The organism is Streptomyces sp. NPDC045967, assembly GCF_056430495.1.
Genome location: NZ_JBWKLE010000011.1, coordinates 57672 through 112616 on the forward strand (window position 1 = coordinate 57672; position 54945 = coordinate 112616).

58 protein-coding genes, 1 pseudogene and 1 riboswitch (2 of these 60 running past the window's edge) are annotated in these 54945 nt (G+C 72.6%); of the genes and pseudogenes, 34 read left to right on the forward strand and 25 right to left on the reverse strand.

Annotation, left to right across the window (positions count from 1 at the left end):
* The 3 genes from AC07FY_RS21345 to AC07FY_RS21355 all read left to right on the forward strand — a co-directional run.
* Window positions 1-85, forward strand: partial view of a hypothetical protein gene (locus AC07FY_RS21345; RefSeq protein WP_479008451.1) — the 3' end only. It extends 1724 nt beyond the left edge of the window; 85 of the gene's 1809 nt are visible here — the last part of the coding sequence; the start codon falls outside the window, past its left edge; the stop codon is at window positions 83-85.
* Complete coding sequence (locus tag AC07FY_RS21350) at window positions 66-458, forward strand: hypothetical protein (protein WP_479008453.1); 393 nt, start codon at window positions 66-68, stop codon at window positions 456-458. Before AC07FY_RS21345 ends, AC07FY_RS21350 begins: the two co-directional genes overlap by 20 nt.
* A gap of 593 nt (window positions 459-1051) precedes the next feature.
* Window positions 1052-1597, forward strand: a complete 546-nt coding sequence (locus tag AC07FY_RS21355) for a hypothetical protein (RefSeq protein ID WP_479008455.1) — start codon at window positions 1052-1054, stop codon at window positions 1595-1597.
* A gap of 27 nt (window positions 1598-1624) precedes the next feature.
* Here AC07FY_RS21355 and AC07FY_RS21360 read toward each other — a convergent pair whose 3' ends face one another.
* Both AC07FY_RS21360 and AC07FY_RS21365 read right to left on the reverse strand, forming a co-directional pair.
* Complete coding sequence (locus AC07FY_RS21360) at window positions 1625-2116, reverse strand: carboxymuconolactone decarboxylase family protein (RefSeq protein WP_479008457.1); 492 nt, start codon at window positions 2114-2116, stop codon at window positions 1625-1627.
* A 118-nt stretch (window positions 2117-2234) separates the two neighbouring features.
* Window positions 2235-3107: a DMT family protein gene (locus AC07FY_RS21365; RefSeq protein ID WP_479008720.1), complete on the reverse strand. Its 873-nt coding sequence runs from the start codon at window positions 3105-3107 to the stop codon at window positions 2235-2237.
* Between the two features lie 116 nt (window positions 3108-3223).
* On the opposite strand from AC07FY_RS21365, the gene AC07FY_RS21370 reads away from it, so the two are divergent.
* Window positions 3224-3526, forward strand: coding sequence for a hypothetical protein (locus AC07FY_RS21370; protein ID WP_479008458.1), 303 nt, complete (start codon window positions 3224-3226; stop codon window positions 3524-3526).
* 14 nt (window positions 3527-3540) lie between these two features.
* Window positions 3541-4731, forward strand: coding sequence for a glutathionylspermidine synthase family protein (locus tag AC07FY_RS21375; RefSeq protein WP_479008460.1), 1191 nt, complete (start codon window positions 3541-3543; stop codon window positions 4729-4731).
* 67 nt (window positions 4732-4798) lie between these two features.
* On the opposite strand, the gene rocD is transcribed toward AC07FY_RS21375, so the two are convergent.
* Window positions 4799-6004, reverse strand: a complete 1206-nt coding sequence (gene rocD, locus AC07FY_RS21380; RefSeq protein WP_479008462.1) for an ornithine--oxo-acid transaminase — start codon at window positions 6002-6004, stop codon at window positions 4799-4801.
* Between the two features lie 108 nt (window positions 6005-6112).
* Window positions 6113-6203, forward strand: a riboswitch (ZMP/ZTP riboswitch).
* A 34-nt stretch (window positions 6204-6237) separates the two neighbouring features.
* Here rocD and AC07FY_RS21385 point away from each other — a divergent pair.
* The 4 genes from AC07FY_RS21385 (at window position 6238) to AC07FY_RS21400 (ending at window position 10600) form a co-directional block, all read left to right on the forward strand.
* On the forward strand, window positions 6238-7506 hold the full coding sequence (locus tag AC07FY_RS21385; protein WP_479008464.1) for a serine hydroxymethyltransferase: 1269 nt from the start codon (window positions 6238-6240) through the stop codon (window positions 7504-7506).
* Window positions 7507-7784: 278 nt separating this feature from the next.
* Entirely contained in the window at window positions 7785-8798 is a 1014-nt protein-coding gene (trpS, locus tag AC07FY_RS21390) for a tryptophan--tRNA ligase (RefSeq protein WP_479008466.1), read from the forward strand.
* A gap of 100 nt (window positions 8799-8898) precedes the next feature.
* Window positions 8899-9495 (forward strand): 2'-5' RNA ligase family protein, encoded by a 597-nt coding sequence (locus AC07FY_RS21395; protein ID WP_479008468.1) that lies wholly within the window; start codon window positions 8899-8901, stop codon window positions 9493-9495.
* 166 nt (window positions 9496-9661) lie between these two features.
* A complete protein-coding gene (locus AC07FY_RS21400) occupies window positions 9662-10600 on the forward strand; it encodes a YihY/virulence factor BrkB family protein (protein WP_479008470.1) in 939 nt (312 codons plus the stop codon).
* A gap of 23 nt (window positions 10601-10623) precedes the next feature.
* On the opposite strand, the gene AC07FY_RS21405 is transcribed toward AC07FY_RS21400, so the two are convergent.
* Window positions 10624-11877: a D-alanyl-D-alanine carboxypeptidase family protein gene (locus tag AC07FY_RS21405; protein WP_479008472.1), complete on the reverse strand. Its 1254-nt coding sequence runs from the start codon at window positions 11875-11877 to the stop codon at window positions 10624-10626.
* Window positions 11878-11998: 121 nt separating this feature from the next.
* On the opposite strand from AC07FY_RS21405, the gene AC07FY_RS21410 reads away from it, so the two are divergent.
* Both AC07FY_RS21410 and AC07FY_RS21415 read left to right on the forward strand, forming a co-directional pair.
* Window positions 11999-12259, forward strand: coding sequence for an SCO4848 family membrane protein (locus AC07FY_RS21410; protein WP_479008474.1), 261 nt, complete (start codon window positions 11999-12001; stop codon window positions 12257-12259).
* Complete coding sequence (locus tag AC07FY_RS21415; protein ID WP_479008476.1) at window positions 12256-13557, forward strand: metallophosphoesterase; 1302 nt, start codon at window positions 12256-12258, stop codon at window positions 13555-13557. The genes AC07FY_RS21410 and AC07FY_RS21415 overlap by 4 nt, the downstream gene beginning before the upstream one ends.
* Window positions 13558-13644: 87 nt before the next feature.
* Here the strand turns inward: AC07FY_RS21415 and AC07FY_RS21420 are convergent, their stop codons facing one another.
* The 4 genes from AC07FY_RS21420 to AC07FY_RS21435 form a co-directional block, all read right to left on the reverse strand.
* A complete protein-coding gene (locus AC07FY_RS21420) occupies window positions 13645-14418 on the reverse strand; it encodes a TetR family transcriptional regulator (RefSeq protein WP_479008478.1) in 774 nt (257 codons plus the stop codon).
* Between the two features lie 11 nt (window positions 14419-14429).
* A complete protein-coding gene (locus AC07FY_RS21425; protein ID WP_479008480.1) occupies window positions 14430-14858 on the reverse strand; it encodes a thiol-disulfide oxidoreductase DCC family protein in 429 nt (142 codons plus the stop codon).
* A gap of 3 nt (window positions 14859-14861) precedes the next feature.
* Window positions 14862-15266, reverse strand: a complete 405-nt coding sequence (locus AC07FY_RS21430; protein WP_479008482.1) for a hypothetical protein — start codon at window positions 15264-15266, stop codon at window positions 14862-14864.
* Window positions 15267-15399: 133 nt separating this feature from the next.
* Entirely contained in the window at window positions 15400-16137 is a 738-nt protein-coding gene (locus tag AC07FY_RS21435; RefSeq protein ID WP_479008484.1) for a hotdog fold domain-containing protein, read from the reverse strand.
* Between the two features lie 90 nt (window positions 16138-16227).
* Between AC07FY_RS21435 and AC07FY_RS21440 the strand changes: the two genes are divergently transcribed.
* The gene (locus AC07FY_RS21440; RefSeq protein WP_479008486.1) at window positions 16228-16602 is read left to right on the forward strand and encodes a VOC family protein; all 375 of its coding nucleotides are present in this window, start codon (window positions 16228-16230) and stop codon (window positions 16600-16602) included.
* 64 nt (window positions 16603-16666) lie between these two features.
* Here the strand turns inward: AC07FY_RS21440 and AC07FY_RS21445 are convergent, their stop codons facing one another.
* From AC07FY_RS21445 to AC07FY_RS21480, 8 genes are all read right to left on the reverse strand, one after another.
* The gene (locus AC07FY_RS21445) at window positions 16667-16972 is read right to left on the reverse strand and encodes a hypothetical protein (protein ID WP_479008488.1); all 306 of its coding nucleotides are present in this window, start codon (window positions 16970-16972) and stop codon (window positions 16667-16669) included.
* A gap of 123 nt (window positions 16973-17095) precedes the next feature.
* Window positions 17096-17860, reverse strand: coding sequence for an alpha/beta fold hydrolase (locus AC07FY_RS21450; RefSeq protein WP_479008490.1), 765 nt, complete (start codon window positions 17858-17860; stop codon window positions 17096-17098).
* A 50-nt stretch (window positions 17861-17910) separates the two neighbouring features.
* Complete coding sequence (locus AC07FY_RS21455) at window positions 17911-18444, reverse strand: hypothetical protein (protein ID WP_479008492.1); 534 nt, start codon at window positions 18442-18444, stop codon at window positions 17911-17913.
* Window positions 18445-18576: 132 nt separating this feature from the next.
* Window positions 18577-19344 carry a succinate dehydrogenase iron-sulfur subunit gene (locus tag AC07FY_RS21460; RefSeq protein WP_479008494.1) on the reverse strand — a complete coding sequence of 256 codons (768 nt, stop codon included), beginning with the start codon at window positions 19342-19344 and terminating at the stop codon, window positions 18577-18579.
* Window positions 19344-21098 carry a succinate dehydrogenase flavoprotein subunit gene (gene sdhA, locus AC07FY_RS21465; protein ID WP_479008496.1) on the reverse strand — a complete coding sequence of 585 codons (1755 nt, stop codon included), beginning with the start codon at window positions 21096-21098 and terminating at the stop codon, window positions 19344-19346. The genes AC07FY_RS21460 and sdhA overlap by 1 nt, the downstream gene beginning before the upstream one ends.
* Before the next feature lie 23 nt (window positions 21099-21121).
* On the reverse strand, window positions 21122-21604 hold the full coding sequence (locus AC07FY_RS21470; RefSeq protein ID WP_479008498.1) for a succinate dehydrogenase hydrophobic membrane anchor subunit: 483 nt from the start codon (window positions 21602-21604) through the stop codon (window positions 21122-21124).
* Window positions 21605-21609: 5 nt separating this feature from the next.
* The gene (gene sdhC / locus AC07FY_RS21475) at window positions 21610-21990 is read right to left on the reverse strand and encodes a succinate dehydrogenase, cytochrome b556 subunit (RefSeq protein ID WP_384216667.1); all 381 of its coding nucleotides are present in this window, start codon (window positions 21988-21990) and stop codon (window positions 21610-21612) included.
* Window positions 21991-22142: 152 nt separating this feature from the next.
* On the reverse strand, window positions 22143-22748 hold the full coding sequence (locus AC07FY_RS21480) for a 2-oxo-4-hydroxy-4-carboxy-5-ureidoimidazoline decarboxylase (protein ID WP_479008500.1): 606 nt from the start codon (window positions 22746-22748) through the stop codon (window positions 22143-22145).
* Window positions 22749-23105: 357 nt separating this feature from the next.
* Between AC07FY_RS21480 and AC07FY_RS21485 the strand changes: the two genes are divergently transcribed.
* Window positions 23106-23870, forward strand: a complete 765-nt coding sequence (locus AC07FY_RS21485) for an RNA polymerase sigma factor (protein ID WP_479008721.1) — start codon at window positions 23106-23108, stop codon at window positions 23868-23870.
* Entirely contained in the window at window positions 23870-24901 is a 1032-nt protein-coding gene (locus tag AC07FY_RS21490; RefSeq protein WP_479008502.1) for a hypothetical protein, read from the forward strand. The genes AC07FY_RS21485 and AC07FY_RS21490 overlap by 1 nt, the downstream gene beginning before the upstream one ends.
* A gap of 174 nt (window positions 24902-25075) precedes the next feature.
* Here AC07FY_RS21490 and AC07FY_RS21495 read toward each other — a convergent pair whose 3' ends face one another.
* Complete coding sequence (locus AC07FY_RS21495; RefSeq protein WP_479008504.1) at window positions 25076-25954, reverse strand: L,D-transpeptidase family protein; 879 nt, start codon at window positions 25952-25954, stop codon at window positions 25076-25078.
* Between the two features lie 172 nt (window positions 25955-26126).
* Here AC07FY_RS21495 and AC07FY_RS21500 point away from each other — a divergent pair, with 172 nt between their 5' ends.
* Both AC07FY_RS21500 and leuE read left to right on the forward strand, forming a co-directional pair.
* Entirely contained in the window at window positions 26127-27710 is a 1584-nt protein-coding gene (locus AC07FY_RS21500) for an acyl-CoA mutase large subunit family protein (protein ID WP_479008506.1), read from the forward strand.
* A gap of 44 nt (window positions 27711-27754) precedes the next feature.
* Window positions 27755-28405, forward strand: coding sequence for a leucine efflux protein LeuE (gene leuE, locus AC07FY_RS21505; RefSeq protein ID WP_479008508.1), 651 nt, complete (start codon window positions 27755-27757; stop codon window positions 28403-28405).
* Window positions 28406-28438: 33 nt separating this feature from the next.
* Here the strand turns inward: leuE and AC07FY_RS21510 are convergent, their stop codons facing one another.
* Window positions 28439-29785: a polysialyltransferase family glycosyltransferase gene (locus tag AC07FY_RS21510; protein WP_479008510.1), complete on the reverse strand. Its 1347-nt coding sequence runs from the start codon at window positions 29783-29785 to the stop codon at window positions 28439-28441.
* Window positions 29785-30819 (reverse strand): glycosyltransferase family 2 protein, encoded by a 1035-nt coding sequence (locus tag AC07FY_RS21515; protein WP_479008512.1) that lies wholly within the window; start codon window positions 30817-30819, stop codon window positions 29785-29787. The genes AC07FY_RS21510 and AC07FY_RS21515 overlap by 1 nt, the downstream gene beginning before the upstream one ends.
* Before the next feature lie 176 nt (window positions 30820-30995).
* On the opposite strand from AC07FY_RS21515, the gene AC07FY_RS21520 reads away from it, so the two are divergent.
* The 13 genes and pseudogenes from AC07FY_RS21520 to AC07FY_RS21580 all read left to right on the forward strand — a co-directional run bounded on the left by AC07FY_RS21520 (window position 30996) and on the right by AC07FY_RS21580 (window position 44859).
* Window positions 30996-32387, forward strand: coding sequence for a DUF6716 putative glycosyltransferase (locus AC07FY_RS21520; protein WP_479008514.1), 1392 nt, complete (start codon window positions 30996-30998; stop codon window positions 32385-32387).
* Window positions 32384-32761, forward strand: a pseudogene (locus tag AC07FY_RS21525) (acylneuraminate cytidylyltransferase family protein); the annotation flags it as partial. The gene AC07FY_RS21520 and the pseudogene AC07FY_RS21525, both read left to right, overlap by 4 nt.
* Window positions 32762-33172: 411 nt before the next feature.
* A complete protein-coding gene (locus tag AC07FY_RS21530; protein ID WP_479008722.1) occupies window positions 33173-34081 on the forward strand; it encodes an N-acetylneuraminate synthase family protein in 909 nt (302 codons plus the stop codon).
* Window positions 34082-34137: 56 nt separating this feature from the next.
* Window positions 34138-35280: a hypothetical protein gene (locus tag AC07FY_RS21535; protein WP_479008516.1), complete on the forward strand. Its 1143-nt coding sequence runs from the start codon at window positions 34138-34140 to the stop codon at window positions 35278-35280.
* A 137-nt stretch (window positions 35281-35417) separates the two neighbouring features.
* Window positions 35418-36671: an amidohydrolase gene (locus tag AC07FY_RS21540; RefSeq protein WP_479008724.1), complete on the forward strand. Its 1254-nt coding sequence runs from the start codon at window positions 35418-35420 to the stop codon at window positions 36669-36671.
* A 239-nt stretch (window positions 36672-36910) separates the two neighbouring features.
* Window positions 36911-37963, forward strand: coding sequence for a BMP family lipoprotein (locus AC07FY_RS21545; RefSeq protein ID WP_479008518.1), 1053 nt, complete (start codon window positions 36911-36913; stop codon window positions 37961-37963).
* 143 nt (window positions 37964-38106) lie between these two features.
* Complete coding sequence (locus AC07FY_RS21550) at window positions 38107-39846, forward strand: ABC transporter ATP-binding protein (protein WP_479008520.1); 1740 nt, start codon at window positions 38107-38109, stop codon at window positions 39844-39846.
* Entirely contained in the window at window positions 39843-40958 is a 1116-nt protein-coding gene (locus tag AC07FY_RS21555; protein ID WP_479008522.1) for an ABC transporter permease, read from the forward strand. Before AC07FY_RS21550 ends, AC07FY_RS21555 begins: the two co-directional genes overlap by 4 nt.
* On the forward strand, window positions 40955-42217 hold the full coding sequence (locus AC07FY_RS21560; RefSeq protein ID WP_479008524.1) for an ABC transporter permease: 1263 nt from the start codon (window positions 40955-40957) through the stop codon (window positions 42215-42217). The genes AC07FY_RS21555 and AC07FY_RS21560 overlap by 4 nt, the downstream gene beginning before the upstream one ends.
* Window positions 42214-42612 (forward strand): cytidine deaminase, encoded by a 399-nt coding sequence (locus AC07FY_RS21565; protein ID WP_479008526.1) that lies wholly within the window; start codon window positions 42214-42216, stop codon window positions 42610-42612. Before AC07FY_RS21560 ends, AC07FY_RS21565 begins: the two co-directional genes overlap by 4 nt.
* A gap of 87 nt (window positions 42613-42699) precedes the next feature.
* Entirely contained in the window at window positions 42700-43977 is a 1278-nt protein-coding gene (locus AC07FY_RS21570) for a thymidine phosphorylase (protein ID WP_479008528.1), read from the forward strand.
* Window positions 43978-44047: 70 nt separating this feature from the next.
* Window positions 44048-44473 (forward strand): Uma2 family endonuclease, encoded by a 426-nt coding sequence (locus AC07FY_RS21575; RefSeq protein ID WP_479008530.1) that lies wholly within the window; start codon window positions 44048-44050, stop codon window positions 44471-44473.
* Between the two features lie 17 nt (window positions 44474-44490).
* Window positions 44491-44859: an STAS domain-containing protein gene (locus tag AC07FY_RS21580; RefSeq protein ID WP_479008532.1), complete on the forward strand. Its 369-nt coding sequence runs from the start codon at window positions 44491-44493 to the stop codon at window positions 44857-44859.
* Here the strand turns inward: AC07FY_RS21580 and AC07FY_RS21585 are convergent.
* From AC07FY_RS21585 to AC07FY_RS21595, 3 genes are all read right to left on the reverse strand, one after another.
* Window positions 44746-45753, reverse strand: coding sequence for a sigma-70 family RNA polymerase sigma factor (locus AC07FY_RS21585; protein WP_479008534.1), 1008 nt, complete (start codon window positions 45751-45753; stop codon window positions 44746-44748). The genes AC07FY_RS21580 and AC07FY_RS21585 overlap by 114 nt on opposite strands.
* 77 nt (window positions 45754-45830) lie before the next feature.
* Window positions 45831-46523 (reverse strand): L,D-transpeptidase family protein, encoded by a 693-nt coding sequence (locus AC07FY_RS21590; RefSeq protein ID WP_479008536.1) that lies wholly within the window; start codon window positions 46521-46523, stop codon window positions 45831-45833.
* 162 nt (window positions 46524-46685) lie between these two features.
* Window positions 46686-47993 carry an MFS transporter gene (locus AC07FY_RS21595; RefSeq protein ID WP_479008538.1) on the reverse strand — a complete coding sequence of 436 codons (1308 nt, stop codon included), beginning with the start codon at window positions 47991-47993 and terminating at the stop codon, window positions 46686-46688.
* Window positions 47994-48091: 98 nt separating this feature from the next.
* Between AC07FY_RS21595 and AC07FY_RS21600 the strand changes: the two genes are divergently transcribed.
* Window positions 48092-49033: a LysR family transcriptional regulator gene (locus AC07FY_RS21600; protein ID WP_479008540.1), complete on the forward strand. Its 942-nt coding sequence runs from the start codon at window positions 48092-48094 to the stop codon at window positions 49031-49033.
* 125 nt (window positions 49034-49158) lie between these two features.
* Here the strand turns inward: AC07FY_RS21600 and AC07FY_RS21605 are convergent, their stop codons facing one another.
* On the reverse strand, window positions 49159-50178 hold the full coding sequence (locus tag AC07FY_RS21605; RefSeq protein WP_479008542.1) for a LuxR C-terminal-related transcriptional regulator: 1020 nt from the start codon (window positions 50176-50178) through the stop codon (window positions 49159-49161).
* Window positions 50179-50443: 265 nt separating this feature from the next.
* Between AC07FY_RS21605 and AC07FY_RS21610 the strand changes: the two genes are divergently transcribed.
* The gene (locus tag AC07FY_RS21610) at window positions 50444-51553 is read left to right on the forward strand and encodes an ATP-grasp domain-containing protein (protein WP_479008544.1); all 1110 of its coding nucleotides are present in this window, start codon (window positions 50444-50446) and stop codon (window positions 51551-51553) included.
* Here AC07FY_RS21610 and AC07FY_RS21615 read toward each other — a convergent pair.
* Window positions 51532-51903, reverse strand: a complete 372-nt coding sequence (locus AC07FY_RS21615) for a cupin domain-containing protein (RefSeq protein ID WP_479008726.1) — start codon at window positions 51901-51903, stop codon at window positions 51532-51534. The two genes, AC07FY_RS21610 and AC07FY_RS21615, sit on opposite strands and share 22 nt — an antisense overlap.
* 175 nt (window positions 51904-52078) lie before the next feature.
* On the reverse strand, window positions 52079-52798 hold the full coding sequence (locus AC07FY_RS21620; protein WP_479008546.1) for an alpha/beta hydrolase: 720 nt from the start codon (window positions 52796-52798) through the stop codon (window positions 52079-52081).
* Window positions 52799-52911: 113 nt separating this feature from the next.
* Here AC07FY_RS21620 and AC07FY_RS21625 point away from each other — a divergent pair, with 113 nt between their 5' ends.
* The 3 genes from AC07FY_RS21625 to AC07FY_RS21635 form a co-directional block, all read left to right on the forward strand.
* On the forward strand, window positions 52912-54060 hold the full coding sequence (locus AC07FY_RS21625) for an adenosine deaminase (protein ID WP_479008548.1): 1149 nt from the start codon (window positions 52912-52914) through the stop codon (window positions 54058-54060).
* Between the two features lie 139 nt (window positions 54061-54199).
* The gene (locus AC07FY_RS21630) at window positions 54200-54448 is read left to right on the forward strand and encodes a hypothetical protein (RefSeq protein WP_479008550.1); all 249 of its coding nucleotides are present in this window, start codon (window positions 54200-54202) and stop codon (window positions 54446-54448) included.
* A gap of 133 nt (window positions 54449-54581) precedes the next feature.
* Window positions 54582-54945, forward strand: the beginning of a protein-coding gene (locus AC07FY_RS21635) for a hypothetical protein (RefSeq protein ID WP_479008552.1). The gene runs 401 nt beyond the window's last position; the window shows 364 of its 765 coding nt (coding positions 1-364); its start codon is at window positions 54582-54584; the stop codon falls past the right edge of the window.

A 54945-nucleotide genomic window follows, 5' to 3' on the forward strand; every position in this document is an offset into this window, starting at 1 on the left:
GGACCGGGGCCGGGAGCGGGCCCGCGGCTCGGGCCGGGGCGTGGGCAGCGGAAAGGGGAGAAGCGGTGGCAGCGAGCGGTGGTAGCGGCGCGGAGCAGTCGGCGGTAAGGATCGGTGAGATCCACGGCAGCAGCTTCAGCATCGGCGGCGCGCACAACATCAACAGCACCGTGCACGGGGGCGGCGGCACGGGGGAGCCCGGGCAGCCGGGCGCCGAGGAACTGCTGGAGGCCGTACGGGAGCTCCGCGCGGCCCTCGTACGGCTGCCCCGCAGTCCCGAGCGGGCGGCCCTCGACGGCGAACTGGACGAGGTCGCGGGGGAATTGGAGGCGGAGGGCCAGGTGCGGGAGGGTCTGCCGGCCCGGCTGCGCGGGACGCTGGAGAGGTGGGCACCGCTGGTGGACTCGGTGAGCGCGGCCACCGCCCTGGCCGCCCTGCTCACCTCGCTGGGGGGCTGACGGTGGCGACGGGGGAGGGCGGGGTCCGCTGGAACCCCCGGTCGCAACGCTGGGAACGCCCACCCCCGACGGAGCCCCCCGCGCCGAACCGCGCATCGCACCCGGGCGCGGGCTCGGGCGCGGGCACGGCCCCGGCGCCGGGCACAGCCACGGATTCGGCCCCGGCCCCGGGCGCGGCCTCTGCCCCCGGCGGACCCGCGGGCTCGGGCAAGGATCCCGGCAGGCACCCGACCGCGCCCACGGGTTCGCACGCGGACGCGCCGCCGGCCGCGCACGCAGCTGCGCCGACGCACCCGGCCGCACGGCCCGCCGGTGCCTCCCCGGTTGCCGATGCGGCCCCAGGATCCGCCGCGTCCCCGGAGGAGGCCGACTCCGTGCGACTGGGCGGAGGATCGGCTCCCGGGGGCGGTGGCGGTGGCGGTGGGGCTGCGGCCGCGCCCGCCGGTGGGGCGCCGTCGCGGAACCCGTTCGCGTATCCGCCGGAAGACCCGTCGCGAAGCCCGTCCCCCGGGCCCCCGGTCGCCCCACCCGCGCACCCCTACGCGTACCCGCCGGACGCCCCGCGGTGGCGGGACCGGCGGGCCCTGGTGGCGGTGGGGACGACCCTCGCCGTGGCCGTCCTGGGCGCCGTCGCCGTGGCCGGCTGGCTGTACCCGGGTGGCGCGAAGGGTCCGGACACCTCCGGTCCCGCACCGCGCTCTTCGTCCACGGAGGTGCGCGACACGGTGTCCGGCTTCGCGGTCCGCATTCCCGAGGGGTGGCAGGCCAGTCCCGGCGAGAGCGCCTACGGGACCGTCTACCGCCCTGCCGGAGGCGACCAGGGCGCGGGGCTCCAGATCGTCCGGGCACCTCAGGACTCCAAGTCGGCCTGCGAGACCCTGGTCGACACCACCGGGAACCTCAGCGCGTCCCCCGGTTACCGGGAGATCTCCCGGCAGGCCGTGAACGGCGACGGCTGCGAGCAGGTCTACGTCTACGACGATCCCGCCTCGACCCAGCCCGCCGCCCACGGCATCGTGCGGCTCGTCGTCGCCGCGGACGACACCCGGTGGGTCCTCAATGCCTTCGGGCCCGACACGGACGTCCCGCTCGTGCGCGAACACCTCACGACGGCCGTCGAGTCCTTCCGGGTGGAATGACCCGGGCGGGCGCGGACGGCGGCCGGATCAGCTCTTGTACATGCCCGGCGTGTAGTGCCCCGGCACCATGCGCGTGGTGACGCCGATGCGGTTCCAGACGTTGATCGTAGCGATCACGGCGATCAACTGGGCCAGCTCGCGCTCCTCGAAGTGCTGCGCGGCCCTCTCGTACACCGCGTCCGGCACGAACCCGTCGGTGAGGACCGTGACCGCCTCCGTGAGCTCGATCGCCGCCAACTCCTTCTCGGTGTAGAAGTGCCGCGACTCCTCCCAGGCACCCAACTGAACGATCCGCTCCACGCTCTCCCCGGCCGCCATGGCGTCCTTGGTGTGCATGTCCAGGCAGAACGCACAGTGGTTGAGCTGGGAGGCCCTGATCTTGACGAGTTCGACGAGGGTCGGGTCCAAGCCCTTCTTGGAGGCTGTCTCCAGGCCCAGGACGGCCTTGTAGACCTCGGGCGCGAGCCTGGCCATGTGCATGCGGGGGGTGTGCTCGGGGGCGTTCGGTGTGGTGGTCATGCGCCTCACCCTAGGAGGGAGGCGGCCCGCCGGCATGGTCCATTTCCCTGGCCGGATCCTGGGCCACGTCCGGCGCCGACCCCCTCTCGACCTCCCGCCCTCTCGACCTCTCGGCGGATCAGGCCGGGCCCGGGGCGTCCGGCGCAGGGTTCGGGACGGGGTCCGGGGCGGCTTCCGGTGCGGTCTCCGGGGGTTCTCCGAAGCGGGCCAGTGCCAGGGCTCCGGCGACGGCCACCGTGAAGCCGAGCACGGCCAGCCAGGCCAGGCCCTCGCGGGGGCGGTCGCCGAGCCAGACCACGCCGATCACGGCCGGGCCGACCGTCTCGCCCAGGATCATGCCGGCCGTCGCCGCCGTCACCGAGCCGCGCGCCAGCGCCGACGTGAGCAGCAGGAAGGCCGCGCCGCCGCCCAGCAGGAGGGCGTACAGGGCCGGGTCGCCCAGGTCCCGCACGGAGTCGATGAGGCGGACCGCGACCTCGACCACGCCGAAGCCCGTGCCCGCCGCCAGGCCCAGGACGAGCGCACGCGGGCCGTCCGGGAGCCGGCCCGCCACCGCGCCGACCAGCAGGATCAGCCCCGTCGCCGCCAGCAGTCCGAGCTTCAGCGCGAGCGAGCCCGTCCCCGTACCCTCCGGCCCGGAGGCCAGTCCGAGCATCAGCAGCCCCGCGCACACCACCGCCACCGCGCCCCACTCGGTCCGTGACAGCCGTACCTTCAGCAGCCGGGACGAGACCACCGCCGTGACCGCCAGGCTTGCCGCGAGGGCGGCCCCGACCGTGTAGATGGGGATGTGGCGCAGTGCGACGATCTGGAGCGCGAAGCCCGCCGCGTCCAGGGCCAGACCGGCGAGATACCGCCACTGCCGGACCGCCCGCAGCAGCAGCGCCAGGTCCACGCCGGAACCCGTCCCGGGTTCGGCCGTCCGGGCCGCGACCGCCTGCAGGACGGACGCCGTACCGAAACAGACCGCCGCACCGAGCGCGCAAATCATCCCAATGAGCACGAACTGACTCTAGGTCACGGATCTCGGCACGGCCGGATTCCGTCGGCCCCCGGCTCCGCTCTAGTCTGTCGGGAGCACGCCAGGACCTAGGGGGAGCAGCAGGTATGGACACCAGCAGCACCAACACGCGCCGTATGCGCTCGGGAGCCGTCGCCCTCGGCGGAATGGGCCTGCTCGCGGCCACGCTCGTGGCCTGCGGCAGCAGCGGGGAGCCCGACAAGCGCTGTGCGTCCCGCTCCACGCTGGAGCACCTGAACAAGAAGGACTGCAGAAGCGGCGGCACCGGCGCTTACTACTACGGCGGCACCATCAAGAACGGAAAGGTCAGCGGCGGCAGCTTCGACAAGTCCGCCGTCACCCGCGGCGGCATCGGCGGCCACTCCAGCTCCGGCTCCAGCGGCGGCTGAGGGAAACCGGAACCATGAAGCGGCACACCATCGAGCCCCGCCCCGACTGGCAGAAGACGGTCGAGGAACAGGGGCTCATCTACCCCCTCACCCGCTATCCGGACGGCTCCCTGCGCCCCTACTGGGACGAGAGCGCGTACTACTCCTTCTCGCTCCCCGAGGTCGAGGCGCTGGAGAACGTGGTCGAGGAACTGCACGCCATGTGCCTGGCCGCGGCCGCGCACATCGTCGAGCAGGACCGCTTCGCGGACCTCGGCATCACCGACCCGCGGCTGGCGGCGCTGGTCGCCGAGTCGTGGCGGCGCCGCGCGGAACAGCCCTCCCTGTACGGCCGCTTCGACCTGCGCTACGACGGCACCGGCAGCCCGGCCAAGATGCTGGAGTACAACGCCGACACCCCGACCTCCCTGGTGGAGGCGGCCAGTCCGCAGTGGTTCTGGATGGAGGAGCGGTTCCCCGGGGCCGACCAGTGGAACTCGCTCCACGAACGCCTCGTCGAGGCGTGGCGCCGCCAGGCCGAGCTGCTGCCGCCCGGCCCGCTGCACTTCGCGCACTCCGAGACCGACGAGCTCGGCGAGGACCTGATGACGGTCGCCTACCTCCAGGAGACGGCCGAACAGGCCGGCCTGGACACCCAGGCGCTGTCCGTCGAGCAGATCGGCTGGGACAGCCTGTCCGGCCGTTTCGTGGACGAGAAGCTGCGCTTCATCCGCAGCTGCTTCAAGCTCTACCCGTGGGAGTGGCTGGCCACGGACGAGTTCGGGCCCCAGGTCCTCGGCACCTACGACCACGGTGGCGGCTCCGGCACCACCTGCTGGATCGAGCCCCTGTGGAAGATGCTGCTGTCCAACAAGGCACTGCTGGCGATTCTGTGGGAGCTCTTCCCGGAGCACCCGAACCTGCTGCCCGCCTACCTCGACGGCCCGCGGGAGCTGGCCGAGGAGGGCGGTTACGTCGCCAAGCCGCTGCTCGGCCGCGAGGGCGCCGGAGTCACCCTGCACGAACCGGGCGGCGAGCCGTTCGCCGCGCGGGACGGCGAGCGGTACTGCTTCCAGGGCCTGGCCCCGCTGCCCGACTTCGACGGCAACCGGGTGGTGCTCGGCGCGTGGGTCGTCGAGGACGAGGCGGCGGGGCTCGGCATCCGCGAATCGGCGGGGCCGGTCACGGACGAGTACGCCCGCTTCCTGCCCCACGTCATCCTCTAGGCGCTCCGGCCCGCCCGGTCCTGTCGTCGAAGTAGCGGCGGGCCAGGCGGGACTTTGACGACAGGGCCTACGCCGACAGGACCGCCCGGAGCTGCTCCAGCCCCCAGTCCAGGTCCTCCTTGCCGATCACCAGCGGCGGGGCGATCCGGATGGTCGACCCGTGGGTGTCCTTCACCAGGACGCCGCGCTCCATCAGCTTCTCGGAGATCTGCCGTCCCGTCCCGTGCGACGGCTCGACGTCCACGCCCGCCCACAGCCCCCGCCCCCGCACGGCGGTCACCCCGCCCCCGCCGACCAGCAGGTTCAGCTCCCGGTGCAGGTGGTCGCCGAGCTCGGTGGCGCGCTGCTGGTACTCACCGGTCCGCAGCATCGCGACGACCTCCAGGCCGACCGCGCAGGCCAGCGGGTTGCCGCCGAAGGTGGAGCCGTGCTCGCCCGGCCGGAACACGCCCAGCACGTCCCGGTCGGCGACCACGGCCGAGACCGGCACCACGCCGCCGCCGAGCGCCTTGCCCAGGACGTACACGTCGGGGACGACCCCCTCGTGGTCGCAGGCGAAGGTCCGGCCGGTGCGGCCCAGCCCCGACTGGATCTCGTCCGCCATGAACAGGACGTTCCGCTCACGGGTGAGCTCCCGTACGCCGCTCAGGTACCCGGCGGGAGGCACCAGCACCCCCGCCTCGCCCTGGATCGGCTCCAGCAGCACGGCGACCGTGTTCTCGGTGACGGCGCGGGCCAGCGCGGTGAGGTCCCCGTACGGGACGATCTCGAAGCCCGGCGTGTACGGCCCGAAGTGGTCGCGGGCCTCGTGGTCCGTGGAGAAGGAGACGATCGTCGTCGTCCGCCCGTGGAAGTTGTCCGCGGCGACCACGATCTTGGCGTGGCCGTCCGGAACCCCCTTCACCTCGTACCCCCACTTGCGGGCGGTCTTCACGGCCGTCTCCACGGCCTCCGCACCGGTGTTCATGGGCAGCACCATCTCCTTGCCGCACAGCGCGGCGAGTTCGGTGCAGAAGTCGGCGAAGCGGTCGTGGAAGAAGGCGCGCGAGGTGAGCGTGACCCGGTCCAGCTGGGCCCGGGCGGCGTCGAGCAGGCGGCGGTTGCCGTGCCCGAAGTTCAGCGCCGAGTAGCCGGCGAGCATGTCCAGGTACCTGCGGCCCTCCACGTCGGTCATCCACGCGCCCTCCGCCGTCGCGACGACGACGGGCAGCGGGTGGTAGTTGTGCGCGCTGTGCGCGTCGGCGGAGCGGATGGCATCAGCAGTTGTCGACACGGGGTCTCCGATCGTCCGTCAGGCCGGTGACGAGGGTGGCGTCACCTCCATCCTCGCTCGCCGCGGGGACGGGGAAACCTCCTCGGGGCCGCGCCCGCTAAGGTGGGCGGTACGCACGGCGACTGGCGTACGGAGAACGAACTCCGGGGGAGTCGTGCGCGCTCGACCGCAGACAGGGCCGCTCGCCTGGGCCTCGCGGGGTACCGATCACATCGACCCCGGAGGAGCCCGCCATGTCCGCGAGCCGCCATCCCGCCCTTTTCGCGACCGACCCCGAGCTGGCGTCGTTCGTCGCCGCGGAGGAGAACCTGCAGGCCGAGACCCTGCGCCTGATCCCCAGTGAGAACTACGTGTCCGCCGCCGTCCTGGAGGCCTCGGGCACGGTGCTGCAGAACAAGTACAGCGAGGGCTACCCCGGCCGCCGCTACTACGAGGGCCAGCAGAACATCGACCGGGTCGAGGCGCTGGCCGTCGAGCGGGCGAAGGGCCTGTTCGGGGTGGACCACGCCAACGTGCAGCCCTACTCCGGCTCGCCCGCGAACCTGGCCGTGTACCTGGCCTTCGCCCGGCCCGGCGACACGGTCATGGGCATGGCGCTGCCGATGGGCGGGCACCTCACGCACGGCTGGGGCGTCTCGGCGACCGGTTCGTGGTTCCGGGGCGTGCAGTACGGGGTGCGGGCCGACACCGGGCTGATCGACTACGACGCGGTGCGGGAGCTGGCGCTGGCGGAGCGGCCGAAGATCATCTTCTGTGGCGGTACGGCGCTGCCCCGCACGATCGACTTCGCGGCGTTCGCGTCGATCGCCGAGGAGGCCGGCTCCGTCCTGGTCGCGGACGTGGCCCACATCGCGGGCCTGATCGCGGGCGGTGCGCACCCGTCCCCGGCGGGTCACGTGGACGTGATCTCCACGACCACGCACAAGACGCTGCGCGGCCCGCGCGGGGCGATGCTGATGTGCCGGGAGGAGCACGCGAAGGCCATCGACAAGGCGGTGTTCCCCGGACTCCAGGGCGGGCCGCACAACCAGACGACGGCCGGTATCGCGGTGGCGCTGCACGAGGCGGCGCAGCCGGCGTTCACGGCGTACGCCCACGCGGTCGTGGCCAACGCCAAGGCCCTGGCCGAGGCCCTGCTGGAGCGGGGCTTCGACCTGGTGTCGGGCGGCACGGACAACCACCTGATCCTGATCGACCTGACCTCGCGGGGCGTCCCGGGCAAGGTGGCGGCGAAGGCGCTGGACCGGGCGGGGATCGTGGTGAACTACAACACGGTGCCGTTCGACCCGCGCAAGCCGTTCGACCCGTCGGGCATCCGGATCGGCACGCCGTCGCTGACGTCGCGCGGGCTCGGTACGGGGCACATGGCGCAGGTCGCGGAGTGGATCGCGCGGGCGGTCGACGCGGCGGCGAAGGCGGATGAGGCCGGGCTGGGCGCGGTCCGCGCCGAGGTCGCGTCCCTCATGGCCGCGCATCCGGCCCCGGGCCTCCCCCTGGCCTGACCGGGCCGTGCCGGGGCCCGTGCCGGGCTCACGCCGTGTTCACGACCTTACTCACGCCGTGTCGGCGGGGCGGGGCCCGGGCGCCGGCGCGGCTGACGGACCGGGGCTGCGCCCCTGACCCCGCGCCTCCTACGCGGCCGGGGCCGGCTGCCCCGACGCGCTCAGTCCCGCCGGCAGGGGCCGGGCCGGAGCCCCGGTCCCGCCGGCCGTCGACGCGCCGGGCGGGATCCGGCCGGCGGCGGGGCCGAGCCCGGTCCCGTACCTGAGAGAATGGGCCCATGGCTTCTGATCGTCCTCGCGCGCTCTCCGGCATCCAGCCCACCTCCGGTTCGTTCCACCTCGGGAACTACCTCGGAGCCATCCGCCAGTACGTCGCCCTCCAGGAGACGCACGACGCGTTCTACATGGTCGTCGACCTGCACGCGATCACCATGCCGCAGGATCCGAAGGACCTGCGCGCGAACACCCGCCTCTCCGCCGCGCAGTTGCTCGCCGCCGGGCTGGACCCCGAGCGCTGCACGCTCTTCATCCAGAGCCACGTGCCCGAGCACGCCCAGCTCGGCTGGGTCATGAACTGCATCACCGGCTTCGGCGAGGCCAGCCGCATGACCCAGTTCAAGGACAAGTCCGCCAAGGGCGGTGTCAACAGCGCCAGCGTCGGGCTGTTCACGTACCCGATCCTCCAGGTCGCCGACATCCTGCTCTACCAGGCGAACGCCGTCCCCGTCGGCGAGGACCAGCGCCAGCACATCGAGCTCACCCGCGACCTGGCCGAGCGCTTCAACCAGCGCTTCGGACCGACCTTCACTCTCCCCGCCGCGCACATCGTCAAGGAGGTCGCGAAGATCTACGACCTCCAGGACCCGGCGATCAAGATGTCGAAGTCCGCGTCGTCCCCCAAGGGCCTGATCAACCTCCTCGACGAGCCGAAGGCCACCGAGAAGAAGATCAAGAGCGCGGTCACCGACGCGGAGGCCGAGATCCGCTTCGACACCGCGCACAAGCCCGGCGTCAGCAACCTGCTCACGATCTACTCCACCCTCACCGGCGAGACGGTCCCCGCCCTGGAGGCGCGGTACGAGGGCAAGGGCTACGGGGCGCTCAAGACCGACCTGGCCGAGGTCATGGTCGACTTCGTCACACCCTTCAAGCAGCGCACCCAGGAGTACCTGGACGATCCGGAGACCTTGGACTCGATCCTGGCCAAGGGCGCGGAGAAGGCCCGCGCGGTCGCCGCCGAGACCCTCGCCCAGGCCTACGACCGCCTGGGATTCCTGCCCGCCAAGCACTGAGCCGGCAGCCGCGGGGAAGAGGACCCTGGCGGGACCGGGGGTACTGCCCGCACACTGGCGGCAGCAGTCCATCCAGACCAGACACACGGAGGAGAGACACGTGGGGACCGTAACGCTCGGCGTTTCGATCGCGGTCCCGGAGCCGTGCGGCAGCGAGCTCCAGCAGCTGCGCGCCGGCTTCGGGGACGCCGCCGCGCACGGCATCCCCACGCACGTCACCCTCGTCCCGCCCACCGAGGTGGAGGCGGACCGGCTCCCCGGGATCCGCGCCCACCTGGCCCGGGTCGCCGCCGCCTCCCGGGCCTTCCGGATGCGGCTGGGCGGGACGGGCACCTTCCGCCCCCTCTCGCCGGTCGTCTTCGTCCAGGTCGTCGAGGGCGCCGAGGGCTGCACCCGCCTCCAGGGCGAGCTCCGCGACCCCGAGGGGCCGCTCGACCGCGAGCTGGCCTTTCCGTACCACCCGCACGTCACCGTCGCCCACGGGATCTCCGAGGAGGCGATGGACCTGGCGTACAAGACCCTCGCCGACTACGCGGCCGAGTGGGTCTGCGCGGGCTTCGCGCTCTACGAGCAGGGCTCGGACGGCGTCTGGCGCAAGCTGCGCGAGTACCCGTTCGGCACCGGTCCGGCGGGCCTTCCGGCACAGCACGGGTCACCTGCCGACGAAGCGGCGGGCACGGGCGTACCGCCCTCCTGACGGAGCGGCCGCAGGGCCTGGAGCGTGTGGAACCTGAGCCTGCGCAGGACCAGGGCGTGGAACGGGCGGTCCGTCCGGGGCACCTCGGGAAAAGTCACAGTCGACGACCGTAGTCCCAGAATCCGGCAATCCCGGCCATTTCCGATAGCGCAATTACGGTGACTTCATGGACTGGCTGACGAAACTCCCGGTGATCGGCCCCGCGGCGGCCCGTCTGATGCGCACCCACGCGTGGCGGTCGTACGAACGCCTCGACCGCGTGCACTGGACGCGGCTCGCCGCGGCGATCACCTTCATCAGCTTCCTCGCGCTCTTCCCGCTGATCACCGTGGCCGCCGCGGTCGGCGCCGGCCTCCTCGACCAGGAGCAGCTCGACCGGCTCCAGGAGAGCCTCGCGGAACAGGTCCCCGGCATCTCCGACCAGCTCGACCTCGACGCGCTCGTCGCGAACGCCGGCACCGTCGGCCTCGTCGCCGGCGCCCTCCTGCTCTTCACCGGCATCGGCTGGGTCGGCTCCATGCGGGACTGCCTGCGCGCCGTGTGGGAGAAGGACGACGAGGACGAGGGCAACCCGATCACCCGCAAGGGCAAGGACGGCCTGGTGCTGCTCGGCCTCGGCGGCGTCGGCCTCGCCTCGGCAGCGGCCTCGATCTTCGGCTCCAGCGCCGTCGGCAAGTCCGCCGAGTGGCTCGGGATCCCGCGGGAGGGCGCGGGCGGCGTGCTGCTGCGCTCCGGCGGCTTCCTCGTCGGCGTGCTGGCCGCGTTCCTGCTGCTGCTGTACGTCCTGACGCTGCTCCCCGGCGTCGAACCCCCGCGCCGCCGGCTGATCCAGGCCGCCCTCATCGGCGCGGCGGGCTTCGAGCTGCTGAAGCTGCTGCTCAGCGGCTATATCCGCGAGGTGGCCACGAAGAGCATGTACGGGGCCTTCGGCGTGCCGATCGCCCTGCTGCTGTGGATCAACTTCACGGCGAAGCTGCTGCTGTTCGTCGCGTCCTGGACGGCGACCCGCGACGACGAGTCCCCCCGAGACCGGCCGACCGAACCCTCCCGCGACGAGTCGGCCGAAGGCCCCCGCGACGAGTCGGCCGAAGCCCGCCGCGCCTAGGGGCGGCGGGCTCGGCCCCGGGGTCAGACGAGGTCCTCGTCGCGGCCGCGGGCGCCGCGCGGCCAGCGGCGGTTGACCGCGTAGGCGCCGGCCGCCAGCACGGCCAGCGCGGCGCCCGTGACACCGAGCGCGGTGCCGACCCCGCCCCCTCCCGCGGCGCCCGCCGCCGGGTTGTTCTCGTGGGACTGGGCCGGGGAGCCCACCGAGGTGGTGTCCGCGCTCTTCGGCGGCACCAGCTCTCCCACCGGCTTGACCTTGCCCAGCGCTCCGAAACCCCAGTCGAAGAGTGCGGCGGTCTCCTCGTACACCGAGTTCGCCCCGCCCGCGCCCGGGTTCATCACCGTGACCAGCAGCTTGCGCGAGCCCTTCTGGGCCGCGCCGGTGAAGGTGGAGCCGGCCATCGTCGTGTTGCCGTTCTTCACCCCGGCGATGCCCTTGTACGGGGAGATGCCACCCGCGCCCGTCATCAGCCGGTTGGTGTTCTGGATCTCGAAGTAGTCCCGCGGCTTCCCGGGCTCGTGCAGGCCGGGGAACCTGGCCTCGACCGTGCCGCAGTACTCCCGGAAGTCCTGCTTCTGCAGCCCGGAGCGGGCGATCAGCGTGAGGTCGTACGCGCTCGACACCTGCTCCGGGGCGTCGTAGCCGTCGGGCGACACCACGTGGGTGTCCAGCGCCTGGAGCTCCTCCGCGTGCGCCTGCATGTCCTTGACGGTCTTGTCGATGCCGCCGTTCATGGCCGACAGCACGTGCACGGCGTCGTTCCCCGACCGCAGGAACACCCCCAGCCACAGGTCGTGGACGCTGTACTCGTGGTCCTCCTTGACCCCGACCAGGCTGCTGCCCGGGCCCACGCCCTCCATGTCCTCCTCGGTGACCTTGCGGACCTGGTTCTTGGGCAGGCCCGGCAGCAGCGTGTCCGCGAAGAGCATCTTCATGGTGGAGGCCGGGGGGAGCCGCCAGTGCGCGTTGTGCGAGGCCAGCACCTCGCCGGACTCGGCGTCCGCCACGATCCAGGAGCGCCCCGTCAGGTTCGAGGGGAGGGCGGGCGCGCCGGGCAGCAGGTTGACCTGGGTGCCCGGCTGCCCGAGCCGCGCCCCGCCGACCGTGGACATGGAGACCGGGGGCGCGGGAGCGGCCTTCCCGGCCTTGCGCGGCTGCCCCTTCCCGTCGGCCGGCGCGGCCGGCGGCTTCGGCGCGGCGTGCGCGGGGACGGCCAGCACCGCGGGCACCAGCAGCGCGGCGGAAAGGACCGTCAGCGCGGTCTTCTTTACAGACACGCAGGTGAAAGTACCTTCCGATGGGCTGTGCGGCGTCTGGGACCGGCCCATTCGAGGCGACCACCGCCGGGACAGCCCACCCCGGCGCGTCCGTTCCGGGGACCGATCCGATACTGGGGCCATGAAACTCAGCCGTACCGCTTCCTGGTTCCTGCTCTCCTTCGGAGTGTGGAGCTGGTTCATCTGGGTGTCTTTCGTCCGGAACCTGTGGAAGGACGGCAGCGGCCAGGCGTTCGACGCGGCGGGCGACCCCACCACTTACTTCTGGGTGCACCTGGCGCTCGCGGTGACGTCCCTTCTCCTGGGGACGGCTGTCGGAGTGATCGGGTTGCGCGGGGTGCGGGCGCTGCGGCGCGCGTCCGTCGAGGAGCGCAGCGCATGAGAACCGTCCTGTTCGTGCTGGTCGCGCTCGCGGTCGTGGCCCTCCTGGTGCTGGTCCACCGCTGGCTGTGGATCCGGCTGGTCCGCGACACCACGGCCCCCGGCGGCCTGCCCCGCCGCATCGGCACCGTCTCGGCCATCGCCCTGCCCCTCCTCTCCCTGGCCGCGCTGACCGCGGGTCGCGCGGGCGCGCCCTTCCCGCTCCAGCAGGCCGTGTCCTGGCCGGGGTTCCTCTGGCTGGCGGTACTGCTGTACCTGACCCTGACGATGCTGGTCGCCGAGCCGATCCGCGCGCTGTCGCTCCGCCGACTGGCCCACCGGGTCACCTCAGGGGTGGCGCAGACGGCACCCGAGAGCGCCCGGCAGGACGGCGCGGGCGCGGGCGCGGCGACCGCGACCGCCGTCGCCGAGCCCGTCGCCCCGGCCGCCGCCCCCGCCGCGTCCGCCGAGGCGGCGGCGCACGAGCCGACCCGCCGCCGCTTCGTCGCGCGCACCCTGGGCGGGGCGGCCGCCGCCGTCGCCCTCGGGACCGTCGCGAACGGGGCGTACGGCCCGCACGGCGTGCTGCGCGGGCCCGGCGTGCGCCGGGTGCGGGTCCCCCTGGCCAAGCTGCCGCGCGCCGCGCACGGCTTCAGGATCGCCGTCGTCAGCGACGTGCACCTCGGCCCGATCCTCGGCCGCGCCCATACCCAGCGGATCGTCGACACCGTCAACCGGACCCGGCCCGACCTCATCGCCATCGTCGGCGACCTGGTCGACGGAGACGTCGAGGACCTCGGGCGGGCCGCCGAGCCGCTGCGCGGGCTCACCGCCCGGTACGGCACCTACTTCGTGACCGGGAACCACGAGTACTTCTCCGGCGCCCAGCAGTGGATCGACCACGTGCGCGAGCTGGGGCTGCACCCGCTCGAGAACGCCCGCCAGGCGCTCCCCTACTTCGACCTCGCCGGGGTGAACGACATCGCGGGCGAGAGCGAGGGCCACGGCCCCGACTTCACGGCGGCCCTCGGCGACCGCGACCGCGCCCGTACCGCCGTGCTCCTGGCCCACCAGCCCGTGGTGATCCACGACGCGGTCCGGCACGGCGTGGACCTGCAGCTCTCGGGCCACACCCACGGCGGCCAGCTCTGGCCCGGCAACCACCTGGCCGAGCTCGCCAACCCCACCGTGGAGGGGCTGGAGCGGTACGGCGACACGCAGCTGTGGGTGTCGCGCGGCGCCGGCGCCTGGGGGCCCCCGGTCCGCGTCGGCGCGCCGTCCGACATCACCGTCGTCGAACTGGCCTCCTACCAGGCATGAGCAGGCCGCGGCGGCCGCGGCCCGTGCCCCTCCGGCGGGCCCCGGGCGGGGACGGGCGCCCGGGGCGCGTCGACCGGTCGCGGACCCCTACGCGTTCGGTGCCGGCGCGGGCTCGCAGTCCGCATCCGGCCCAGGCTCGCGGTCCGGCGTCGCAGCGCGCTTGCGGGCGGCCGCCGTGGTCGTCTGCGCCATGCCGGGCAGGAAGTCCGCGAACAGTTCGTGCACTTCGCGCACCAGCGGCCGCAGCACCCGGAACCGGGCCAGCACTATGCCCCGCGTCGTCAGCTGCGCGCCGCGCTCCGCGAGCCGCCGCGTCTTCTCGCTGTTCGGCGACCGGTCGAAGACCCAGTAGAGGACCAGGCCCATCTGCGAGAGCCACATCAGCTCGGGCAGTACGTCGGCCAGTTCGGCCGGCACCTTCGTCTTCGCCCCCGCGAGCACCTCGCGGTGGATGTCGATGGCCGCCTGCCGCGCGTCCCGCGACTCCGGCGAGAAGGGGCTGAGCGGACTCTCCGGGTCGGCCGCGTTCTTGAAGAACTGGGAGGCGAACTCGTGGTACGGGGCCGCGATGTCCATCCAGCTCGTCAGCACGCCCGCGAGCCGCTTCTGCAGATCGGTCTCGTTGTCCAGGATGGGCCGGACCGCCGCCTGATGGGCGGCCCCGATCCGGTCGTAGAACCCCTGGACCAGGTGTTCCTTCGATTCGAAGTAGTAGTAGGCGTTGCCGACCGAGACACCGGCCTCCTTCGCGATACCCCGCATCGTCGTCTTGTCGAAGCCGCGCTCCTGGAAGAGACGGAGCGCGGTTTCGAGGATGAGCGTGCGGGTCTGCTCGCTCTTGGGAGCCTTCTGATCAGTCACGGTGTACGAGCCTATCGGGGGACGGAACACTGGTCGTCACAGGCCGGGTCCTGCGCCCCCTGCGGGTGACCGTCGGTCCGTACCGCGGCCCGCCACTTCGAGGCCGCGTACATGGCGGCCCTGGCGAAGGGCCGCCCCGCCGGGGTGACCAGCCAGTCCGCGCGCGGCCGGTGTTCGACCAGCGCCCACAGGCACACGATGAAGGCGTCGGTCCCCTTCCACACCTGGCCGGAGTCCCCGATCACGGTGATCTCCCGCAGCGTCGACTCGTGGTCGAGGCCGGGGAACCGGCGCCGCGCCTCGAAGGACGCGGCGGGGACCAGCCGCAGGGGTACCAGTCGGCGCTGGACGAGCAACCAGTGCCTGATGTGCACGCACAGCGGGCAGTTCGCGTCGTAGAGCACGGTCAGGTGCCGCACCGCCGGCCCGGGCGCCGCCACCGGTCAGGCCCCGGCCGGAGCGGTCCACCCCTGCGGGGCGACCGGCGGGGTCTGCTGGCGCTCCAGGATGCCCCGGCGGCGCATCTTGTTCAGGACCCAGACGTTGCCGAGGTGCATCACCCCGAGGACCAGCAGCACGACGCCGAGCTTGACCGAGAGCGCCTCGAAGAGGTGCCGGGCCTCGGTGATCTCCTCTCCCGAGCGGAGGTAGAGGGTCACGAAGCCGATGTTCACCAGGTAGAAGCCGACCACCAGGAGCTGGTTGACGGCGTCGGCGAGCTTCTCGTTCCCCTGGAGGACGTCGCCGATGAAGACCCGGCCGTTGCGGCTGAGCGTACGGGCGACCCAGACGGTGAGCCCGATGCTGATGAGCAGGTAGATGACGTACGCGACAACGGTGAGGTCCATGTCCCCAGCCCCCTTGAACGTGTTCAACTGCTGACAGTCATGACTGTAGGGCTTTTTTTGAACATGTTCAAGCGAAGGAGGGGGCTGCCTCAGCCGTTCCGCCCGTGGGCCGCGCCGTTGCCGCGCGAGGGGTTCAGGAGGCCGCGCGCGGCTGCACCCACAGGGCCTCCGCGAAGGCGCAGAGGTCGCCGGACGACGTGGCCAGGGCCGTGCCGACCGTGTACTTGCGGCCCTCCGAGCCGAGCAGCCAGGAGTACGTGACGAGGCCCCCGCCCACCGGGACCGGTCGCAGCAGCCGCGCGGTGAGCGCCGCCGTGACGGCGCCGGGCGGACGTCCGCCGAGCAGGCGCCCGGCCGCGTTCCCCGGGCAGTCCAGCGCCCCCCACACCAACTCGGGCGGCAGCAGGCCGTCGGCGTCGCCCAGCGCGGGCGAAGGCGTCCACGCGGTGGCGACCAGGCCGGGGTCGCCCGGCACCGCTCCGCAGTGCTGGCGCAGCCCCGTGGCGGGCGTACGGTCCAGGCCGCAGCCGAAGCAGTCCGTCGACCCCTCCGGTGGGGCCGCCCGGTAGGCCTCGGCCGCCGCGGAGGCCAGCTCCCAGGACGGCGGCTCGGGCACGGCGGCCGCCTCCGTGCGCAGCTCGGCCGGTGTCGCGGCGGCCAGCAACTGCTCCCCGCCGATGAGTTCGACGCCGCCGTCGGCCGCCGCGGCCAGCCGGACCGGCGTCCCGGTGGGCACCGGGCGGCGGAAGTCCACCCGTACGGTCTTCGCCGCGGCCCGCCCGGCGAGCACGCCCGCCACGTAGCCGCCGAAGGCGACGCCCGGGTATCCGCAGAGGTGGTCCGGAACGGTGATCGTCTCGAAGTCGGTCATGGCGCCACTCCATCACACCCCCGGCCCGGTCCCCGGGGTCCCCTCGAACTCGGTGGACAGCCCACCGGACCCTGTCCGATAGTCCGCCGTATGACTTCTCTCGTACGCCACATCACGTTCGACTGCTCCGACTCCTACGCCCTGGGCCGGTTCTGGGCCGGCGTGCTCGACGGCGCGCTCTCCGACGACGACGTCCCCGGCGACCCGGAGGCCCTGGTCACGGCGCCCGGTACGGCGCTGCTGTTCGTGACCGTGCCGGAGGGCAAGGCCGTGAAGAACCGGGTGCACCTGGACCTCCAGCCGCAGGACCGCACCCGCGACGAGGAGGTGGACCGCATCCTCGCCCTGGGCGCCACCGTCGTCGGCGACCACCGCAACCCCGACGGCGCGGGCTGGGTGACGCTGGCCGACCCTGAGGGCAACGAGTTCTGCGTGGAGCGCAGCGCGGCCGAGCGGGGGAAGTGACCCGGCCCGGAAAACGCCTGCGCCGGCCGGAAGCCGGCCGGCGCAGGGTGTGCCAGCCCGGGTTTCAGGATCCGTAGAAGCCGGCGATGTCGGCGATGAGGGCGACCGACCCCGCGTTGTTGTAGAAGCCGACCTTCCCGTTCACGACGGGCACCACGACCAGGTTGGGGATCGTCTGCCCCAGGCAGTCCGTCTGCCCGGCGGTGGCGAACGCACCCGCGTGGCGCCCCTCGGCGACGGCGGCGCAGTCCTGCGCGACCGGCGCGGCCTGTGCCCCGCCCGCTGGCAGCAGGAGTGCGCCGAGGACGGCGAACAGGCACGTCAGAACAGTGGAAACCGGGCGTCTTGCAGACGCCGAGGCCGTTGGCATGAACCCCTCAGGGTGATGTGCGACGAGCGATGGTCGCACACCCGGTCGAGGTGGTCGGACACGGCACCTCGTGAGTCGAGTGCCATCCGCCCGGTTCGTCGGAGGGCACGCTTCCGGAGATCCTCAGCGGGCCGGGCGGAGGAACTCCAGCAGCAGGGCCGTGGTCACCGCGGGGCGTTCCAGGGAGGGCAGGTGGCCCGCCCAGGGGAGTTCCACGTGGCGTGCGCCCGGGACGAGGTCCGGCAGTTCGGCGGCGACGCGGCGGAAGTCGGGGAGGTCGTGGGCGCCGCCCACGGCGAGGGTCGGCGCGGTGACGGCGCCGAGGTCGACGTTTTGCGCGGGCAGTTCGTGGTCCCCGGCGGGGAGCAGGGCGTTGCGGAAGTTCCGCAGCTGCATGACCCGTACCAAGGCGTGCGCGGCTTCGTCGGCTTCCGGGCCGAGCCAGGTTCGGGCGTTCAGCGCGGCCGCGCCCTCCAGGTCGCCCGCCTCCAGCAGGGCGTCCTCGGCGGCGCCGAACTCCTTCACCTCGGGGCTGTCGGGCCGGAACCCCGGGCGGCCGGCGCAGAGCAGGGCCAGGCGGGTCACCCGCTCCGGGTGGAGCGCGGCGACCCGCAGGGCGACGTGCCCGCCGTAGGAGGACCCGACGAGCGCCGCGCGGGCGAGGCCGAGCCGGTCCATCAGGGCGACGACGTCGCCGTCGTCGCTGTACGGCTCCCGCGCGGCGGGGGAGTCCCCGCAGGTCCGGAAGTCGAACCGGACCACGCGGAAACCGGCTTCGGCGAGCGGCCCGCACTGCGGGTCCCACATGCGCCGGTCGCAGACGGAGGAGTGCAGCAGCAGGACGGCGGGCCCGTCGGCGGGCCCCGACACCTCATGGGAAACGGTCATCCCGTGATCTTCGCCGGTCCCGGCCGGTGTCCGCCACCGCGTTCGAGGCGTCAGATGCTCAATGACCGGGCGAAGTTGAGCTGGGACATCACCCACGGGTAGGTGTTCTGGTCCTGGGCCGGGATCATCGTGGAGTGGTGGCGGCCCCCGCTGGTCACCGTGATCTGGATGTAGCCCGTGGTCTTCTTCTCCTTCATCAGGAGGAAGAGCAGGCCGAGCAGGCAGAACAGGAAGAAGATGACGGCCAGGATGATCGCGTGGGTCGGGATCTTCTCCTCGGTGCGGGAGAAGTCCGTCGCGTTCCACATTGCGCCCCGGAGCGGCATCGTGCCCGACGGGGTGATGATCTGGTCCCCCGCGATGGTGATGTCGCCGAGGGACATGCCGGCGCCGCCGCCGATGGGTGCGGGGACGGGGGCCGGCAGGCCGGCGCCCATGGTCGGCTGGTAGGCCGGGGGCGCGGGGTGGGGGTAGCCGTAGCCCGCCTCGCCCGGGCCCCACTGGTAGTCGCCCTGACCGGGTCGGCCCGGCTGGCCGCCGTAACTCGGGTCGCCTGCGTACGGATTCGGCTGCTGCTCGCTCATGCGGCCGATCCTTCCACAGCGGGCGCCCGCCCCGTACCCCCGTGAGCCGGTCGGTCGAAGCACGCGCGAGGCCCCGCGCCCGGAACGACTTCCGGGTGCGGGGCCTCGCATGCGGCCGCTGGGGCCGAGGGGTCAGAAGCGGCGCGTGATCAGCGCCCGCTTGACCTCCTGGATCGCCTTCGTGACCTCGATGCCGCGCGGGCAGGCATCGGTGCAGTTGAACGTGGTGCGGCAACGCCACACGCCGTCCTTGTCGTTGAGGATCTCCAGGCGCTGCTCGCCCGCTTCGTCACGGCTGTCGAAGATGAAGCGGTGCGCGTTCACGATCGCCGCCGGGCCGAAGTACTGGCCGTCGTTCCAGAACACGGGGCACGAGGACGTGCAGGCCGCGCACAGGATGCACTTCGTCGTGTCGTCGAACCGCTCGCGGTCCTCCGCCGACTGCAGGCGCTCACGCGTCGGCTCGTTGCCCGTGGTGACCAGGAACGGCATGACGTCGCGGTACGCCTGGAAGAAGGGCTCCATGTCGACGACGAGGTCCTTCATCACCGTGAGGCCCTTGATGGCCTCGACGGTGATCGGCTTCTCCGGGTTGATGTCCTTGATCAGCGTCTTGCAGGCGAGCCTGTTCTTGCCGTTGATCCGCATCGCGTCGGAGCCGCAGATGCCGTGCGCGCACGAGCGGCGGAAGGTCAGCGTGCCGTCGAGGTCCCACTTGATCTTGTGGAGACCGTCGAGCACGCGCTCCTTCGGGTCGATCTCGATCTGGAAGTCCTGCCACTGCGCCTCGTCCGAGATCTCGGGGTTGAAGCGGCGGATCCGGAACGTGACCGTGATGTACGGAGAGGCCGCGGCCGCGCTCTCCATCGCGTCCGTCTTGGACAGGGTCGGGGTGGCCATCAGTACTTACGCTCCATCGGCTGGTAGCGGGTGACGACGACGGGCTTGTAGTCCAGCCGGACGGAGTCCTTGCCGTCGGCGCCGACCTCGCGGTACGCCATGGTGTGGCGCATGAAGTTGACGTCGTCGCGGTTCGGGTAGTCCTCGCGGTAGTGACCGCCGCGGGACTCCTTGCGCGCCAGCGCGGACACGGCCATGACCTCGGCCAGGTCGAGCAGGTTGCCCAGCTCGATGGCCTCCAGCAGGTCCGTGTTGAAGCGCTTGCCCTTGTCCTGGACGGACACGTTCTTGTAGCGCTCGCGCAGCTCGGCGATCTTGTCGACCGCCGTCTTGATGGTCTGCTCCGTACGGAACACCATCACGCACGCGTCCATCGTCTCCTGGAGCTCCAGCCGCAGGTCGGCGACCCGCTCGTGGCCCGTGGAGTTGCGCAGCTGCTCGACCAGGTCGATGACCTGCTGCGCCGGGTTCTCCGGCAGCTCGACGAAGTCGTTGGCGTGGGCGTACGCGGCGGCCGCGATGCCCGAGCGCTTGCCGAAGACGTTGATGTCCAGCAGCGAGTTGGTGCCCAGGCGGTTCGCGCCGTGCACCGACACGCACGCGACCTCGCCGGCCGCGTACAGGCCCGGGACGACGGTGGTGTTGTCGCTGAGGACCTCGCCCTCGACGTTGGTCGGGATGCCGCCCATGGCGTAGTGCGCGGTGGGCTGGATCGGGATCGGGTCGGTGTACGGCTCGATGCCCAGGTAGGTGCGCGCGAACTCGGTGATGTCCGGGAGCTTCGCGTCGAGCTGCTCCGGCGGCAGGTGCGTCAGGTCCAGGTACACGTGGTCGCCGGCCGGACCGCAGCCGCGGCCCTCGCGGATCTCGGTGTAGATGGAGCGCGAGACGACGTCACGGGACGCGAGGTCCTTCATGACCGGCGCGTACTTCTCCATGAAGCGCTCGCCGTCCTTGTTGCGCAGGATGCCGCCTTCACCGCGGGCGCCCTCCGTCAGCAGGATGCCCATGCGCCAGATGCCCGTCGGGTGGAACTGGAAGAACTCCATGTCCTCCAGGGGCAGGCCGCGGCGGTAGCAGGCCGCCTGGCCGTCACCGGTGAGGGTGTGCGCGTTGGAGGTCACCTTGAAGAACTTGCCGGTGCCGCCGGAGGCGTAGATGACGGACTTGGCCTGGAACACGTGGATCTCGCCGGTGGCGAGCTCGTACGCGACCACACCGGCCGACTTCTTGACGCCGTCCTCCTCGACCAGGAGCTGGTCCAGGACGTAGAACTCGTTGAAGAACTCCACGCCCTCCTTCACACAGTTCTGGTACAGCGTCTGGAGGATCATGTGACCGGTGCGGTCCGCGGCGTAGCAGGACCGGCGCACCGGGGCCTCGCCGTGGTTGCGCGAGTGGCCGCCGAAGCGGCGCTGGTCGATGGTGCCGTCCGGGGTGCGGTTGAACGGCAGGCCCATCTTCTCCAGGTCGAGGACCGCGTCGATGGCCTCCTTCGCCAGGATCTCGGCGGCGTCCTGGTCGACCAGGTAGTCACCACCCTTGACCGTGTCGAAGGTGTGCCACTCCCAGTTGTCCTCCTCCACGTTGGCCAGCGCCGCGGCCATGCCGCCCTGCGCGGCGCCCGTGTGGGAGCGGGTGGGGTAGAGCTTCGTCAGCACGGCGGTGCGGCTGCGCTTCGTCGCCTCGATGGCGGCGCGCATGCCCGCGCCGCCCGCGCCGACGATGACGGTGTCGTACTTGTGGATCTTCATTGGTTTCGCCTCAGCCCCGTTGCCTAGCGGATGTTCGGGTCGAAGGTGAAGATCACCAGCGTGCCCAGAAGGATGGTGAACACCGTGGCGGTGTAGAGCAGGCCCTTCAGCCACAGCCGCGTGTTGGCGCGCTCCGCGTAGTCGTTGATGACGGTACGCAGACCGTTGGCGCCGTGCAGCATGGCCAGCCACAGCATCAGCAGGTCCCAGACCTGCCAGAACGGGGAAGCCCACCGGCCCGCCACGAAGGCGAAGCCGATCTTGGAGACGCCGCCGTCGAGCACCAGCTGGATCAGCAGGTGGCCGATGACGAGGACGACGAGGACGATGCCCGAGAGGCGCATGAAGAGCCACGCGACCATCTCGAAGTTGCCGCGGGTGGAGCGCGGGGTCTTGCCCGTGCGCTTGCGCGGCGCCTCGATGTACGGCGCCGGGTTGTCGACGTCGTAGAGGGTCGCGCCCTCCACGTCGCCGATGACCTTGGCGGAAGAAGTGTCAGAAGACATGCGTGTCACTTCCCGAACAGTTCAAGGTAGGCGTGGCTGAGGATGGGGTAGATGGCCCCGATCATCAACGCGATCCAGATGCCCACGACGTACCAGAGCATGTGCTTCTGGTAGCGCGGGCCCTTGGACCAGAAGTCCACGGCGATGACACGGAGACCGTTGAGCGCGTGGAACAGGATTGCGGCGACGAGGCCGTACTCCAGCAGCGCGACGATCGGCGTCTTGTAGGTAGCCACGACATCGTCGTACGCCTCGGGGGAGACGCGGACGAGTGCGGTGTCGAGGACGTGTACGAACAGGAAGAAGAAAATGAGGACGCCGGTGACTCGATGAGCCACCCAGGACCACATTCCTTCCCGGCCGCGGTACAACGTTCCAGCCGGCACGGAAAACCCTCCGGAAGCGGGGCGGGGGCCAGCCGGCTTCTTTGTCGGTCGGGCCCGGCCGGGTACGGTCCTCCGGCCCCGGACATCGTAGCGACGCTTTGTCGGTTCCTTCGCGCGGGGGCCATCGGTGTGATCAAACAGGCTCGGACGGACTATCCGACAGGGGCGAATAGCCCCATTTCCGCCCCGGTCGGACCATCGGAAGCCGTGAGCCGATGTGTCAGGTCGCACAGTCGGGCTTGCGCGAGGCGGCGCAGCTCGTCGGCGGAGACCGAGCGCTCCTCGTCCACGTCGTGCGCCATCCGGCGGCGGATCGCGGCGAGCAGCTGGTCGGCCTGCTCCTCGGGGGTGGTTCCCTCGAAGCAGATCACGAAGGCGTGGCCGAACGTGCGCTCGTACTCCGCGTGGCCCGCGCCGAGGGCCAGTACGGCCGCGTACGGGGCGCCGCGCCCCAGCTCCGCCGGGACCTCGGCGGCCAGTGCCTCCGCCAGGTCCGCGTGCGAGAGGTCGTACGAGGCTTCGTCCGCGGCGGCGAGCAGGGCGTCGGTGTCGGGGTACGGGCGGTGCGCGGCGACCCGGTGGGCCCAGCGGCGGCTGCCGCAGCACTGCATCAGCGCCGCCTCGGCCGCTTCGGGGGACAGGGCGTTGAACCGGGCCAGCCCGGGGCCGCGCGAGGGGGCGGGGCGTCCGCGGGCCTGTGCCGGAAGGGGGCTGGACAGCGGGGGGCTCCTCGGGGCGTGGCGCGGGTGTGCTGCCACGCTAGCGAGGCCGGGTGGGGTGTGTCGTACGCATTCGGGGAATTCACCCGGAAGTGAGCCGAAAGGATGAGGGGTGCACCATGGATGAGGACCGATGGTGGGCCGGACGGCGGAGAGGGTCCGGGAAGGGGAGGGCGGCCGAGGCCGCCACCCCCCACAGGAGAGGCCCCGGCCACCATCCGTCACGGGCTCGTGCGACAAGCCCGTACCCCTGTCAGCGCCGCGGGTGCGTTTTGTGTCACACCTCGCTCCGCGCAGGCTTGGTTGCTCGTTGTACATCTCGTGGACGACGGTGCTTGAAAGCCGTAACGTGCTGATTTGCGCCACACGTACAGGACAGTGAACGGGTTGGGGACTTTGCTGGGGGACGACGCGGGGCTGACCGCCGCGGTGCTCGCGGCACAGGACGGCGAAGAGGACGCGTTCCGTGCTGTGTACCGCGCCGTGCACCCACGCCTGCTCGGATACGTCCGAACGCTCGTCGGCGACGGCGACGCGGAGGACGTGACCTCCGAGGCGTGGTTGCAGATCGCCCGCGACCTGGGCTCCTTCACCGGTGACGCCGACCGCTTCCGCGGCTGGGCCGCCCGCATCGCCCGCAACCGGGCCCTGGACCACATCCGCATGCGCGGCCGCCGCCCCGCCATCGGCGGCGACGACACCGAGCTCACCGGGTGGGCCGCCGACTGCGACACCGCCGGCGCCGCGATGGAGTCCCTCTCCACCGGGAGCGCCATGGCGCTCATCGCCCAGCTGCCGCAGGACCAGGCGGAGGCCGTGGTCTTGCGCGTCGTCGTCGGCCTGGACGCAAAGAGCGCGGCCGAGACCCTCGGCAAGCGGCCGGGCGCCGTACGGACCGCCGCCCACCGGGGCCTGAAGAAGCTGGCGGAGCTGCTCGGCCCGGACGGCGCGGAGGGCGGATTCGAGCCCGACCCGGACCGGGGCGGGGGCCGCGGCTCGGAGCCGGGCACCCGTGTCGGCCATAATGCCGGTGGCCAGGCACGGGACGGCAGGGGCGGGAGGGATCTCGACGCCGTACCCGCGCAGCGCGGCCACGGCGGGGGACTCGTAGAACAAACCGGTGTGACGCATTCACGTTGGCGGACGCAGAAGGACATGTGATGGCCGACGAGCGCGACAGGTGGCTGGACGGAGCCGCCGCGGACGGACTGCTGCGCGGCGAACCGGTGGAGCCGGTGGGTCCGGCCGCAGACCCGCGCGCCCGGGAGCGAGCCGCCCGGCTGCGGGCCGCGCTCGACGCCCTCGCACCGGCCGCTCCGGCGGCCGGAGAACTGCCCGGCGAGGCCGCGGCCGTGGCCGCCTTCCGCGCCGCCCGCCCCGGACGTGCTCCCGCGGCCTCGTCCCCGTCGTCCGCGGCCGCCTCCTCCGCCGCGGGTGCGACCCGCTCCGCGGAACCCCTGGTCTCCCTCGGCCGCGCCGCCGGCCGCCGGCTGCCCGCGCCCCGGCGCTCCCGGGCGGTGCGCTTCGGCCTCGCGGCGGCACTGGCGGGCGTCGCGGTCGGCGGCCTCGCCGCGGCGGGCGCCGGGCTGCTGGACCGGCCGGTGCGCGACGCCGCGGGTCCGGGGCCGGCGATGTCCGTGAGCGCGGACGGCGACCCGGCCCAGGAGGACGGCGCGGGCTCGACGCTCGACCCGCAGCTGCGCCCCACCCCGCTGCGGGACGGCTCGGGCCCCGAGGCTTCCCCCGGCACCACGCCTCCGCCCGGCACGGACGGGTTCACCGACCCCGGCGGCGACCCGCGGACCGCGGGCTCGGCCGGCACGACCGCCACCGGTGGTACGGGCAAGGGCGCGGGCGGCAAGGACGACGGCGCCGACCGGGGCGAGAACGGCACGCTCCGTGCGGACGGACTCCCGGACGGCTCCGGCGACGCCTCCACCAGCCGGGACCGCGACCGGGACCGGGAGAACCAGCGCCGGGCGGTGGACCTGTGCCGGGAGTACCGGGCCGGCCACCTCGACGACGACCGGCGCGAGCGGCTTTCGCGCCTGGCCAAGGGCCTGGCGCGGATCCCGTACTACTGCGAGGCGCTGCTCGACGGGGTCGTGCACGACGGGCGCATGAGCGGCCCGAGCGCGCCGGCGGCCGGCGGGAGCGTCCGGGCTCCCGCGCCGGTCACGTCCCGCCTGTAACACTTTTCGAATCAGCGGCGCAGTACACAACGAGCCGACTGGTCATCGGCCGCGCATGAGCCGGGGTTCCCCCCGTACCTCTGGGCTCTGCGCAACCGGCGCGGGCGGGGCACGTTCCCCCGGCCCTGCCCGCGCCTCTGACATCCCGACCGGGCAGCCCGCGCCGCGCCGGCATCACCAGTAGACGACGACCTTGTCGCCGACCTGCATCTGGCCGAAGACCGAGGCCAGCTTGCCCTTGTCCCGGACGTTCACACAGCCGTGCGAGGCACCCGCGTAGCCGCGGGCCGCGAAGTCGGACGAGTAGTGCACCGCCTGGCCGCCGCTGAAGAACATCGAGTACGGCATGGACGTGTGGTAGAGCGTGGACGTCCACTCCTTCTCCTTGCGGTCCACCTTGAAGACGCCCTCGCGGGTCGGGGTGTTCTCCGAACCGAAGCGCACGTCCATGGTGGAGACGATCTTGCCGTCGATCATGAAGGCGAGGGTGCGGCTCTCCTTGCTGATGCACATGACCCGGCCCTCCATGCAGCGCGGGTCGGGCGCGTCCGCCTCGTTGACCGTCGGCGGGCGCAGCTCGTCGGCGGTGGGCTTCTTCGTGGCGCCCTGGATCTTCTTCCAGGTGGCCTCGTCCACCGAACCGGTGGGGTTGAGCCCGTTCTTCGACTGGTAGGAGCGCACGGCCGCGGTGGTCTTGGTGCCGTAGAAGCCGGTGGGCGCCACCGACATCAGCTTGAGCTGCTTCAGGCGGGCCTGGAGCTCGCGCACCTGCTCGCTGTCGTCGCCGTTGGCCATGACCTGCTTCACCGTGGGCGAAGGAGACGCGGACGGGGACGCCGAGGCGGAGGCCGAGGCCGACGGCGACGCGGACGGCGAAGCCGGCTTGTCGTCGGTGGACGGTGAGGATTCGGGGGAGGCGCCCGCCGTGGGCGAAGAGGGGGCCGAGGAGCTGGAGCCGGTGGACTCCGACTTCTCCGGCCCACAGGCGGTCGCGGCGAGCGCGACGGCGGTGGCCACCCCGAGCGTGCGGAATATGACTCTCTGGCGGTGCATCAGCAGTCCCCCGATTTCTACGACGTGTACCTAGGTGATGCTCCGCGCGCGTGGACAGTTGCACTGGGTCGCCGGATGTTGCGCCATTGTGACCAGCAGTCGTCCGCAGCCTTACGGGGCGGGACGGTTCTACCAGTCCCGGGCCCGGTCGTTCCACGGAGGTCTTCGTCACATGGCACGCACCGAGAGCGGAATTCCCGTCGAACCCGTCTACGGGCCCGGCGACCTGACGGGGTGGATCCCGCGGGTCGAGCTGGGACAACCAGGCGATTTCCCCTACACCAGGGGGATTTATCCCACCATGTACACCGGTCGGCCCTGGACGATGCGGCAGTACGCCGGCTTCGGCACGGCCGCCGAGTCCAACGCCCGCTACCGCCAGCTCATCGCGGGCGGCGGGACCGGGCTGTCCGTCGCCTTCGACCTGCCGACCCAGATGGGCTACGACTCCGACGCACCCCTCGCGCACGGCGAGGTCGGCAAGGTCGGGGTGGCGATCGACTCCCTCGACGACATGCGGACGCTGTTCGACGGGATCCCCCTCGACCGGGTCTCCACCTCCATGACCATCAACGCGCCCGCCGCGCTGCTCCTGCTCCTCTACCAGCTGGTGGCGGAGGAGAAGGGCATCTCGGGCGCGCAGCTGACGGGCACCGTCCAGAACGACGTGCTGAAGGAGTACATCGCGCGCGGAACGTACATCTTCCCGCCCGAGCCCTCCCTGCGGCTCACGGCCGACACCTTCCGCTACTGCCGGGCCGAGGTCCCCAAGTGGAACACCATCTCCATCTCCGGCTACCACATGGCCGAGGCGGGCGCCTCGCCCGCGCAGGAGGTGGCCTTCACCCTCGCCGACGGCATCGCCTACGTCCGCGCGGCGCTGGAGGCCGGGATGGCGGTCGACGAGTTCGCGCCCCGGCTCTCCTTCTTCTTCGTCGCCCGCACCACCCTGCTGGAGGAGGTCGCGAAGTTCCGTGCGGCCCGGCGGATCTGGGCCCGCCTCATGCGCGAGGAGTTCGGCGCGCGCGACCCGAAGTCCCTGATGCTGCGCTTCCACACGCAGACCGCCGGTGTCCAGCTGACGGCGCAGCAGCCGGAACTGAACCTCGTACGGGTGACCGTGCAGGCGCTGGCCGCCGTCCTGGGCGGTACCCAGTCGCTGCACACCAACTCCTTCGACGAGGCCATCGCGCTGCCCACCGAGAAGTCCGCCCGCCTCGCGCTGCGCACCCAGCAGGTCCTCGCCCACGAGACCGACGTGCCGCACACCGTGGACCCCTTCGCCGGGTCGTACGCCGTGGAGCGGATGACCGGCGACCTGGAGGCGGCCGTGCTCGACCTGATGGCGCAGGTCGAGGCCCGGGGCGGCGCGGTGGCCGCGATCGAGGCCGGGTTCCAGAAGGCGGAGATCGAGCGCAACGCCTACCGCATCGCCCGGGAGACCGACGCGGGGGAGCGGGTGGTGGTCGGGGTCAACCGCTTCGCCCTGGACCAGGAGGAGCCGTACGAGCCGCTGCGTGTGGACCCCGGTATCGAGGCGCGGCAGTGCGCGGCGCTGGCGCGGCTGCGCTCCGAGCGCGACGGGGAGGCCGTGGACGCGGCGCTGGCGCGGCTGAGGGAGGCGGCCGCGGGGACGGACGCGAACGTGCTGTACCCGATGAAGGAGGCTCTGCGGGCGCGGGCGACGGTGGGGGAGGTCTGCGGTGCGCTGCGGGAGGTGTGGGGGACGTACACGCCGGCCGGCCCCCTGTGGTGACACCGGCCTTCTGACAGGTGCGTCCCCATGGGACACTCCTGCGCATGCTGGGTGTGACAGATCTTCCGACCTATCTCGCCGGCCTGGTGCTGATCGTCCTGCTGCCGGGCCCCAATTCGCTCTACGTGCTGTCCGTCGCCGCGCGCCGCGGGGTGAAGGAGGGCTACAAGGCCGCCTCCGGGGTGTTCACCGGGGACACCGTGCTGATGGTGCTGACCGCGGCGGGCGCGGGGGCGCTGCTCCAGGCGAGCCCCCTGCTGTTCACCCTGGTGAAGTTCCTCGGCGCCGGCTACCTCGCGTGGCTGGCGGTGGGGATGATGCGGGCCGCCCGCGGGATGTGGCGCGACCGCAGGGCGCGGCAGGAGGAGCTGCTCACCGGCGCGGAGCCGGCCGGCGGGCTGGAGCGGCCCTACCGGCGGGCGCTGGTGGTGAGCCTGTTCAACCCGAAGGCGATCCTCTTCCTGCTGTCCTTCTTCGTTCAGTTCGTGGACCCCGACTACGCCTACCCCGCACTGTCGTTCCTGCTGCTCGGTGCACTGTCGCAAGCGGCGAGCCTGCTCTACCTGTCGACGCTGATCTTCACCGGGACCAGGCTGTCCGCCGCGTTCCGCCGCCGCAGGCGGCTGTCGGCCGGGGCCACCTCGGCGGCGGGCGTGCTGTTCCTCGGGTTCGCGGCCAAGCTCGCCACCGGCTGAGGCGCCCGGCCGGGCCTGCCGTCCGGGGCCCGCTCAGCGCAGGACCCGGCGCAGCCGCCGGGCCACGCGCCGCGCGGCCCGGCTGCGCGGCAGGAACGACAGCCGGGCCGGGATGCCGCCGGGCAGGCCCAGCGCGGTCAGCCGGCGGCGCGTGAAGTACCGCCGGGAGCGGTCGGTCAGGTGCCGGGACAGGTACGCCTCCGCCCCCGGGCGGCGGGCGGCGAGGATCTGCGGCTGCATGGTGAACCCGACCGCCGTCAGCAGTCCGGCCGGCCCGGCACCGACCCGCTCGGGCGTCGGCAAGCTCCAGGCGCGCACCGCGTCCGCGTCGGCCAGGTCGGGGAGCAGGGCGTCCACCAGGACCAGGGGCACCCGGTTGCTGTTGGGGTACGGCGTCAGGCGGGCCAGTACGGCCTCCGTCCCCGTCCGCGCCACCGGGAGCCCGTACAGCGTGGCGGCGGTCAGCAGCCCGGTGGAGAAGCAGCCGACGACCAGGGCCGGGCGCAGCCGCTGGTAGAGGGTCTCGGCCAGGTACGGCGTGCCCACCACGGTCAGCCGGGCGCCGAGCCGCTCGGCCTCCTCCCGCGCGCGGCGCAAGGAGGCGGCCGGGGCGCTGGGGTGCGGCTTGAAGACCAGCTCGGTGTGGCCGAGGGCGTGCGCCCCGCGGACCATCGCGACGAGGAGCTCCTCCTCCTGGTCCGGGGTCATGAGGTCCAGCGCCGAGAGGTACTGCCCGAGCAGGAGGGCCGGGGACGGCCCGATGCCGTCGAGGGCGGTGTCCCGGGAGGGCTCCCGGGCGGGCAGTTCCGCCAGCACCTTCACGAACGCCTCCGATGGCACGAGCTCGACCCGCGCACCGAACTCGGTGAGCAGCAGCGGTTGCAGTCCCGGGATGAGGTCCAGGTGCAGGACGCGCCGTACGCGCATCCCCAGCTGCGGGTCGAGGCGGACGCGCGTGGGCCCGTAGCTCATCAGGCCGTCCGCGTACACGTCGACGGCGGCGCCGGGGAAGATCCGGCACAGGGCCTGGGCGGGCGGCACCTGGAGGGACTCCACCACCAGTTCGACCCGGTCCTCGCCGAGCCGCCACAGCGCGCGCAACTGCCTCTCCCACAGCGGGACGTCCTCCGTGCGGGGGCTCCAGGTGCTCGGGTGCTGCGGTTCGATGACGCGGTTCCAGTCGAGCACCTCGTCGAAGCGCGGGCGCAGCGCGTCGAAGCCGGGCATGCCCGCCGGTCCGGGGCTGACCTCGGCGGTGACGGCGTGGTTGCTGGTCAGCAGGATCCGGCGGGCGGAGGGCGCGAAGAGCCCCGCGTCGATGCCCGCCGCCAGGGTGGCGGCCCCGTAGAGGGTGGAGGCCAGGAAGATCTGGGTGGGCATCAGGCGTTCGCCCCCGGGGCGGTCGGACGGGCGTTCGTGCGGGAGGCCGCGCGGGACGCCACGCGGGACGCCGCGCCGCGGCGGCCGCGACGCACGCGGCGCAGCAGGGCCGAGCGCTCTGCGTCCATCGAGTCCAGGACCTGGTCCAGCACGTCCCGGGGCATGCGGCCCAGCGCGTCCGTGCTCAGTGAGCGGAGTTGCGCGGCCACGTCCGATTCGAACCTCTCGATGGATCCGACATGATGCGCGATGACCGCGCAGTACGTCCGGACGGCTTTCGGGAGCAATGCCTCGGATTCCACGTCCGCGGCGGTGTCCGCGAGCACCTGGTCGAATGCCCGGATGAAATCGAGCTGTCGTTCGTCGCCGATCTGCGTCAAAGAGGTGGCAATTCCGCGCCGGTAGAAGACCCCGGGCATTCCGACCGCGGCGAAGGAAGCGGCCCGCCGGTGCAGGCGCCAGATCCACGGCCGGTCCTCCGCCGTCCGCAGGCCGTCGGTGAAGTGCAGCAGCCCGCGGTCCAGCAGCCGCCGGTGGTACATCCCGGCCCAGGCGTACGGGTAGTCCACCGAGGTGGTCCGGTCGGCGGGCAGGATCGCGGTGCGCGGATCGGCGACGACCGACTGCGGGCCGTAGGGGACGCGCTGCACGCTCCGCGTCCTGCCGGTGCACCGCACATGGTCGGTGCGGATGAAATCGCAGTTCAGGGCCTCGATGGCGGCCAGAGTCCGGGCCAGGTGGCCCGGGGCGAGCCAGTCGTCCCCGTCGAGGAAGGCCAGGTACTCCCCGCTCGCCGCGTCCAGTCCGGTGTTCCGGGCGGTGGCCAGGCCGCCGTTGCGCCCGCGCCCGAGGAGCACCGCCCCGGGCAGCTCGCGCGCCGCCCGCTCGAGCAGGCCGCGCGTCCCGTCCGTGGAGCAGTCGTCGACGAGCAGGAACTCGAAGTCGTCCCGGGCGTTGAGTTCGAGGCTCCTCAGGGCATCCGGTGCGTAGGTCCGCACGTTGTAGAACGGCACGATGACGGAGAGCTTGGGCACCCGTGAGACATTAGGACGCCGTCCGGCATTCACCGTGGCCCGCATGCGGATATCGCGTGAACGGCCGGCGGCAGGGGCGTGAACCCGCCCGCTTTCGCATTCCGTCGGTGCGTTGTTCACCGGTTGTTGCGCGCTCGTTGGGCCGGTCACCGAAGGGGCGCAATAGCTTCTGCCGCGTGCCAGAACGCAAACGCGTCGCCGTCCTCGCCGATTCCGACACGCGATGGAAATGGGGTGCCCTCACCGCCCGCCGTCTCGTGCCCGACCACCGGCCCGCCGGATTCCTGCTGCGCGGGCGCGCCACGCCCACCGCGCGCCAGCTCGGCGAGGTGGGCGTCCCGGGTGCCCCACCGGACGAGGTCACCTGCGCGCAGTTCCTGGCCGAGATCGGGCGGGAGCGCTACGACGTGGTCGTCCTCGCCCTGGTCGGCGGAGCCGTGCAGGCCGTCCTGCACGGCGCGCGCGCCCTGTGGCCCGAACCGGCCCGCCGCCCCGTGCTCGTCACGGGCTACGTGGGTGTCGTGTACGAGAAGCTCGCCGACGGCCTGCTGCTGCGGCACGGCGCCGACCTCGTGCTGGCCAACTCCCGCCACGACGCGGCCCGGTTCCGAGCCGTGTACGAGGGGGTCGGCGCGGACGCCGGAGCCGTCACCGAGACCGCACTGCCCTTCCTCGGCGGGGCGCCGTACGAGCCCGCCGGATCGCGGGCCCGGAGGGTCGTGTTCGCCGTCCAGCCCTCCGTGCCCGACCACCGCGCCGACCGCGCCTACCTGCTGGAGCGGGCGGCCGGGCACGCGAGGCTGCACCCGGACCGCGAGGTGCTGGTGAAGCTGCGCAGCCGCCCCGGAGAACACACCACGCACCTGGAGGAGCAGCCCTACCAGCGGCTCGCGGCCCGCCTCCCGGGCGGGCTCCCGCCCAACTGCCGTCTGGTGTACGGGAACATGGGCGAGGTCCTGGACGGCACCGACCTGCTGGTCACCGTCTCCTCCACCGCCGCCCTGGAGTCCCTGCACCGCTCCATCCCGACGGCCGTCCTCACCGACCTCGGCATCCGCGAGGCCCTCGGCAACCACCACTTCCTGGGCTCGGGCTGCCTCGCCTCGTGGGACCAGCTCGACGCCGGTCTGCTCCCGCGGGCAGACGCGGACTGGCTGGCGGCCCAGGGGGTCCTACCGGCCGCTGCCGCTGCCCCGTCCTCGGCTCCGGCCGCTGCCGCTGCCCCGGCCGCCCGGAAGGCCGCCGACCCCGCGGACGCCTTCCCCGCGACCGCCGACGCCTACGCCGCCGCCCGGGACAAGGTCGCCGCGCTGCTGGCCGAGCCCCTCCTGCCCTCGCCCGACCCCTACTACACGCTCACGACCGCCCCCCGGTACCTGCCCGCGATCCTCGCCCGGCAGCACCTCGCGCCCGACGGCACCCCGCTGCCCGGCGCCGTGCGGGCGACGGCCGGCCGGTCCCGCCTGCGGCGGCTGCTCCGCGCCCGCCTGCGCGACGCCGCCCGCGGTGCCTACCGGCACGGCGTGCAGCGCGTGGCCCCCGCGATCCGGCGGATGGGGGAGCTGTGAACCGGCGCGTCCTCGCCGTCATCCCGGCGCGCGGCGGTTCCAAGGGGATCCCCGGCAAGAACCTCGCCGAGGTCGCCGGCACCCCGCTCGTCGCCCGCGCCGTGCGGGCCTGCCTCGCCGCACCGACCGTCACCGACGTGGTGGTCTCCACCGACTCCGCGGAGATCGCCCGAGCCGCCCGGGCCGCGGGCGCCGGCGTGGTCGTCCGCCCCGCCGTGCTCTCCGGCGACACCGCGAGCAGCGAGGCCGCCGTCCTGCACGCCCTCGCCGCCTTCGAGGCACTGCACTCCGTCTGCGTGGAGGTGGTCCTCCTCGTCCAGTGCACCAGCCCCTTCCTGGCCGCCTCCGACGTCGAGGCGGTCGCCGCGGCCGTCGCCTCCGGCGCGGCCGACTCGGCCCTGACCGTGGCCCCCTTCCACGGCTTCCTGTGGCGGGCGGGCGCCGACGGCTCCGGGACCGGCGTCAACCACGAGGCGACCCACCGCCCGCGGCGCCAGGACCGCCCCCGGGACCTGCTGGAGACCGGCGCCGCCTACGCCATGGACGCCACCGGACTGCGTACCGCGCGCCACCGCTTCTTCGGGCGCACGCTCCCCGTCGCCACCGACCCCGCGCGGGTGCTGGAGGTCGACGACCCGCACGACCTGGAGCGCGCCCGCCTCCTCGCCCCCCTGCTCGACGTACGACCCGACCCGCTGCCCACACCCCATGCGGAACCCGCCACACCCCACGCGGAACCCGCCCCGCCCGCTCCCGTACTCCCGCACCGAAGGACGCCACCTGCCATGACCGCCTCCCCCACCACCCGCCTGCGCACCCTCGGTTCGCGCACCGCGGGCCCCGGCCGGCCCGTGTACGTCGTCGGAGAGATCGGCATCAACCACAACGGCGACCTCGGCACGGCCCTGGCCCTGATCGACGCCGCCGCCGAAGCCGGCTGCGACGCCGTGAAGTTCCAGAAGCGCACCCCCGAGATCTGCACCCCGCGCGACCAGTGGGACGTCGAGCGCGACACCCCCTGGGGGCGCATGACCTACATCGACTACCGCCACAAGGTCGAGCTCGGCGAGGACGAGTACCGCGCCGTCGACGCGCACTGCGCCGCCCGCGGCATCGACTGGTTCGCCTCCCCGTGGGACACCGAGGCCGTCGCCTTCCTGGAGAAGTTCGACCCGCCCGCCCACAAGGTCGCCTCCGCGTCCCTCACCGACGACGAGCTGCTGCGCACGCTGCGCGCCACCGGCCGCACCGTCGTCCTGTCCACCGGCATGTCCACCCCGCAGCAGATCCGCCACGCGGTGGAGGTGCTCGGCAGCGACAACATCCTGCTCTGCCACGCCACCTCCACCTACCCGGCCAAGGCCGAGGAGCTGAACCTGCGGGTCATCAACACGCTGCGGGAGGAGTACCCCAACGTCCCGATCGGCTACTCCGGCCACGAGACGGGCCTGCAGACCACCCTGGCCGCCGTCGCCCTCGGCGCCACCTTCGTGGAGCGCCACATCACCCTCGACCGGGCGATGTGGGGCTCCGACCAGGCCGCCTCCGTCGAGCCCGGGGGCCTCGCCCGCCTGGTCCGCGACATCCGCACCATCGAGGCGGCCCTCGGCGACGGCGTCAAGCGGGTGTACGCCTCCGAACTCGGCCCGATGAAGAAGCTCCGCCGCGTGCAGGGCGTGCCCGCCACCGTCTGACCCGCGGTCCACCCGGCGCCCCGCCCCGCGGCCCACCCCGACACGAGGAGTACGCGGTGACCCCTGCCGTCCCCACCCTGGCGTTCGTCGAGAGTCCGGTCCAACTGCTCAACGTGCTGGAGTGGATCCACGCCCGAGCCGCTGCCCCGGCGCAGGGCCGCCCCCTGCTCGACGGCGTACCCCGCCAGGTCCGCGGCGGGGGAGCGCCCGCCGGGCCGGAGCCGGTCCGCATCGTCGTGCTGCCCCCCACCGACCCGATGTCCCGGGGCCAGCTGCGCCGGATGGCCGCCCTCGCCCGGGAGGAGGGCCACGAGGTCCGCTGGCAGGAAGCGCGCGGCGGCCGGCTCGCGCCCCTGAAGGCGCTCGCCGCCCTGGCCGGCGAGGTCCGGGCGGCGCGCACGGTCGTCGTGGGGGACCCCTTCTCCCGCTACGTCCAGCTGCTGCTCACCCTGGTACGGGCCGAGCGGCTCGTGGTGGTCGACGACGGCACGGCCACTTTGGAGTTCGTCGCGCAGACCGCCCGCGGCGAGCGCCTGGTCCGGTGGCACCGCGCCGGCGGCGGCGGGCCCGCCGGGCGGGTGCGCGAACTGGCCTACGCCCCCGTCTCGGCGACCGCCCGGCGCCGCTTCACGCCCGCCCCCGGCGGCGGCCGGCACGTCGAGGTGTTCACCTCGATGCCGGTGACCGGCCACGGCGCGATGACGCTGCGGGTCAACGACTTCGCCTGGACCCGGGCCCGTTTCGGCCCGCCCCGCCTGACCAAGGGCACCGATCTGGTCGGGACCTCCCTCGTGGAGACGGGCGTGGTGGATCCGGCCCGCTACCTCCAGGCGGTGGCCGCCCTGACCCGCGCGCACGGCGCCACCCGCTACTTCGCGCACCGCAGGGAGTCACCGGAGAAGCTGCGCGCCCTGCGCGGCGCGACCGGGCTGGAGATCGTGCGCCCGGACCTGCCGCTGGAACTGATCGCGCGGCGCGGCCCGGTCGGCCGGACCGTCGTCAGCTTTCCGTCGACCGTCGTCCACACCCTGCCGTACGCGCTGACCGGCACCGGGGTGAGCGTGGCCGTCTGCGACATCGAGCCCGAGTGGCTGACCGGCTCCGCGTCACCGCGTGCCCGGGGCTTCCTCGCCTCGATCAGCGACAGTGCCCGTGAGGTGCGCAGACTCCCTGCTCAGGCCGCCTCCGCGGCCGGATGAGCGCAGCAGTTTACCCTCCGCGACCACCGGTCATACCTCCGGAGGCCGGGTTTCTTTCCCCTAACGGCATGAACTTTTTGTGATCCCCAGCCGTTTGGGCCAGTGGTGCGCCTACCCTTCAACAGGTGAACCAGTTGATGTCCTGCGCGTCCCCGACCGTCCAGCCCGCCGTGACCGAGTGGCCCGAGTGGCCCGAGCTGCCCGGCAAGCTTCCGGACCACCTGCGCCGCGAACTGATCGCCTTTCGCCGCGACGTCCACATGCACCCGGAACTCGGACACCAGGAATTCCGCACCACGGCGGCGATCAAGGCCCGGCTCGAGAAGGCCGGCCTGCGCCCCCGCGTGCTGAAGTCCGGCACCGGGCTCATCTGCGACGTCGGGACGTGGGACGGCATGCGGCCGATGCTGGCCCTGCGCGCGGACATCGACGCCCTGCCCATCCCGGACGCCAAGACGCACGTCCCCTACCGCTCGACCGTCCCGGACCGCGCCCACGCCTGCGGCCACGACGTGCACACCACGATCGTGCTCGGCGCCGGGCTGGTCCTGGCCGAGCTGGACCGCCAGGGCTTGCTGCCCCGCCCCGTGCGGCTGCTGTTCCAGCCCGCCGAGGAGGTGCTGCCGGGCGGCGCGACCGAGGCCATCGCGTCCGGGGTGCTCGACGGCGTGGGCAAGATGATCGCCGTGCACTGCGACCCGCGGGTCGACTCCGGCCGGATCGGGCTGCGGCCGGGCCCCATCACCTCCGCCTGCGACCGGCTGGAGGTCACGCTCTCCGGTGCGGGCGGGCACACCGCGCGACCGCACCTGACCACCGACCTGGTGACGGCCGCCGCCCGGGTGGCCCTCGACGTCCCGGCGCTGCTGACCCGGCGGATGGACGCGCGCTCGGGGATGTCCGTCACCTGGGGCCGGATCGAGTCCGGGCACGCCTGCAACGTCATCCCGATGCACGCCGAGCTGTCGGGGACCGTGCGCTGCCTGGACCTGGGCGCCTGGCACGAGGCGCCGGACATGATCCACGCGGCGATCGACGAGGTCGCGACGATGCACGGGGCCAAGTTCGAGATCAACCACGTGCGCGGGGTGCCGCCGGTCGTCAACGACCCCGTGGTCACCGAACTGCTGCGCGAGGCGATGACGCTGCGCTGCGGTGCCGGGTCGGTCGAGGACACCGAGCAGAGCCTGGGCGGCGAGGACTTCTCCTGGTACCTGGAGCACGTCCCGGGCGCCATGGCCCGCCTCGGTGTCCGCCGGCCCGGCGACACCGCCCAGCACGACCTGCACCGGGGCGACTTCGACGTGGACGAGTCCGCGATCGCCGTCGGCGTCGAGTTCTTCACGGCCGCCGCCCTCCTCGACGCGCGGCGGCCGGGAGCCGTCGGGTAGCTGCCGGAAACCCGCCCGGCGCATCCGGTACAGGATCCGCGTGTCGTGCGCCGGAGGTGTCCAGCCCTTGGTACGCAAGGGCTGGGCGCCAGAGCAGTTACTGATCGGTCACTGTCCGGTTCGCGACGATCCGATAACGACTCATGAACGGGCCTTTAACTGACATCTACGCGCGTTACGATCGCGGCGAAACCAGCGCCGGTCGTGGCGCTTCGGTCAGGTTTTGAAGGAGCCTCCCCTTGCGCCGGATCACCAGGATCGCCACCGTGGGCCTCGCGTCCGCCGCGCTGGCCCTCTCGGCCACCGCCTGTGGCGGTAAGAAGTCCTCGGACACCGGGTCTTCGGACTCGAAGGAAGCCAGCGCCGCCATCGCGTACGACATCGGCGGCCGCGGCGACCAGTCGTTCAACGACGCCGCGTACGCAGGTCTGCAGAAGGCCGAGTCGGAGCTGAAGGTCAAGGGCGCCGAGGCGGAGCCCACCGACGGCGAGGGCGAGGCCGACAAGGTCCAGCGCCTCACCGAGCTGGCCCGCAAGGGCAACAACCCGGTCATCGGCGTCGGTTTCGCCTATGCCCCGGCCATCAAGAAGGTCGCGCCGAAGTTCCCGAACACCACGTTCGGCATCATCGACGACACCTCGGTGACCGGCCCGAACATCGCCAACCTCGTCTTCAACGAGGAGCAGGGCTCCTACCTGGCCGGCGTCGCCGCCGCCAAGGTCTCCAAGACCGGCACGGTCGGCTTCATCGGCGGTGTCGAGGTTCCGCTGATCAAGAAGTTCGAGGCGGGCTTCGCGCAGGGCGTCAAGGACACCAACCCCAACGCCAAGGTGCTGTCCCAGTACCTGACCCAGCCGCCGAACTTCGACGGTTTCGCCAAGCCCGACCTCGGCAAGGCCGCCGCGCAGGGCCAGCTCGACGCGGGCGCCGACGTGATCTACGCCGCCGCCGGTCTGGCCGGCTCCGGTGCCATCGAGGCCGCCTCCGCCAAGGGCAAGTGGGCCATCGGCGTCGACTCGGACCAGTACAACCAGGCCGGTCTGGCGAAGTACAAGGACGCCATCCTGACCTCGGTCACCAAGGACGTCTCGGACTCCGTCTACGACCTGATCAAGTCGGTCAAGGACGGCACGCCCGCCACCGGTGAGATCCGCTACGGCCTGGACAAGGACGGCGTCGGCCTGGCCGACTCCAACCCGAAGTACAAGGAGATGGCCGACGTCACGGCCGCGGTGGAGAAGGCCAAGGCCGACATCATCGCCAAGAAGATCACCGTCAAGACCGCCCCGTAAGGCGTTCCTGACAGTCAGTTCTGGTCTCCGGGGTCCGGGTAGCGGTCTCGATCGCTCCCGGGCCCCGAGCCGTGTTCCGTGTCGCTTGTGGCCAGCCGGCCCCAAGTTTTCACTTCCGACAGTGCTACGCGCGTAGAAGCATCGTGGACGCGATACTTTCACTCCCCGCCCTGTCCCCCCGCCTCCCGCTCCTTCCGCGCCAAGGAGAGTGCGTCATCAACGCGTCCAGCCCGCCCCCCGCCGTAGAACTGCACGGCATCACCAAGCGCTTCCCCGGCGTCGTCGCCAACAAGGACATCGCGATCACCGTCCGCAAGGGCACGGTCCATGCCTTGATCGGCGAGAACGGCGCCGGCAAGTCGACCCTGATGAAGATCCTCTACGGCATGCAGAAGCCGGATGAGGGAACCATCGCCATCGACGGTGAGCAGGTCTCCTTCGGCAGCCCCGGCGACGCCATCGCCCGCGGCATCGGCATGGTGCACCAGCACTTCATGCTGGCCGACAACCTCACCGTCCTGGAGAACGTGGTCCTCGGCGGCGAGAAGCTCTACGGCATCGGTGCCAAGGCCCGAAAGAAGATCCAGGAGATCTCGGACGCGTACGGCCTCGGCGTCCGCCCCGACGCCCTGGTCGAGGACCTCGGTGTCGCCGACCGCCAGCGCGTGGAGATCCTCAAGGTCCTCTACCGCGGCGCCAAGATCCTCATCCTCGACGAGCCGACCGCCGTGCTCGTACCGCAGGAAGTGGACGCGCTCTTCGACAACCTGCGCGAGCTCAAGGCCGAGGGCCTCACCGTCATCTTCATCTCGCACAAGCTGGGCGAGGTGCTGAAGGTCGCCGACGACATCACCGTCATCCGGCGCGGCACCACGGTCGGCACCGCCGACCCGAAGACCGCCACCACCAAGCAGCTCGCCGAGCTGATGGTCGGCGCCGAGCTGCCCTCGCCCGAGACGCGGGAGTCGACCGTGACGGGCGTCCCGATGCTCCAGGTCACCGGCCTGACCCTGGCCGCGGGCGGCACCGCCGTCGCCGAGCCCGAGGTCCTGGTGCGCGCGGTCCCCGCCGACTCCGCGACCACCGAGCACGCCGAGGCCGGCCGCCTCCTGCTGGACGACGTCAGCTTCACCATCCACAAGGGCGAGGTCCTCGGCATCGCCGGTGTCGAGGGCAACGGCCAGACGGAGCTGATCGAAGCCCTGATGGGCATGGCCACCCCGGATGCGGGCGCGGTCGTGCTGGACGGCGCGGACATCACCGGCGCCCCGGTCCGCAAGCGCCGCGTGGCCGGCATCGGCTACATCCCCGAGGACCGGCACCGCCACGGCCTGCTGCTGGAGGCCCCGCTGTGGGAGAACCGCATCCTCGGCCACGTCACCGAGGCGCCCAACTCCAAGCGCGGCGTCCTCGACATCAAGGCGGCCCGCAAGGACACCGAGCGGATCGTGCGCGAGTACGACGTGCGCACCCCCGGCATCGAGGTCACCGCGGCCTCGCTCTCCGGCGGCAACCAGCAGAAGCTGATCGTCGGCCGTGAGATGAGCCACAACCCCAAGTTCCTCATCGCCGCCCACCCCACCCGCGGTGTGGACGTCGGTGCGCAGGCGCAGATCTGGGACGCGATCCGCGAGGCCCGCCGCGAGGGCCTGGCCGTGCTGCTCATCTCCGCGGACCTGGACGAGCTCATCGGCCTGTCCGACACCCTGCGGGTGATCTACCGCGGCCGCCTGGTCGCGGACGCCGACCCCGCGACCGTCACCCCGGAAGAGCTCGGCACCGCCATGACCGGCGCCGCCTCCGGGCACCTGGAAGCAACCGACAACCACTCCGCCGCCGGTACCGAGCCCGGTACCGCCGCACCGGAGGACGAGGCCCGATGAAGAAATTCGACAAGGACCGGCTGCTCCTCGGCTTGGCCGGGCCCGTGCTCGCCCTGGTCAGCGCCTTCCTGCTGACCGTGATCGTGCTGGCGGCGACGGGCATCGACCCGATCGAGCCGCTGCGACTGATGGTGGAGAACGCCGCCTACGAGGACGTCCAGGTCCTCATCGTGAACCAGGCCGGCACGTACTACCTCGCCGCCCTGGCCGTGGCCATCGGCTTCCGGATGAACCTGTTCAACATCGGCGTCGACGGGCAGTACCGCCTCGCGGCGATGCTCTCCGCCGTGGTCGGTGCCGCCGTGACCCTGCCGGGTCCGCTGCACCTGCTGCTGATCATTCTCGTGGCGATGCTCGTCGGTGCCTTCTGGTCCGGCATCGCCGGTGTGCTGAAGGCCAAGCGCGGGGTCAGCGAGGTCGTCTCCACGATCATGCTGAACGCCATCGCGACCAGCCTGATCGCCTGGATGATGCTGCCGAAGAACCTCGGCGTCCAGCTCGAGGGCTCCAACGACCTGACGACGGGCGACATCGCCGAGTCGGGCTGGTTCCCGGCCGTGTCCCTCGGTGACGGGCTGGAGATCTACGGCTTCACCTTCGTGGCCTTCGCCCTCGGCATCGTCTACTGGTTCGTGCTCAACCGGACGCGCTTCGGCTTCGACCTGCGCGCCACCGGTGCCAGCGAGTCCGCCGCCCAGGCATCCGGTGTCGACGCCAAGAAGATGATCATCACCTCGATGCTCATCTCCGGCGCGGTCGCCGGCCTCGCCGGCATGCCTCAGCTGCTGGGCGAGACCCACACCTACAACCTGGCCTTCCCGGTCGGTGTCGGCTTCACCGGCATCACCATCGCGCTGCTCGGCCGCAACAGCCCGGTCGGCATCCTCTTCGCCGCGTTCCTGATGGCCTTCATCGACAAGGCCTCGGCCTCGCTCGACCAGGCCGGCTACGCGAAGGAGATCGGCACGATCATGAAGGGCCTGATCGTCATCGCGGTCGTCGTCTCCTACGAGCTCGTCCGCCGCTACGGCATCCGGCGACAGCAGCAGAAGGTCGGCGAGGAGCTGGCCGCGGGCCACGCCATGAAGACCGAGAAGGAGGTCGCGGCGTGAGCGCCAGCACCGTTTCCACGAAGAAGGCGGCTCCCGCCCCGGGCGTCCGCCGCAAGCTCACCCTGCCCTGGATCCTGCTGATCCTCGCGGGTGCGCTCGCGCTGGTCTCCCTGGTCCGCGTGATCAGCGGGGCCAACGACCTGACCTCGGTCGGCCAGGTCTCCGGCGCCCTGTCCCTCGCCGTCCCGATCGGCCTCGCCGGTCTCGGCGGCCTGTGGGCGGAGCGCGCGGGCGTCGTCAACATCGGCCTCGAGGGCATGATGATCCTCGGCACCTGGTTCGGTGCCTGGGCGGGCTACCAGTGGGGTCCGTGGACCGGTGTGCTCGTCGGCATCGCCGGCGGCGCCGTCGGCGGCCTGCTGCACGCGATCATCACCGTCACGTTCAACGTCAACCACATCGTCTCCGGTGTGGCCATCAACATCCTGGCGCTGGGCTTCACCCAGTACCTGTCGAACTTCACGTTCGCCGACGCCCCGGGCGGCTCCTCCAAGCAGTCGCCGCAGGTCGAGCCGATCTACAAGATCACCGTGGACGGACTGTCCGGCTGGATGTCCGACCTCCAGGGCAAGCACTGGTTCTTCGTCTCCGACCTCGCCGGCATCATCGGCGGCCTGGTCACCGGCCTCTCGCTGCTGACCGTCGTCGCCCTGCTGCTGATCCCGGGCACCTGGTGGGTGCTGTGGCGGACCACCTTCGGTCTGCGCCTGCGCTCCTGCGGCGAGAACCCCGTCGCGGCGGAGTCCCTCGGCGTCAACGTCTACAAGTACAAGTACATCGCCGTGGTCGTCTCGGGCGCCCTCGCGGGCCTCGGCGGCGTGTACCTGTCCGAGGTCGCCAGCCCCATCTACCAGGAGGGCCAGACCGGCGGCCGCGGCTACATCGGTCTCGCCGCCATGATCTTCGGCAACTGGATGCCGGGCGGCATGGCGCTGGGTGCGGGCCTGTTCGGCTTCATCGACAGCCTCAAGCTGCGCGGTGGCGCCACGAACGTGCACGCGATGCTGCTGCTGATCGCGATCGTGCTGGTGCTGGTGTGCGCCTGGCAGCTGTACAAGAAGAAGTACCTGCAGGCCGGCATCTCGGCGGTCTGCGCCGCGCTGCTCTTCCTCTGGTACGCGGTCACCGACTCGGTGCCCAGCCAGTTCGTGGACGCCGCCCCGTACGTGACCACCCTGCTGGTGCTCGCGCTCTCGGCGCAGCGGCTGCGGATGCCCAAGGCGGACGGCCTGCCCTACCGCAAGGGCCAGGGCAAGTGACGAGCGCGCCCGCCGTCGACTGGGAGGCCCTGCGCGAGGCCGCCCGGGACGCCATGTCCCGGGCCTACGCCCCCTACTCGGGCTATCCGGTCGGCGTCGCCGCCCTGGTCGAGGACGGCCGGACCGTCGTCGGCTGCAACGTGGAGAACGCGAGCTACGGGCTGAGCCTGTGCGCCGAGTGCGGGCTGGTGTCCGCTCTCCAGGCCACGGGCGGCGGCCGGCTGACGCACTTCACCTGCGTCGACGGCCGGGGCGAGATCCTCGTCCCGTGCGGCCGCTGCCGGCAGCTGCTCTTCGAATTCGGCGGACCGGAGCTGCTGGTGGAGACCCCGAAGGGGATCCTCCCGCTGGCGGAGATGCTGCCGCAGGCCTTCGGGCCGGACCACTTGAGATAGCCGTGCCGACGGCCCTCCGCCTGCCGGGTGGAGGGCCGTCGTCCTTCCGCAAGACCCTCTCTCTATGCGCGTAGAAAGAAGCACCACATGGACGTCATCTCCGTCATCAGGACCAAGCGGGACCGCGGTGAGCTGAGCCCCGAGCAGATCGACTGGGTCATCGACGCGTACACCCGCGGTGTTGTGGCCGACGAGCAGATGTCGGCGCTGGCCATGGCCATCCTGCTCAACGGGATGAACCGGACCGAGATCGCCCGCTGGACCGCGGCGATGATCGCCTCCGGCGAGCGCATGAACTTCGACTCCATCTCCCGCCCCACCGCGGACAAGCACTCCACCGGCGGCGTCGGCGACAAGATCACCCTGCCGCTGGCCCCGCTCGTCGCCGCGTGCGGCGCCGCCGTGCCGCAGCTGTCGGGCCGCGGCCTCGGCCACACCGGCGGCACCCTGGACAAGCTGGAGTCCATCCCCGGCTGGCGCGCCCTGCTGTCCAACGAGGAGATGCTGCACGTCCTCGACACCACCGGCGCGGTCATCTGCGCGGCGGGCGACGGCCTGGCCCCCGCGGACAAGAAGCTCTACGCCCTGCGCGACGTGACGGGCACGGTCGAGGCCATCCCGCTGATCGCCTCCTCGATCATGTCGAAGAAGATCGCCGAGGGCACGGGCTCCCTCGTCCTCGACGTGAAGGTCGGCAGCGGCGCCTTCATGAAGAACATCGAGGACGCGCGCGAGCTGGCGCGGACCATGGTGGGCCTGGGAACCGACTCGGGTGTCAAGACGGTCGCCCTGCTGACCGACATGTCGACCCCGCTGGGCCTGACGGCCGGAAACGCGCTGGAGGTCCGCGAGTCGGTGGAGGTCCTCGCGGGCGGCGGCCCGGCGGACGTGGTCGAGCTGACCATCGCCCTGGCCAAGGAGATGCTGGACGCCGCCGGGATCAAGGACGCCGACCCGGCCAAGGCCCTGGCCGACGGCTCCGCGATGGACCACTGGCGCCGGATGATCGCGGCCCAGGGCGGCGACCCGGACGCGGCCCTGCCCGTGGCCCGCGAGCAGCACGTGGTCACCGCCTCGGCCTCGGGCGTCCTCACCCGCCTCGACGCGTACGCGGTGGGCGTCGGCGCCTGGCGCCTGGGCGCGGGCCGGGCCCGCAAGGAGGACCCGGTGCAGGCGGGCGCGGGCATCGAGCTCCACGCGAAGCCGGGCGACACGGTCACCGCGGGCCAGCCGCTGATGACCCTGCACACGGACACCCCGGAGAAGTTCGACTACGCCCTCGCCTCCCTGGAGGGCTCCTACGACGTGGCCCCGGCGGGCACGGCCTTCACCGCCACGCCGATCGTGCTGGACCGCATCGCCTGATCTGCACTCACTCGTGCGGCTGAACGGGACCGGTGGACGCCCACCGGTCCCGTTCTGCATGCTGGGATCGGTGGCGGTGCAGCGCCGCCTGTACACGGTGATCCCCGACGACTGGGAGGTCTTCCAGACCCTCAACGTCGCCGTTCCGAGCCGCAGCGGCCTTTACATCCCTGACCTCGCTGTCGTTCCCACGGAAGTGGTTCCCCGAGGGGAGAACGCCACTCCCGCGGACGTCGCGCAACTCGTCGTGGAGATCACCTCGCGCTCGAACGCCGTCAACGACCGTGTCTCCAAACTCAATGGCTACGCGGCGGCAGCTGTCCCGCTCTACCTGCTCATCGACCCGCACGCGACCGGCAGCCCCACGATCCACCCCTATGGGGAGCCCGACGACGGCAAGTACCGCGTCTTGTGGGCGGGCAAGTTCGGCGAGGCCGTCCCCATCCCCGCGCCGTTCGACCTCGCCCTCGACACCTTCGGCTTCCCCCGCCCGTAGTCGGCCACGGCCCACCGATGAGTTCCGGCGGCCCGGGCGGTCACCCCCTCGTGGAGATCACCCGACTGGTGCTGCCCGGACCCGGCCCGAGCGGGCGGGACGCCGCGCGGTTGTGCGCGCGCCTGGCCCGGTTGTACGAGGACGGGGCCGAGGCCGTGGAGTGCGACGCGGGGGCCGTCACCGCGCCGGGGCTCGGCACCGTCGACGTGCTGGGCCGACTCCGGCTGGCCGCCGGGGACCGGGCCTTCCGGGTCGTCGGCGCCCGCCCCGCCCTACACGCCCTGCTCCACCTCGCGGGCCTCGTCGAGCTGCTCGGGGAGGCCGAAGAGCGGGAACCACCGGGCGGTGTCCAGGAAGGCGTTGAGCCCGACGATCCTGCCCTCTGAGATCTCCAGGACCTGCAGGGCCCACGGGGTGTGGCCCTTCCCGGAGGCCGCCGGCCGGTACTGGCCGAAGGCCGGCATCCCGTTCGCCGTCGTCGGGACCAGACGGGAGCCCTTGCAGCCGATGCCCTGGTTCAGGTGCCAGGCGCCGATGTCCTCCGGGCCGCGCAGCCACAGGTCGAACGGCGGCATCGACAGCACCGCGTCCTCGTGCAGCAGCGAGGTGAGCCGGGAGATGTCGTACGCCTCGAAGGCGGACAGGTACTGCTCCAGCAGCTTCGCCTGATCCGCGTCGAGCGGGTCCGCGGGGTCGCTGTCGCGGATCCCGTGCGCCGCCAGGGTGGCCCGCGCCCGCTGCAGCGCGCTGTTGACCGAGGCCACCGTGGTCTCCAGCAGCGCCGCGACCTCGTCCGCCTTCCAGGCCAGCACCTCGCGCAGGATCAGCACCGCCCGCTGCTTGGCCGGCAGGTGCTGCAGCGCCGCGACGAACGCCAGCCGCACGGACTCCTTCGCCAGCGCCGTCTCCGCCGGGTCGGCGGTCTGCGGCAGCACCCGGCCATCGGGGACCGGCTCCAGCCAGGTCACCTCGGACCGCTCGTTCAGCACGGCCGAGGCCTGGTGCTGCGGGGCGGTCAGGTCCATCGGGCGGGCCCGCTTCCTCCCGGCGTTCAGCAGGTCCAGGCAGACGTTGGTGGCGATCCGGTAGAGCCAGGACCGCAGCGAGGAGCGGCCCTCGAACTTCTCGAAGCTGCGCCAGGCCCGGATGTACGTGTCCTGCACCGCGTCCTCGGCGTCGAAGGACGAGCCGAGCATCCGGTAGCAGTACCCCGTCAGCTCGACCCGGTAGCGGTCGAGCGCGGCGTCCAGGTCCGTCGGTGTCGTCGCGAGCTCACTCATGGCTGTCGTCGCCCCCAGGTAGGTCCACTCCTTCGGAACCTACCGGAGGGGTCCGACAACGGCAGCCGGAACGGCCCTCACGTGCCGGGCTTGCGCCCGTGGACGTGGACGTCGTCCCCCTTGCCCAGCAGGTTCCAGTACGCCTCGGCGTCGGCGGGCCGCATGTTCACGCAGCCGGCCGAGCCGGGCGGGTTCCACATGCTCTTGGCGGTCGCGTGGAAGGCGATGCCGCCGTCGAAGAACTGCGCGTACGGCATCGACACGTCGTACAGCGTCGACCAGTGGTCGATGCTGCGGTGGTGGACCCTCTTCAGGCCGGTCCGGGTCTCGGTGCCGTCCTTGCCGGTGCGGACCGGGACCGGACCGTACCTCAGGACGGCGCCGTCCTGGATCCAGCTCAGCTGGCGCGTCAGGTCCACGCAGGCGATCCGCCCCCGGTCCACCGGGCAGGCGCCGGCCCTGTTCGGCGTCGTGCCCGCCGCCCGCTGCGCCAGCATCGTGTTCATCGTCCGCCAGGTCAGCGGACCCGCGTACCCCTGGGTCGGGGTGATCCCGTGGGTCGCCTGGAACGCCCGGATCGCCGTGCAGTCGGCCGCCGACTGCCGCCCGTCCGCCGGCCGCCCCAGGAACCGCTCGACCTGCCGCTGGTACGGCCCGGCGCCGGTGTCGCAGGACGCGGCCCGCGCCGCCCCGCCCCCCGCGACCACCAGCGGCAGCGCCAGTGCCACCGCCCCGCCGAACACCGCAGCCGCGCGCACGCGCGTCCCCATGGCACCCTCCCCTGTTCCGCCCCGCATCCGTTCACCGTGACCAATGCCCGGGGTGCGGACGCGAGTTGCCCGCGGGGCAGGCGTATTTTTCCTGGTCTCCCCGACGGCTTCCGCCTGGTCGGTCGGACGGCTTCCCCCTGACCGGTCCGACGACCGGCCGCCTCAGCGCGCGGCAGCGGCCGAAGCGGGCAGCCGCCGCTCCGCGCGGGCCGCGTGCGACCCGTACAGCGTGATCGAGACGACGCCGAGCACGGCCAGCAGCGCGATGCCCACCGTCGCCGCCCAGCCCGCCGAGTGGTAGGCGAGGGCGCCCAGGGTGCCGCCCGCGCTGGAGCCCAGGTAGTAGGCCGACTGGTAGAGCGCCGACGCCTGCGCGCGGCCCGTACGCGCCGTGCGGCTCACCGCCGCCGAGGCCACCGCGTGCCCCGCGAAGAAGCCCGCCGTGATCAGCACCAGCCCGAGCAGGACCGCCGCCAGGGACCCGGCCAGCGACAGCAGCAGGCCGAGCGCGGTGGTCGTCACGGCCAGGTACAGCGCGCCGCGCCGCCCCGTGCGGGCCACCAGCTGCCCGGCGGCCGCCGAGGAGACCGTACCCACCAGGTAGATCAGGAAGACCGACCCGACCACGCCCTGCCCCAGCGAGAACGGCTCGTCCACCAGCCGGTAGCCGATCACGGTGTAGACGGCCCCGAAGACGGTCATGAACAGCGCGCCGATTCCGTACAGCCGCAGCAGCAGCGGATCGCGCAGGTGGCCGGCGACGGTGCGGCCCACCGCGCGCGGCTCCAGCGACGCCGGGCGGAAGAACCGGGCCCGCGGCAGCAGCACCAGGAACGCCGCCGCGCAGGCCAGCGCCATCAGGCCGACGGCCAGCAGTCCCACCCGCCAGCCGCCGAGCTGCGCCGCCCAGCCGGTGACCAGGCGGCCGCTCATCCCGCCGATGGAGTTGCCCGCCACGAACAGCCCGATCGCGCCGACCAGGGCCTTCGGCGTGACCTCTTCCGCCAGGTACGCCATCGCGGAGGCGGGGATCCCGGCGATCGCCGCACCCTGCACGGCCCGCAGGGCCACCAGCCACTCCAGGTTCGGCGCGAAGGGCACCAGCAGCCCGACGCCGACGGCCACGACCATCGACCACGTCATCATCCGGGTGCGCCCCAGCCGCTCGGACAGCGCGCTGAGCGGCAGCACGAACAGGGCGAGCGCCCCGGTGGCCGCGGACACCGTCCAGCTGGCCTGAGCCGCCGTCACCGCGAACCCCTCGGAGATCGCGGGCAGCAGGGCCTGGGTGGAGTAGAGGAGGGCGAAGGTGGCGAGTCCGGCGGCGAAGAGCGCGAGGCTCATCCGGCGGTAGCCGGGGCGGCCGGGGGAGTGCGGTTCGGGCCGCGGCGAGGGGGTGGAGGCACCTGGGATCGGAGGCACCGCCCAGCGGGCGCTGGGGGACGGTGCCCCGGTATGAACGGGAGGCATACGTCGACGGTAGGCCCGCCCGTTTGATGCGTCCAATGCACGGAATCGCGATAATCGATCCACTCATGCATCAGCACAGCTCAGGGCGGCGCCTGTCAATGAACCGTTACGAAGAAGACGCGTCGGTGACACGTTCGCTGGCTCCCCGGCTCGCGTACTTCGCGGCCGTGGCCCGGCACGAGCACGTCACCCGCGCCGCACACGAACTGGGCGTCCCCCAGTCGACGCTGTCCCGGGCCATGGTCCGCCTCGAACAGGACCTGGGGGTCACCCTGTTCGCCCGCAAGGGCCGCACCGTCGCCCTCACCACCGCCGGCCGCACTTTCCTCGCCTCCGCGGAACGGGCCCTGGACGGCATCGCCCGCGCCGCCGAATCCGTCCGGCAGGACGCCGACCCGGCCTTCGGCAAAGTCGCGTTCGGCTTCCTGCACACCCTGGGACCCGAGACCGTACCCGGCCTCATCCGGGCCTTCCGCGCCGACCACCCGCGCGTGCGCTTCTCCCTGGTGCAGAACTACGGCGAGGCCATGCTGGAGCGGTTGCGCGCCGGCGAGCTCGACCTCTGCCTCACCTCGCCACTGCCCGACGCCCCCGACCTCGTCGCCCGGCGGCTGGACGAGCAGCGGCTGCGCCTGGTCGTCCCCGACGACCACCGCCTGGCGGGCCGCAAGCGCATCCGCCTGACCGAGGCCGCCGAGGAGGCGTTCGTCACCCTGGAACCGGGCTACGGGCTGCGCCGCATCACCGACGACCTGTGCGCGCAGGCCGGTTTCGCCCCGCGCGTCGCCTTCGAGGGCGAGGAGGCCGAAACCCTGCGCGGACTGGTCGCCGCGGGCCTCGGCGTGGCCCTGCTGCCGCCGCCGGCCGTCGCCCGGCCGGGTGTCGTCGAACTGACGGTGACGGCCCCGCGCGCCGTCCGCGAGATCGGCCTCGCCTGGCTCGACGGCCACCCCGACACCCCGCCGGTGGCCGAGTTCAAACGCTTCCTCCTGTCCCGCCGGGGCCGCCTCATCCCGGACCTGGAGCCCTCCGCCGGGTGACCCGGGCCGTCCGCCGAGGCGGGCTCCGGCGGCGGCTTCGGCGACCGGGCTGCGGGTTCCCGCAGCGGGGCCTGGGTCCTGTCGTCGAAGTGGCGGCGGGCCAGGCGGGACGTTGGCGACAGGGCCTAGGGGGCGTCCGGCGGGGCCGAGGGCCCGGGGGTGTGGTTCGCGGAGAGCAAGTACCCGGCCTGGAAGCGCGACTTCGCGCCGATCGCGCGCATGATCTCCGCGATGTGCCGCTGGCAGGTGCGCTCCGACATGCCGAGCCGCCGGGCGATCACCTTGTCCTCGAGCCCCTCCGACAGCAGCCGGACGATAGTCTGCCGCAACTCGTCCGAGATCGACCGTGCCGCGTCCGGGCTGACCGTGGTGGGGAACGGATCCGCCCCCAGCCAGGACCGTTCGAAGGTGCCCCGCATGAAGTGCACGACGTTCGGCTCGCGCACCACCAGCGCGGCGCCGCTGCGGTCCGGCACGCCCATCAGACCCGTGTGGTCGTCGAAGACCAGCATCCGCATCAGGCCGTCGCCCAGCGTCCGTACCTGCGCGCCCAGCGCCGTCACGCGTTCGACGTACGCCGCCGTCGGCCGCGAGTAGCGCGCCGTGTGCTGGTAGAGCGTGCGCATCCGCACCCCGCGCGCCAGCAGCGACTCGTCCCGCCCGATCGACTCCTCCAAGGTCTCCAGCGGCCGTCCGCCGCCCGGCTGCGAGGTCAGCAGCTCCTGCTCGCACGCCGCCACCAGCTCTGCGATCAGCCCCCGTACCGCCCCGAGGTCCGTCACCAGCTCCAGGCGGCCCGATCCGCTCAGGTCGCGGTGCGCCGTCCCCGCCTCGTAGGCCGGAACCAGGGCCTCCAGCCGCCCCCGCAGCCGGTCCATCTCGTCGTGGGTCTCGCGCGCGAGCTGGGCCAGCGGTGCCAGCGCCCGCGCCGCCGCGGCCCGGGGTGCGACCGCGCTCCAGCGGTCGGGCCCGCCGCCCGGTGCCCGCTGGAGCAGGTGCGCGGCGGCCAGCTCCAAGATCGCGGCCCCCGCGCGCACGCCCAGGGCCTCGGTGGCCTCGGCGCCGTCGAAGGCGTGCCGTTCGGCGGCGTAGGCGTAGAGGCGCCGGGCCGCGGGGCTGAGGTCTTCGGCTTGATCGGCTGGCATATGCCTATTCGTCCCGGCCTGTGTCCGTTCGTAAACCCCTCGTATTCCCGCAAGGCGGCAAGACGACCCCTGTCAGGCGGCTTTCGGCATATGCCGAAGGGGGCACAGTGGTCGCACGGCGTGAGGGGGGAGCGCGGTTATGCGGCAGGCGACACCCAGGGACGAAGCAGGCCCGGTGGCCGTCCTGCTGAGCCCTCGCCCCGCCGTGGTGGCGGCCGCCCGCCGTGCGGGCGCTCGCACCGTGGTGGTCGCGCCGCATCCATCGGTGCCATCCGACCGTGAGGGGGCGGAGCGGCGGGTACGGACGGACTGGCGCGACCACCGCCACCTGGTCGGGGCGCTCCACCGGATCGAGGCGGTACGGCACGGCCGCGCCGCCGTCTTCGGCTTCGACGCCACCGGAGCGCTCGCCGCCGCCCGCGCCAACGAGGAACTCGGCCTTCCGGGCACCCCCACCGCCGCCGTCACCGCCCTGATGGACAAGGCCGCGCTGCGCGCCCGCGCCAACACCCTGCACCCCGGCCGCCCCGTCTCCTTCGCCCGCTGCGGCCGCGCCGAGACGCTCCCCTTCGTCGCGACCCTCATCGGCTACCCCTGCGTCGTGAAGCCCCGGGCGGGCGCCGGCGGCGAAGGGGTCCGGCTGGTCCACGACGAAGCCGAGGCCCGGGCCGCCGCCGAGGGTTACCCGGAGATCACCGACCTGCTCGTAGAGGAGTACCTGGAGGGGCCCGAACTCACCGTCGCGGCCCTCTCCCGCGACGGCCGGCACCGCATCCTGGGCTGGTCCCGCCGCCTCACCGGCCCCGGTCTCACCGCCACCGGCCACGACCTGCCGGTCGCCCTGGACCCCTCGACCGCCCAGGCCGTACGGGCCCTCGTGCGGGGCGTCCTGGCCCTCGCCGGACACCGCGACGGCCCCTCGCACACCGAGGTCGTGCTCACCGCACACGGCCCCCGCCTCATCGCGGCCCACGCCCGCCCCGGCGGGGAGGAGTTCGGCCGGCTGCTGCGGGTCGCCCACGGCACCGACGTGCTCGCCCTCGCGCTCGCCGCCGCGCTGGGCCTGCCCGAGCCCGCGCACAGTCCGCGCGCCGCGTACGCCGGGCTGCGGTACGTCGACTTCCCGCCCGGCCGCGGCCCCGGCGTGGTCCGGCCGGGGATCGCCGCCGCCCGGGCCGTGCCGGGGGTGGTCCGGGTCCAGCTGGAGATCCCGCCGGGGGCCACGGTCCGCCACGCCCCGACCGGCGGCCGGCACCACGCCTACGTCCTGGCCACCGCCCCGACGGCCGGCGGGCTCGCCCGCATCCTGGACCGGGCCGCTGCTCTCATGCGGCCCGCGGACCGGCGGATGCGTCAGCCCGAGGGCTTCGCGTAGCCGGGGAAGCCGGTCCAGTCCACTGTGACGCAGGGCTCGTCGCCCACCACCCAGGCGTTGTGACCGGGAGGCACCCGCATGTAGTCGCCGGGGCCGAACTCGGCGCTCTCGCCGTCGTCCATGACGACATGCATCCGGCCGCTCACCACGTAGGCGGTGTGGTCGGCCCGGCAGCTGTCTGTCCCGGCCAGCGGCTTCACGTGGTCCGACCACCTCCAGCCCGGCTCGAAGGTCGCCCGACCGACGGCGGCGCCGCCGCCGGTCTCCAGCAGCTCCAGCCTGCCCATGCCGTCGACGAACGCCCGGGTCTCGTCGGCCCGGTCGAAGCTCCTGGACACCATTCCGGCCATGATCCACCGCCTGCGGGAGGAGAACGCCCCGAGTCCACTCCTCACGGTACGCGCGATGGTGCCGCCCCACCGCTTCCTCTCACGGCCGTCCACCGCTCCCTCCCGCCGGCCGTCCACCGCTCCCTCCCGCCGACCGCCCGCCGGCCCCGGCGGCCGGGCGGCCGGCCGCCCCGCCTCAGCGCCGCAGCGAGCGCCCGAATCCCGAGGCCAGCGGCATCCGCAGGCCCAGCGGCGGGGGAGCGGCCAGCGCATCGGTCACCGGCCTCGAGTACCGTCCCGAGCACACCGCGCCGAGGACGAAGTCCACCGCGAGCGCCACGACTTCCGGCTGGTGCTCGCGCAGCCCGTGCCCGTCGGAGTGGACCTCGAAGCGGCACGTGGACCGGTTCGCCTTCTTGGCCCGCGCCGCCAGCCGGAAGGAGTCCTCCGGATCGCTGCGCGCGTCGTTCGTCCCGTGCACGATCAGCACCTGCCGCCCCGACAGCTGGTGCACCGGTTCGGGGGAGTCCACCGCCGCTCGGGTCAGGCACGGGGCGAGCGAGACCACCGAGTTGACGGCGTCGTGGCCCGCCGCCCGCAGCGCGGCCAGGCCGCCCGCCCCGTAGCCGGCCAGGCATACGGGCACGTCCCCGTAGCGGCGTACCGCCTCGTCCACCGCCCACCCCGCCTGCTCCTCCCGGGAGGCCCCCCGGGCGTGGACCACGGTGTGCGCGACCAGCCCCTGCCCGCCGCCCGCCCGGGCCAGGGCGCGCCCCAGCGGACGCAGCGGACCGGGGGAGAACCGGGACGCTCCGGGAAGCAGGAGCACCACACCACTGACTGTCGAGTCCGAGCCGATCGCGCCGGCCGCCCGCCCCAGGCGGGCCCCGCGCGCCGGCGGCGCATGCTGTGCCATGGCGGAACAGTCTCAGACGCCGAGGTGTACGACAGCCGTCCGTGCGGTCTCTGTTACATATCGGCGCTCGCGGCCCGGCCCCGCTCTACGCGCGTAGGAGTTAGAGTGCCCAGATGACGAGCGAGACCCCCAACCTGCCGACCCCGGATCAGATCCGCCGCTCCCCGAAGGTGCTGCTGCACGATCACCTCGACGGTGGACTGCGTCCCGGGACCATCATCGAGCTGGCCCGCGACGCCGGCTACACGAGCCTCCCCGAGACCGACGCCGGCAAGCTCGGCATCTGGTTCCGGGAAGCCGCCGACTCCGGCTCCCTCCCGCGCTACCTGGAGACCTTCGCGCACACCTGCGCGGTCATGCAGACGAAGGAGGCCCTCTTCCGGGTCGCCGCCGAGTGCGCCGAGGACCTGGCCGAGGACGGCGTCGTGTACGCCGAGATCCGCTACGCGCCCGAGCAGCACCTGGAAGCCGGCCTAACCCTCGAAGAGGTCGTCGAGGCCGTGAACGACGGCTTCCGCGAGGGCGAGCGGCGCGCGAAGGCCGCCGGCCACCGCATCCGCGTCGGCGCCCTGCTGACCGCGATGCGCCACGCCGCCCGCGCGCTGGAGATCGCGGAGCTGGCCAACCGCTACCGCGACAACGGCGTGGTCGGCTTCGACATCGCCGGCGCCGAGGCCGGGTTCCCCCCCACCCGCCACCTCGACGCCTTCGAGTACCTCAAGCGCGAGAACAACCACTTCACGATCCACGCCGGGGAGGCCTTCGGCCTGCCGTCCATCTGGCAGGCCCTGCAGTGGTGCGGTGCCGACCGGCTGGGCCACGGCGTGAAGATCATCGACGACATCGAGGTCGCCGAGGACGGCACGGTGACCCTGGGCCGCCTGGCCTCCTACGTCCGGGACAAGCGCATCCCCCTGGAGATGTGCCCGACCTCGAACCTGCAGACCGCCGCGGCCGCCTCGTACGCGGAGCACCCGATCGGTCTGCTGCGGAAGCTGCACTTCAGGCTCACGGTCAACACCGACAACCGCCTGATGAGCGGCACCAGCATGAGCCGCGAGTTCGAGCACCTGGTGGACACCTTCGGCTACACCCTGGACGACATGCAGTGGTTCACCGTCAATGCGATGAAGTCCGCGTTCATTCCTTTCGATGAACGACTGGCCATGATCAACGAGGTCATCAAGCCCGGTTATGCGGAGCTGAAGTCGGAGTGGCTGTTCCGGCAGACCGCGTCCACCAGCGGTTCCCTCTCGGCCTAGGCCACGGCCTGACGTACTGAAAGCGTCCGGGAGGAGCAATTCCCGGGCGCTTTCTCGTATTTAAGGATGTTTGCGGGCGAGGGTTCGAAGTGACTAGCTTTCGGAGCCGCTCAATCCCCCGTCGCAAGGACACGTTTTCATGAAGCAGTCAGCTGCCAAGATCCTCGGTACCGCCGCGCTCGGCGCGGCCTTCGCCGCCGTCGCCGCCGGTACTGCCTCGGCCGTCCCGGCCGTCGGCCTCACCGACGCGCTGGGCACCGCCACCGGCGCGCTCCAGGGTGTGACCAGCCAGCAGCAGATGAACTCCCAGGAGGGCGGTCAGCCGAGCGACCCCACCGCCGCGGTCACCGGCCTGCTGGGTCCGATCACCGGAGCCCTGAACAACTGACGCCGTCGCACGTCGAACGCGCCCGCGGCGGTCGCACGCCCCTTCGACAGGGTGTGTGAGCCGCCGTGCGGTGTGTCACGATCGCCACCAACTGCCCGCCGACACCATCGGTATGAGGTCCTTGGTCATGCGCATGAAGGCACGAGCGACCCTGGTCGCACTGGTCCCCGCCCTGCTGCTCGCCGCGGTCGGATGCGGCGGTGCGAACAGCCCCGACAGCGCCCCGCCGGCCCGGGACCCGGACCCCAAGGGCTCCGCGAGCCCCGCTTCCGGCGCGCCCGGCGCCCCCGCCGCGACGCCCGGCGGCACGGCCGCGCCCAGAACCGGGGGCACCCGGGCGGAGCGGTCCGCACTGGAGCAGGGCGACCTGCCCGGCTACCAGATCTCGGCGCAGGGCAAGAACCCCAATGCCCCGGACGGCCAGCCCCAGGCCGACAAGAAGGCGTGCCAGCCGCTGGCCGACATCATGGGCGACAAGCCCGATCCGGCCGCGCGCG

Coding starts and splice junctions, on each gene's coding strand:
- AC07FY_RS21360 (WP_479008457.1), bottom strand. CDS start 2,116: ATGACCACCACACCGAACGCCCCCGAGCACACCCCCCGCATGCACATG.
- AC07FY_RS21365 (WP_479008720.1), bottom strand. CDS start 3,107: ATGATTTGCGCGCTCGGTGCGGCGGTCTGTTTCGGTACGGCGTCCGTC.
- AC07FY_RS21370 (WP_479008458.1), top strand. CDS start 3,224: ATGGACACCAGCAGCACCAACACGCGCCGTATGCGCTCGGGAGCCGTC.
- AC07FY_RS21375 (WP_479008460.1), top strand. CDS start 3,541: ATGAAGCGGCACACCATCGAGCCCCGCCCCGACTGGCAGAAGACGGTC.
- AC07FY_RS21385 (WP_479008464.1), top strand. CDS start 6,238: ATGTCCGCGAGCCGCCATCCCGCCCTTTTCGCGACCGACCCCGAGCTG.
- trpS (WP_479008466.1), top strand. CDS start 7,785: ATGGCTTCTGATCGTCCTCGCGCGCTCTCCGGCATCCAGCCCACCTCC.
- AC07FY_RS21400 (WP_479008470.1), top strand. CDS start 9,662: ATGGACTGGCTGACGAAACTCCCGGTGATCGGCCCCGCGGCGGCCCGT.
- AC07FY_RS21410 (WP_479008474.1), top strand. CDS start 11,999: ATGAAACTCAGCCGTACCGCTTCCTGGTTCCTGCTCTCCTTCGGAGTG.
- AC07FY_RS21415 (WP_479008476.1), top strand. CDS start 12,256: ATGAGAACCGTCCTGTTCGTGCTGGTCGCGCTCGCGGTCGTGGCCCTC.
- AC07FY_RS21430 (WP_479008482.1), bottom strand. CDS start 15,266: ATGGACCTCACCGTTGTCGCGTACGTCATCTACCTGCTCATCAGCATC.
- AC07FY_RS21435 (WP_479008484.1), bottom strand. CDS start 16,137: ATGACCGACTTCGAGACGATCACCGTTCCGGACCACCTCTGCGGATAC.
- AC07FY_RS21440 (WP_479008486.1), top strand. CDS start 16,228: ATGACTTCTCTCGTACGCCACATCACGTTCGACTGCTCCGACTCCTAC.
- AC07FY_RS21445 (WP_479008488.1), bottom strand. CDS start 16,972: ATGCCAACGGCCTCGGCGTCTGCAAGACGCCCGGTTTCCACTGTTCTG.
- AC07FY_RS21450 (WP_479008490.1), bottom strand. CDS start 17,860: ATGACCGTTTCCCATGAGGTGTCGGGGCCCGCCGACGGGCCCGCCGTC.
- AC07FY_RS21455 (WP_479008492.1), bottom strand. CDS start 18,444: ATGAGCGAGCAGCAGCCGAATCCGTACGCAGGCGACCCGAGTTACGGC.
- AC07FY_RS21460 (WP_479008494.1), bottom strand. CDS start 19,344: ATGGCCACCCCGACCCTGTCCAAGACGGACGCGATGGAGAGCGCGGCC.
- sdhA (WP_479008496.1), bottom strand. CDS start 21,098: ATGAAGATCCACAAGTACGACACCGTCATCGTCGGCGCGGGCGGCGCG.
- AC07FY_RS21470 (WP_479008498.1), bottom strand. CDS start 21,604: ATGTCTTCTGACACTTCTTCCGCCAAGGTCATCGGCGACGTGGAGGGC.
- AC07FY_RS21490 (WP_479008502.1), top strand. CDS start 23,870: ATGGCCGACGAGCGCGACAGGTGGCTGGACGGAGCCGCCGCGGACGGA.
- AC07FY_RS21495 (WP_479008504.1), bottom strand. CDS start 25,954: ATGCACCGCCAGAGAGTCATATTCCGCACGCTCGGGGTGGCCACCGCC.
- AC07FY_RS21500 (WP_479008506.1), top strand. CDS start 26,127: ATGGCACGCACCGAGAGCGGAATTCCCGTCGAACCCGTCTACGGGCCC.
- leuE (WP_479008508.1), top strand. CDS start 27,755: ATGCTGGGTGTGACAGATCTTCCGACCTATCTCGCCGGCCTGGTGCTG.
- AC07FY_RS21510 (WP_479008510.1), bottom strand. CDS start 29,785: ATGCCCACCCAGATCTTCCTGGCCTCCACCCTCTACGGGGCCGCCACC.
- AC07FY_RS21530 (WP_479008722.1), top strand. CDS start 33,173: ATGACCGCCTCCCCCACCACCCGCCTGCGCACCCTCGGTTCGCGCACC.
- AC07FY_RS21540 (WP_479008724.1), top strand. CDS start 35,418: ATGTCCTGCGCGTCCCCGACCGTCCAGCCCGCCGTGACCGAGTGGCCC.
- AC07FY_RS21555 (WP_479008522.1), top strand. CDS start 39,843: ATGAAGAAATTCGACAAGGACCGGCTGCTCCTCGGCTTGGCCGGGCCC.
- AC07FY_RS21570 (WP_479008528.1), top strand. CDS start 42,700: ATGGACGTCATCTCCGTCATCAGGACCAAGCGGGACCGCGGTGAGCTG.
- AC07FY_RS21580 (WP_479008532.1), top strand. CDS start 44,491: ATGAGTTCCGGCGGCCCGGGCGGTCACCCCCTCGTGGAGATCACCCGA.
- AC07FY_RS21585 (WP_479008534.1), bottom strand. CDS start 45,753: ATGAGTGAGCTCGCGACGACACCGACGGACCTGGACGCCGCGCTCGAC.
- AC07FY_RS21590 (WP_479008536.1), bottom strand. CDS start 46,523: ATGGGGACGCGCGTGCGCGCGGCTGCGGTGTTCGGCGGGGCGGTGGCA.
- AC07FY_RS21595 (WP_479008538.1), bottom strand. CDS start 47,993: ATGCCTCCCGTTCATACCGGGGCACCGTCCCCCAGCGCCCGCTGGGCG.
- AC07FY_RS21600 (WP_479008540.1), top strand. CDS start 48,092: ATGAACCGTTACGAAGAAGACGCGTCGGTGACACGTTCGCTGGCTCCC.
- AC07FY_RS21605 (WP_479008542.1), bottom strand. CDS start 50,178: ATGCCAGCCGATCAAGCCGAAGACCTCAGCCCCGCGGCCCGGCGCCTC.
- AC07FY_RS21615 (WP_479008726.1), bottom strand. CDS start 51,903: ATGGCCGGAATGGTGTCCAGGAGCTTCGACCGGGCCGACGAGACCCGG.
- AC07FY_RS21620 (WP_479008546.1), bottom strand. CDS start 52,798: ATGGCACAGCATGCGCCGCCGGCGCGCGGGGCCCGCCTGGGGCGGGCG.
- AC07FY_RS21625 (WP_479008548.1), top strand. CDS start 52,912: ATGACGAGCGAGACCCCCAACCTGCCGACCCCGGATCAGATCCGCCGC.
- AC07FY_RS21630 (WP_479008550.1), top strand. CDS start 54,200: ATGAAGCAGTCAGCTGCCAAGATCCTCGGTACCGCCGCGCTCGGCGCG.